Source organism: Actinoplanes sp. NPDC049599 (genome assembly GCF_044465625.1).
Classification (GTDB): Bacteria; Actinomycetota; Actinomycetes; order Mycobacteriales; family Micromonosporaceae; genus Actinoplanes.
Window position 1 is genome coordinate 1 of the sequence record NZ_JBITLX010000039.1, and the last position, 55,656, is coordinate 55,656.

General features: G+C 72.5%; 54 protein-coding genes (1 of these 54 only partly in view). 16 read left to right on the plus strand and 38 right to left on the minus strand.

The genetic code is table 11. The annotated features are described in order from the left end of the window. Nucleotides 1–91 precede the first annotated feature (91 nt). From ACIBQZ_RS39360 to ftsY, 7 genes are all read right to left on the minus strand, one after another. Nucleotides 92–1,129, minus strand: coding sequence for a class I SAM-dependent methyltransferase (locus ACIBQZ_RS39360; RefSeq protein ID WP_396094046.1), 1,038 nt, complete (start codon nt 1,127–1,129; stop codon nt 92–94). 79 nt (nt 1,130–1,208) lie between these two features. Then, nucleotides 1,209–3,713, minus strand: coding sequence for a glycosyltransferase (locus ACIBQZ_RS39365; RefSeq protein WP_396094048.1), 2,505 nt, complete (start codon nt 3,711–3,713; stop codon nt 1,209–1,211). Between the two features lie 77 nt (nt 3,714–3,790). Then, a complete protein-coding gene (locus ACIBQZ_RS39370) occupies nt 3,791–6,016 on the minus strand; it encodes a [protein-PII] uridylyltransferase (protein WP_396094102.1) in 2,226 nt (741 codons plus the stop codon). A 49-nt stretch (nt 6,017–6,065) separates the two neighbouring features. Next, entirely contained in the window at nt 6,066–6,404 is a 339-nt protein-coding gene (locus tag ACIBQZ_RS39375; RefSeq protein ID WP_396094104.1) for a P-II family nitrogen regulator, read from the minus strand. Between the two features lie 33 nt (nt 6,405–6,437). Beyond that, nucleotides 6,438–7,754 (minus strand): ammonium transporter, encoded by a 1,317-nt coding sequence (locus tag ACIBQZ_RS39380; protein ID WP_396094049.1) that lies wholly within the window; start codon nt 7,752–7,754, stop codon nt 6,438–6,440. A gap of 272 nt (nt 7,755–8,026) precedes the next feature. Further along, complete coding sequence (locus ACIBQZ_RS39385) at nt 8,027–8,824, minus strand: phosphotransferase (RefSeq protein WP_396094050.1); 798 nt, start codon at nt 8,822–8,824, stop codon at nt 8,027–8,029. Nucleotides 8,825–8,869: 45 nt separating this feature from the next. Beyond that, nucleotides 8,870–10,021, minus strand: coding sequence for a signal recognition particle-docking protein FtsY (gene ftsY / locus ACIBQZ_RS39390; RefSeq protein ID WP_396094051.1), 1,152 nt, complete (start codon nt 10,019–10,021; stop codon nt 8,870–8,872). 152 nt (nt 10,022–10,173) lie between these two features. Between ftsY and ACIBQZ_RS39395 the strand changes: the two genes are divergently transcribed. Next, on the plus strand, nt 10,174–11,865 hold the full coding sequence (locus ACIBQZ_RS39395) for an alkaline phosphatase D family protein (protein WP_396094053.1): 1,692 nt from the start codon (nt 10,174–10,176) through the stop codon (nt 11,863–11,865). A gap of 77 nt (nt 11,866–11,942) precedes the next feature. Then, nucleotides 11,943–12,419 carry a DinB family protein gene (locus ACIBQZ_RS39400; RefSeq protein WP_396094105.1) on the plus strand — a complete coding sequence of 159 codons (477 nt, stop codon included), beginning with the start codon at nt 11,943–11,945 and terminating at the stop codon, nt 12,417–12,419. Nucleotides 12,420–12,434: 15 nt separating this feature from the next. Here ACIBQZ_RS39400 and ACIBQZ_RS39405 read toward each other — a convergent pair whose 3' ends face one another. From ACIBQZ_RS39405 to ACIBQZ_RS39420, 4 genes are all read right to left on the minus strand, one after another. Beyond that, nucleotides 12,435–13,118 carry a hypothetical protein gene (locus ACIBQZ_RS39405; RefSeq protein ID WP_396094054.1) on the minus strand — a complete coding sequence of 228 codons (684 nt, stop codon included), beginning with the start codon at nt 13,116–13,118 and terminating at the stop codon, nt 12,435–12,437. A 66-nt stretch (nt 13,119–13,184) separates the two neighbouring features. Further along, a complete protein-coding gene (locus ACIBQZ_RS39410; RefSeq protein ID WP_396094055.1) occupies nt 13,185–13,802 on the minus strand; it encodes an HAD family hydrolase in 618 nt (205 codons plus the stop codon). Between the two features lie 6 nt (nt 13,803–13,808). Beyond that, the gene (gene smc, locus ACIBQZ_RS39415) at nt 13,809–17,390 is read right to left on the minus strand and encodes a chromosome segregation protein SMC (RefSeq protein WP_396094056.1); all 3,582 of its coding nucleotides are present in this window, start codon (nt 17,388–17,390) and stop codon (nt 13,809–13,811) included. Nucleotides 17,391–17,644: 254 nt separating this feature from the next. Next, nucleotides 17,645–17,839, minus strand: coding sequence for a hypothetical protein (locus ACIBQZ_RS39420; RefSeq protein WP_125804837.1), 195 nt, complete (start codon nt 17,837–17,839; stop codon nt 17,645–17,647). A 382-nt stretch (nt 17,840–18,221) separates the two neighbouring features. Between ACIBQZ_RS39420 and ACIBQZ_RS39425 the strand changes: the two genes are divergently transcribed. From ACIBQZ_RS39425 to ACIBQZ_RS39435, 3 genes are all read left to right on the plus strand, one after another. Next, nucleotides 18,222–19,004 (plus strand): CAP domain-containing protein, encoded by a 783-nt coding sequence (locus ACIBQZ_RS39425; protein ID WP_396094057.1) that lies wholly within the window; start codon nt 18,222–18,224, stop codon nt 19,002–19,004. Nucleotides 19,005–19,136: 132 nt separating this feature from the next. Next, nucleotides 19,137–20,630, plus strand: a complete 1,494-nt coding sequence (locus tag ACIBQZ_RS39430) for a DUF3492 domain-containing protein (RefSeq protein WP_396094058.1) — start codon at nt 19,137–19,139, stop codon at nt 20,628–20,630. 179 nt (nt 20,631–20,809) lie between these two features. After that, on the plus strand, nt 20,810–21,397 hold the full coding sequence (locus tag ACIBQZ_RS39435) for a Spherulin-4 (protein WP_396094059.1): 588 nt from the start codon (nt 20,810–20,812) through the stop codon (nt 21,395–21,397). Here the strand turns inward: ACIBQZ_RS39435 and mutM are convergent. The 9 genes from mutM to rsmD all read right to left on the minus strand — a co-directional run bounded on the left by mutM (nt 21,333) and on the right by rsmD (nt 27,900). After that, complete coding sequence (gene mutM, locus ACIBQZ_RS39440) at nt 21,333–22,187, minus strand: bifunctional DNA-formamidopyrimidine glycosylase/DNA-(apurinic or apyrimidinic site) lyase (protein ID WP_396094060.1); 855 nt, start codon at nt 22,185–22,187, stop codon at nt 21,333–21,335. The genes ACIBQZ_RS39435 and mutM overlap by 65 nt on opposite strands. Before the next feature lie 20 nt (nt 22,188–22,207). Then, nucleotides 22,208–23,353: a mannosyltransferase family protein gene (locus ACIBQZ_RS39445; RefSeq protein ID WP_396094061.1), complete on the minus strand. Its 1,146-nt coding sequence runs from the start codon at nt 23,351–23,353 to the stop codon at nt 22,208–22,210. Nucleotides 23,354–23,373: 20 nt separating this feature from the next. Beyond that, nucleotides 23,374–24,159, minus strand: a complete 786-nt coding sequence (gene rnc, locus ACIBQZ_RS39450; RefSeq protein ID WP_396094062.1) for a ribonuclease III — start codon at nt 24,157–24,159, stop codon at nt 23,374–23,376. Then, complete coding sequence (locus ACIBQZ_RS39455; RefSeq protein ID WP_396094106.1) at nt 24,156–25,271, minus strand: phosphate acyltransferase PlsX; 1,116 nt, start codon at nt 25,269–25,271, stop codon at nt 24,156–24,158. Before ACIBQZ_RS39455 ends, rnc begins: the two co-directional genes overlap by 4 nt. 124 nt (nt 25,272–25,395) lie before the next feature. After that, nucleotides 25,396–25,569: a 50S ribosomal protein L32 gene (rpmF, locus tag ACIBQZ_RS39460; RefSeq protein WP_023561899.1), complete on the minus strand. Its 174-nt coding sequence runs from the start codon at nt 25,567–25,569 to the stop codon at nt 25,396–25,398. Between the two features lie 5 nt (nt 25,570–25,574). Beyond that, on the minus strand, nt 25,575–26,180 hold the full coding sequence (locus tag ACIBQZ_RS39465; protein ID WP_396094063.1) for a YceD family protein: 606 nt from the start codon (nt 26,178–26,180) through the stop codon (nt 25,575–25,577). 78 nt (nt 26,181–26,258) lie between these two features. Beyond that, nucleotides 26,259–26,756: a hypothetical protein gene (locus ACIBQZ_RS39470; RefSeq protein ID WP_396094064.1), complete on the minus strand. Its 498-nt coding sequence runs from the start codon at nt 26,754–26,756 to the stop codon at nt 26,259–26,261. A 92-nt stretch (nt 26,757–26,848) separates the two neighbouring features. Next, nucleotides 26,849–27,328 carry a pantetheine-phosphate adenylyltransferase gene (coaD, locus tag ACIBQZ_RS39475; RefSeq protein ID WP_396094065.1) on the minus strand — a complete coding sequence of 160 codons (480 nt, stop codon included), beginning with the start codon at nt 27,326–27,328 and terminating at the stop codon, nt 26,849–26,851. Next, nucleotides 27,325–27,900, minus strand: coding sequence for a 16S rRNA (guanine(966)-N(2))-methyltransferase RsmD (rsmD, locus tag ACIBQZ_RS39480; protein WP_396094066.1), 576 nt, complete (start codon nt 27,898–27,900; stop codon nt 27,325–27,327). The genes coaD and rsmD overlap by 4 nt, the downstream gene beginning before the upstream one ends. Before the next feature lie 350 nt (nt 27,901–28,250). Here rsmD and ACIBQZ_RS39485 point away from each other — a divergent pair, with 350 nt between their 5' ends. From ACIBQZ_RS39485 to ACIBQZ_RS39495, 3 genes are all read left to right on the plus strand, one after another. Continuing rightward, nucleotides 28,251–29,228 (plus strand): LPXTG cell wall anchor domain-containing protein, encoded by a 978-nt coding sequence (locus ACIBQZ_RS39485; RefSeq protein ID WP_396094067.1) that lies wholly within the window; start codon nt 28,251–28,253, stop codon nt 29,226–29,228. A gap of 331 nt (nt 29,229–29,559) precedes the next feature. Next, a complete protein-coding gene (locus ACIBQZ_RS39490; protein WP_396094068.1) occupies nt 29,560–31,071 on the plus strand; it encodes a cell wall anchor protein in 1,512 nt (503 codons plus the stop codon). A gap of 97 nt (nt 31,072–31,168) precedes the next feature. After that, complete coding sequence (locus ACIBQZ_RS39495; RefSeq protein ID WP_396094069.1) at nt 31,169–32,632, plus strand: cell wall anchor protein; 1,464 nt, start codon at nt 31,169–31,171, stop codon at nt 32,630–32,632. A 68-nt stretch (nt 32,633–32,700) separates the two neighbouring features. Here ACIBQZ_RS39495 and ACIBQZ_RS39500 read toward each other — a convergent pair whose 3' ends face one another. The 4 genes from ACIBQZ_RS39500 to ACIBQZ_RS39515 form a co-directional block, all read right to left on the minus strand. After that, nucleotides 32,701–33,423, minus strand: a complete 723-nt coding sequence (locus ACIBQZ_RS39500; protein WP_396094070.1) for a HEAT repeat domain-containing protein — start codon at nt 33,421–33,423, stop codon at nt 32,701–32,703. A gap of 290 nt (nt 33,424–33,713) precedes the next feature. Further along, nucleotides 33,714–34,067, minus strand: coding sequence for a DUF952 domain-containing protein (locus ACIBQZ_RS39505; protein ID WP_396094071.1), 354 nt, complete (start codon nt 34,065–34,067; stop codon nt 33,714–33,716). Further along, nucleotides 34,064–36,310, minus strand: coding sequence for an ATP-dependent DNA helicase RecG (recG, locus tag ACIBQZ_RS39510; RefSeq protein WP_396094072.1), 2,247 nt, complete (start codon nt 36,308–36,310; stop codon nt 34,064–34,066). Before recG ends, ACIBQZ_RS39505 begins: the two co-directional genes overlap by 4 nt. Then, nucleotides 36,307–38,130 (minus strand): DAK2 domain-containing protein, encoded by a 1,824-nt coding sequence (locus ACIBQZ_RS39515; RefSeq protein WP_396094073.1) that lies wholly within the window; start codon nt 38,128–38,130, stop codon nt 36,307–36,309. Before ACIBQZ_RS39515 ends, recG begins: the two co-directional genes overlap by 4 nt. Nucleotides 38,131–38,289: 159 nt before the next feature. On the opposite strand from ACIBQZ_RS39515, the gene rpmB reads away from it, so the two are divergent. Further along, a complete protein-coding gene (gene rpmB, locus ACIBQZ_RS39520; RefSeq protein ID WP_023561910.1) occupies nt 38,290–38,481 on the plus strand; it encodes a 50S ribosomal protein L28 in 192 nt (63 codons plus the stop codon). Between the two features lie 67 nt (nt 38,482–38,548). Here the strand turns inward: rpmB and ACIBQZ_RS39525 are convergent, their stop codons facing one another. Both ACIBQZ_RS39525 and ACIBQZ_RS39530 read right to left on the minus strand, forming a co-directional pair. After that, nucleotides 38,549–39,013, minus strand: coding sequence for a GNAT family N-acetyltransferase (locus tag ACIBQZ_RS39525; protein WP_396094074.1), 465 nt, complete (start codon nt 39,011–39,013; stop codon nt 38,549–38,551). 15 nt (nt 39,014–39,028) lie between these two features. Next, on the minus strand, nt 39,029–39,967 hold the full coding sequence (locus ACIBQZ_RS39530) for a thiamine-phosphate kinase (protein ID WP_396094075.1): 939 nt from the start codon (nt 39,965–39,967) through the stop codon (nt 39,029–39,031). Between the two features lie 108 nt (nt 39,968–40,075). On the opposite strand from ACIBQZ_RS39530, the gene ACIBQZ_RS39535 reads away from it, so the two are divergent. Beyond that, on the plus strand, nt 40,076–40,309 hold the full coding sequence (locus tag ACIBQZ_RS39535) for an Lrp/AsnC ligand binding domain-containing protein (RefSeq protein ID WP_203774685.1): 234 nt from the start codon (nt 40,076–40,078) through the stop codon (nt 40,307–40,309). Nucleotide 40,310: 1 nt separating this feature from the next. Beyond that, on the plus strand, nt 40,311–40,952 hold the full coding sequence (locus ACIBQZ_RS39540) for a DUF3515 family protein (RefSeq protein ID WP_396094076.1): 642 nt from the start codon (nt 40,311–40,313) through the stop codon (nt 40,950–40,952). Here the strand turns inward: ACIBQZ_RS39540 and ACIBQZ_RS39545 are convergent. Then, nucleotides 40,949–42,052, minus strand: coding sequence for a D-alanine--D-alanine ligase family protein (locus tag ACIBQZ_RS39545; RefSeq protein WP_396094077.1), 1,104 nt, complete (start codon nt 42,050–42,052; stop codon nt 40,949–40,951). The two genes, ACIBQZ_RS39540 and ACIBQZ_RS39545, sit on opposite strands and share 4 nt — an antisense overlap. Before the next feature lie 113 nt (nt 42,053–42,165). Between ACIBQZ_RS39545 and ACIBQZ_RS39550 the strand changes: the two genes are divergently transcribed. After that, nucleotides 42,166–42,675, plus strand: coding sequence for a hypothetical protein (locus tag ACIBQZ_RS39550; protein WP_396094078.1), 510 nt, complete (start codon nt 42,166–42,168; stop codon nt 42,673–42,675). On the opposite strand, the gene ACIBQZ_RS39555 is transcribed toward ACIBQZ_RS39550, so the two are convergent. The 7 genes from ACIBQZ_RS39555 to ACIBQZ_RS39585 form a co-directional block, all read right to left on the minus strand. Then, nucleotides 42,672–43,370: a twin-arginine translocation signal domain-containing protein gene (locus ACIBQZ_RS39555; RefSeq protein WP_396094079.1), complete on the minus strand. Its 699-nt coding sequence runs from the start codon at nt 43,368–43,370 to the stop codon at nt 42,672–42,674. The genes ACIBQZ_RS39550 and ACIBQZ_RS39555 overlap by 4 nt on opposite strands. Beyond that, nucleotides 43,367–44,260, minus strand: a complete 894-nt coding sequence (locus ACIBQZ_RS39560; RefSeq protein WP_396094080.1) for an ATP-binding cassette domain-containing protein — start codon at nt 44,258–44,260, stop codon at nt 43,367–43,369. Before ACIBQZ_RS39560 ends, ACIBQZ_RS39555 begins: the two co-directional genes overlap by 4 nt. Then, a complete protein-coding gene (locus tag ACIBQZ_RS39565) occupies nt 44,257–44,613 on the minus strand; it encodes a GntR family transcriptional regulator (protein ID WP_396094081.1) in 357 nt (118 codons plus the stop codon). The genes ACIBQZ_RS39560 and ACIBQZ_RS39565 overlap by 4 nt, the downstream gene beginning before the upstream one ends. 82 nt (nt 44,614–44,695) lie before the next feature. After that, nucleotides 44,696–45,055, minus strand: a complete 360-nt coding sequence (locus ACIBQZ_RS39570; protein WP_396094082.1) for a hypothetical protein — start codon at nt 45,053–45,055, stop codon at nt 44,696–44,698. 4 nt (nt 45,056–45,059) lie between these two features. Then, nucleotides 45,060–46,163: a cystathionine gamma-lyase gene (locus ACIBQZ_RS39575; RefSeq protein ID WP_396094083.1), complete on the minus strand. Its 1,104-nt coding sequence runs from the start codon at nt 46,161–46,163 to the stop codon at nt 45,060–45,062. After that, complete coding sequence (locus ACIBQZ_RS39580) at nt 46,160–47,155, minus strand: NAD(P)H-dependent glycerol-3-phosphate dehydrogenase (RefSeq protein ID WP_396094085.1); 996 nt, start codon at nt 47,153–47,155, stop codon at nt 46,160–46,162. The genes ACIBQZ_RS39575 and ACIBQZ_RS39580 overlap by 4 nt, the downstream gene beginning before the upstream one ends. Before the next feature lie 19 nt (nt 47,156–47,174). Further along, the gene (locus ACIBQZ_RS39585) at nt 47,175–47,900 is read right to left on the minus strand and encodes a lysophospholipid acyltransferase family protein (RefSeq protein WP_396094086.1); all 726 of its coding nucleotides are present in this window, start codon (nt 47,898–47,900) and stop codon (nt 47,175–47,177) included. A gap of 129 nt (nt 47,901–48,029) precedes the next feature. On the opposite strand from ACIBQZ_RS39585, the gene cofC reads away from it, so the two are divergent. The 4 genes from cofC to ACIBQZ_RS39605 are packed head-to-tail and all read left to right on the plus strand — an operon-like array spanning nt 48,030 to nt 52,196. After that, nucleotides 48,030–48,701: a 2-phospho-L-lactate guanylyltransferase gene (gene cofC, locus ACIBQZ_RS39590; protein ID WP_396094087.1), complete on the plus strand. Its 672-nt coding sequence runs from the start codon at nt 48,030–48,032 to the stop codon at nt 48,699–48,701. A 10-nt stretch (nt 48,702–48,711) separates the two neighbouring features. After that, nucleotides 48,712–48,909, plus strand: a complete 198-nt coding sequence (locus tag ACIBQZ_RS39595) for a cold-shock protein (RefSeq protein ID WP_396094088.1) — start codon at nt 48,712–48,714, stop codon at nt 48,907–48,909. Between the two features lie 45 nt (nt 48,910–48,954). Then, nucleotides 48,955–51,309, plus strand: a complete 2,355-nt coding sequence (locus tag ACIBQZ_RS39600; RefSeq protein ID WP_396094089.1) for an RNA degradosome polyphosphate kinase — start codon at nt 48,955–48,957, stop codon at nt 51,307–51,309. 2 nt (nt 51,310–51,311) lie between these two features. Further along, nucleotides 51,312–52,196, plus strand: coding sequence for an NUDIX domain-containing protein (locus tag ACIBQZ_RS39605; protein ID WP_396094090.1), 885 nt, complete (start codon nt 51,312–51,314; stop codon nt 52,194–52,196). On the opposite strand, the gene ACIBQZ_RS39610 is transcribed toward ACIBQZ_RS39605, so the two are convergent. The 4 genes from ACIBQZ_RS39610 to leuC all read right to left on the minus strand — a co-directional run. Continuing rightward, entirely contained in the window at nt 52,153–52,602 is a 450-nt protein-coding gene (locus tag ACIBQZ_RS39610) for a hypothetical protein (protein ID WP_396094092.1), read from the minus strand. The genes ACIBQZ_RS39605 and ACIBQZ_RS39610 overlap by 44 nt on opposite strands. Nucleotides 52,603–52,724: 122 nt before the next feature. Next, nucleotides 52,725–53,624, minus strand: coding sequence for an HU family DNA-binding protein (locus ACIBQZ_RS39615; RefSeq protein WP_396094093.1), 900 nt, complete (start codon nt 53,622–53,624; stop codon nt 52,725–52,727). A gap of 177 nt (nt 53,625–53,801) precedes the next feature. Continuing rightward, nucleotides 53,802–54,389 carry a 3-isopropylmalate dehydratase small subunit gene (gene leuD / locus ACIBQZ_RS39620; protein ID WP_396094094.1) on the minus strand — a complete coding sequence of 196 codons (588 nt, stop codon included), beginning with the start codon at nt 54,387–54,389 and terminating at the stop codon, nt 53,802–53,804. 15 nt (nt 54,390–54,404) lie between these two features. Beyond that, on the minus strand, nt 54,405–55,656 hold the 3' portion of the coding sequence (gene leuC / locus ACIBQZ_RS39625) for a 3-isopropylmalate dehydratase large subunit (protein ID WP_396094095.1). Its footprint extends 203 nt past the window's final position; only the last 1,252 of its 1,455 coding nucleotides appear in the window; its start codon lies beyond the right edge, outside the window; its stop codon occupies nt 54,405–54,407.

Consider the following 55,656-nt stretch of genomic DNA (forward strand, 5'->3'; position numbering starts at 1 on the left):
GAAGAACACCACCGCCAAGCCCTACCGATGGACCTACGACGGCACCCCACTCAAAGCCGCATGACCCACGACGAACTAACGCGGCGCAGCACTAGACCTTGACCGGCGCTCCGGTACGCGAGTACGCCAGCACCGCGTGCCGCCCGAGCAGCACCCGCTCCTCGGTGAGCCCCGGCACCTCCTCGGTCCACCGCCGTACGGCGTCCCGCTCGTCCTGCCGGTTCGCGTCGTCCAACACCACGGTGGCCGTGCCGGCGAGCCGCTCGGCGAGCACGGACAGGGCCGGGTAGCGCGCGTCCGGGCCGGTGGCCGCGGGCGGGCCGTCGACCAGCAGGAAGTCGATGCCGGTCAGGTCGGCCAGCTGGTCGGCGTCGTACCACTGGTAGGTCTTGCCGTTGGCGGTGAGCTCGCGCAGCGGGGCGTCGCGCACCTCGGCGACGGCGTTGAGGCCGTGCGCGGCCAGCATCGTGCGGGTCTGCCGGGCGTAGTCGGCGTCGTGGTCGAGCGAGACGAGCTTGCCGCCGTACTGCTCGAGCGCGTACGCCAGCCACACCGACGAGGTGCCGCTGCCCAGCTCCACCACGAGCCGGGGCTGCCGCAGCCGCACCAGGTGCAGCAGGTCGAGCAGGTCGGTCGGGTTCAGCGCGAAGTCGCCGGAGGGCGGCATCGGCGCGCGCGGGGTGAACTGCTGGAAGAGCTGGACCAGCGCCTCGATCTCCCGGCTCTGCGCACGCAGCAGCAGGTCCGTGCCGTGCCCGCTCTGCCGCAGCCCGCGGGTGATGGTCCGGGTCAGGTCCTGGTGCCGGTCGCCGGCGGTGAGCCGTTCCTTCTCCACCGTCGCGACGACCCGCCGCTGCATCTGCTCCACCACCGTGCGGATGTCCCGGTGCGCCTGCTGGTTCGCCCGGTACACCCCGCCGATCCAGCGGGACAGGTGCAGGATCCCGAGCAGCACGGCCAGCAGCAGCCCGGCCACGAGCGAGAGCGCGAGACCCGGCCGGCCCGCCGCCGCCGACCACCAGACGCCGGCACAGAGCGCCAGGATCGCCATGAGGACCACGGCCTGGGGGCGGGTCAGGCTGCGCAGGCGCACCGCCAGCCGACCGCCGAACTGGACCAGGCTGCTCATCCAAGGACCTCCAGAGTCATGCGCGCCGGGTCCGGCGCGGGTCAACCACGATCCCCTAACGCCCGCGGCGACACCGTCGTTACGGTCGGGCGATCAACGCGCCGCGCTGGGCCGGGGCGACCGGGTGCGGCGCGGTGACGATGCCGGCGATCCGGTCGACGAACAGCTGCGGGTGGTGCGCCTTGACCACCACCGCGCGGGCCCGGCGGCTCTGCTCGGCGTAGCGCTCGCGGTCGGCGTGGTACTGCTTGATCAGCGCCGCGGCCTCACCCGGTCCACAGTAGAGAGCGGCGTCGCCGAAGACGGCGGCGTGCCGTTCGGGCATCAGCACGACGCAGCCCAGCGCGGCCGCCTCCAGCGCGGGCCGGGAGAACGTCTCGATCCGGTCCGGGCACGGGAAGTGCAGGTAGAAGTCGAGCTGGTGGACGAAGGTCCGCAGGTCCAGGTCGGCGGCCTCGTAGACCAGCCGGGACCGGGGACCGCCCGGGTGATATCCGGTACGCGGCCAGTCCGGCAGCCGCAGCCGCACGTCCCCGGCGCCGATCTCGTCGTAGACGGTCAGCGCCGCCCGCACGTCCCCCGGCCAGACCGCCTCGTCGCTGAGGTCGGTGCCGATCACGGCCGGCCGCCCGGTGGCCCCGCCACGCGGCGCCGCCCACCGTTCCCCGTCCACGACGGCCGGCAGGTCGTACGGCGTCAGCTCCACGGTCTCGCCCCGCAGCACGGCACGCACCTGCGGGTCCTGCGGGCACCACAGCGGCTCGGTGCCGAACATCCGCAGCGCCGCCCGGGAGCAGTCGGCGGCCACGTACCGGCGGTCCACGTCCCCCTGCCGCCCCGGCGCCTCGTCGGCGACGATCAGCACCTGGCGCCCGCGCAGCAGGCACTCGTCGCCGGGCGGGAACTGCAGCACCGCCGCGTGCCGCACGATGATCAGCTCGGCCCGGTTCTCCTCGCCCGGCAGCACCTGGTCCACCCGGCCGTCGTTGACCAGCTGCTGCAGCGGCCCGCAGAGCGGCCAGCGGCGCTTGGCCGGCGGGCGCAGCGACTCGAGCTGCATCACCGCGACCCGCAGCCCGCGCGCGATCAGGGCGCGGATCTCCTGCAGCGCCGACTGCTGCGGGCCCTGCAGGAAGCGCCAGTCGGCGACCACCACGACGTCGTACTCGGGCCGTCCGGGGGCCTCGCCGCGGGCCAGCCGCAGGTGGTCGGGGGCGGCGAAGGGCCGGCGGCTGCCGTCGCGCGGGCGCAGCGGATCGGCGGCCCGCGCGGCGATCCGCGAGTGCCAGCGCTGGTACGCCGACATGTACGCGGTCCGCGCCGGGTGCATCCAGTACGGCCGGATCTCGGACCGCGACAGCGAGCCCTGCGTCAGCCGGATCAGCGCCAGCGGCCGGGAGCCGTCGAGGTGCCGCACCGCCCGCTCGCCGAAGACCGCCCGCATCCGTCCGATGTACTCGGAGTCGGCGGCCTTGCGGACCGGGTCGAAGTAGCCCAGCCGGCCCATCACCTGGGTGCGCCGGAACAGCAGCGAGGACGGGTTGAACCGGCTGCGCCGCACCCCGGGCCGGGTCACCAGCAGCTCCTCGGAGACACCGAGGCCGTCGGAGGTGGTGGCGACCAGGCCGCGGTCCGCCAGCAACGGCCGGACCTGGAGTTCCAGCCGGCGCGGATGGGACCAGTCGTCGGAGTCCTGGAACGCCACGAACTCACCCTCGGCGGCGTCCAGCCCGGCGTTGCGTGCCTCGTACGTGCCCCGGTTGACCGGCTGCTTGACCAGCCGGATCCGCCCGCCCAGCGCCATCGCCCGGGCCAGCACGGCGTCGTACTCCGGCGGCGAGGCGTCGTCCACGATGATCACTTCGGTGTTGCGCCAGGACTGGTCCAGGATCGACCGCACCGCCGTGATCAGGCCCTCGTCGGGGCGGAACGCGGTGACGACAACCGAGACGCGCTGCGGCTCGTCAACACCCGCGACGGCCGTGGCGACGGTCAGCCGGTCGAACGGCCGCACCCCGGCCTTGTGCTCCAGCGCCAGCGGCGGCTCGGGCAGCAGCTTGCGGAACGCGGTCAGCCAGCCGATCATTTGGCCGTCGCCGGCGAACGGGTTGGCGAGGTCCAGCTCCAGGTCGGCGCGCACACTGTCACCGACCTGCCGGTACGCCGCCAGCAGCAGCCGGGCCTGCGCCGCCCCCTGCCAGGCCAGCGCGAGCTGGACGTGCAGGCCCTGGTGGGCGGCGGGCAGCGCGCCGGCACCGAGCGCGACGCGGATCAGCTCGTACAGGGCCAGCGCGTCGGTCCGGTCCTCCGGCAGCATCTCCTGCTGCGCGAGCGTCTGCGCCAGCCCGGCGAGCACGGCCGGCTTCACCTCCCGGCGGCGGCTGCGGAGCCAGCGTGCGTCCCCGGCCCGCGCGGCGGCGAGCAGGTCGGCGTACGACGCAAGAGACTCACCCAGCCCGGAACGGGCCAGCAGCAGCCGCGCGTCCAGCGACCGGATCCGGATCGCGGTCGGCGGCACGGCCAGCCGGACGTGGTAACGGGCGACGCGCAGGTAGTCGTCGAGCAGACCGGGTGTCTCCCCCATGCGGCAACAGACCTCATTCGCGTACGCCCTGGATGTCGCTAGGCGCAACGGCAGCAACCCGATCGAGGTGACGGCCTTCAGACCGCGGCGAGGATCGCCGCCTCCACGCGGTCCCGTTCGGAGGCGTCGGCCCAGGCTCCGACCAGGTAGAACGCGTCCACCACGTCGCTGCCCAGGGTGGAGATGCGGGCGGCGCGCACCACCGCGCCGGCCTCGTCCAGCGCCGTCGCCACCCGGAAGAGCAGGCCCGCGGAGTCGGCCGCGCGCAGCTCCAGCACCACCGCGTCGGTGGCCGCCGCGCGGTGCCAGACCACCCGGGGCGCCGCGCCGCCGCGGGCGGACATCGCCCGGGCCCGCAGCCGCTGGGTCACCGAGACGTCGCCGGCCGCCACCCGGCGCAGGTCGGCGGCGAGCGCCACCGGGTCCGCCGGGGAGCCGTACCGCGGCTGGGTGCGGAACTCGACGATGGCCCGGCCGTCGACCGCGGAGGCGTCCGCCCCGATCACGTCGAGGCGGTGCATGGCCAGGCACGCGGCCACCGAGGAGAGCAGGCCCCGGCGGTCGGCCGCGGCCACCGCGACCACGTCACCGTCCAGGTGTACGGCGGGCAGGTCGCCGTCGAGCAGCTCCGGGTCGGGCTCGGGCGGCTCGGGCAGCGCGCCGGTGTCCAGGGCGGTGTGCACCCGGCTGACCAACTCGGCGATCAGCCGGCCCTTCCAGTCCGACCAGGCGGCCGGCCCGGTGGCGTGCGAGTCGGCCCGGGCCAGCGCGTGCAGCAGGTCCAGGGTGCCGGTGTCGCCGACCGCCTCGGCGACCGTGGTGATGGTGACCGGGTCGCTGAGGTCCCGGCGGGTGGCCACGTCGGGCAGCAGCAGGTGCAGCCGGACCAGCTTCTCCACGGTGGCGACGTCCGCGGGCGGGAAGCCGATCCGGACGGCGATCTCGGCGGCGATCGGGGCGCCGACGATGCTGTGGTCGCCGGGCAGGCCTTTGCCGATGTCGTGCAGGAAGGCGCCGATCAGCAGCAGGTCGGGGCGGTCCACCTCGCGGGTGTAGGCGCTGGCCTCGTACGCCGCCTGGACCAGGTGCCGGTCCAGGGTGAAGCGGTGGATCGGGTGGTGCTGCGGGAGGCTGCGGACCCGGGCCCACTCGGGGAGCCAGGCGTCGATCAGGCCGTACCGGTCGCAGGCCTCCCAGGTGGGCAGCAGGCCCTGGCCGGAGCCGAGCAGCGAGATCAGCGCGGCGCGGGCCGCGGGCGGCCACGGGGTGGGCAGCGGCGGGCAGAAGGCAGCCAGCCACTCGCAGGTGGCGCGGGCGATCGGCAGCCGCACGGTCGCGGCCGCGGCGGCGATCCGCAGCGACAGGCTGGGGTCCGGGACCGGGCCGATCGCGGTGCGGGCCAGCACCAGCTCGCCGTCCTGCTCGACCACGTCGCGGGCGACCGGGCGGCGGGCCGGCACCCCGGCCGGGGTGCCCCGGCGGCGGCCGCTGCGCAGCCGGTCGGCCGCGCGCCAGGCGTCGTCCAGGGCGTGCGCGATGGTCCGGGCGTCGCCGGCCACCCGGCGCAGCAGGGCGTCGCCGTCGTCGACCTCGACCAGCTCGGCGACCGCGGCCCGTTCCTGGGCGACCAGCCGGTCCACCCGGCGGCCGACGGCGAGGTGCAGGGCATCCCGGGTGTCGAGCAGCCGCAGGTTGGCGGCGCGGACCGCGGGGCGCATGGTGTCGGCGACACCGGCCCGGCCGATGCCGCGCAGGATGGTCAGGTCACGCAGGCCGCCGGCGGCCTCCTTGAGGTCGCCCTCCAGCAGGAAGGCCAGCTCGCCGTGGGTGGCCCAGCGGGTGCTGGTGAGCTCCTTGAGCTGCGGCAGCAGGCGTACTGCGGTGCGCCGCCACTGGTCGGAGGTGGCGGCGATCAGCTCGGCGGACAACGCGGCGTCACCGGCGATGTGCCGGGCGTCCAGCAGGCCGAGCGAGACCTTGACGTCGTCGTGGGCGACGGAGAGCGCCTCGGGCAGGGTGCGGACGGAGTGGTCCAGGCCGAGCCGGGCGTCCCAGATGGGATACCAGAGGGCGGCGGCGATCCGGTCGATGCCGGCCGTCCCGTTGTGCAGCAGCACCAGGTCCAGGTCGCTGTACGGCGCGCAGTCGCGCCGGCCCAGGCCGCCGACCGCGACCAGGCTGACGCCGGGCAGGTGGTTGGGGAACATCGAGGCCAGCCACGCGTCCAGCGCTGCCGCCCGGTCGGACCGGGCGGCAGCGCCGAGGTGGTCGCGCAGGGTGGCCGGCGAGCCGCCGGACGGCACCTGGGGTGCCGCCGACGGCTCACTGACCACGTAATTCACTTGTCGGCGATCAGAGCGCGTCGAGGCCGCGCTCGCCGGTGCGGACCCGGACGACGTCCTCGACGGGCGTCACCCAGACCTTGCCGTCACCGATCTTGCCGGTCCGGGCCGAGGTGATCACGGCGTCGACGACCTTCTCGACGTCGATCTCGTCGGTCAGCACCTCAACCTTGATCTTGGGCAGGAACTCCACCGTGTATTCGGCACCCCGGTAGACCTCGGTGTGCCCCTTCTGCCGTCCGTACCCCTGTACCTCGCTCACGGTCAGGCCCGCCACGCCGAGCGCGTGCAGAGCCTCCTTCACCGCGTCGAGCTGGTACGGCTTGATGACCGCGGTCACCAGCTTCATGCTCAGTCCCTCCATCGCAGCCATCAGCGGAAATTAACCGGCAACCTTTTCACTGACGGAAGGCTTTCCGTCAGTGTTACCCGCCGGCGAGATCCCGGCCATGGCGAAGGCGCTACCAGAGCCCGTGGAGGGCGAGTTGTCGTACGCGCTCTCGGCGTGCTCGGCGACGTCGATACCGGTGATCTCCGCCTCCTCGCTGACGCGCAGGCCCTTGACGGCCTTGATCACGAAGGCGATGAGTGCCGCGATCACCAGCGAGTAGACGGTGACCGCCGCGCTGGCGACGAACTGCCGGCCGAGCTGGCCCAGGCCGCCGCCGTAGAACAGGCCCTCGGTGGCGCCCAGACCCGGGTCGCCGTTGATGGCCGAGTTGACCTGCGCGGTGGCGAAGAAGCCGATCGACAGCGAGCCGATCCAGCCACCGACGAAGTGCACACCGACCACGTCGAGCGAGTCGTCGTAGCCCAGCTTGTACTTCAGGCTCACGGCCAGGGCGCAGACCGCACCGGCGATGAGACCGACCACGACCGCGGGCAGCGGCGCGATGAAACCACAGGCCGGGGTGATGGCGACCAGGCCGGCCACCGCGCCGGACGAGGCGCCGACCAGCGTGGGCTTGCCGTCGCGGAGCCACTCCACGATGATCCAGCCGAGCACCGCGGCGCCCGTGGCCACCTGGGTGTTGACGAACGCGAAGACGGTGGTGCCGTCCACGGTCAGCTCGGAGCCGGCGTTGAAGCCGAACCAGCCGAACCACAGCAGGCCGGCGCCCAGGGCGACGAACGGCACGTTGTGCGGCTTGAAGGTCTCCCGGGGCCAACCGGCGCGCTTGCCGAGGACCAGGATCAGGCCGAGCGCGGCGGCACCGGCGTTGATGTGCACCGCCGTGCCACCGGCGAAGTCGAGCGCGTGCAGCTTGCCGCCGATCCAGCCACCGCCCCACACCCAGTGCGCGACCGGGACGTAGACCAGGGTGAACCAGGCGAACGCGAAGAGGATCCAGCCGCCGAACTTCATCCGGTCGGAGACGGCGCCGCTGATCAGGGCGACGGTGATGATGGCGAACATCATCTGGAAGACCATGATCGCGTACGTGGGGATGCCCGTGCCGGCGCCGAGGAAGAGCCACTCCTCGGTGATGGTCGCGGTGCCGGTACCGAAGTACTGGCTGAAGCTGCCGATCACGTTGTTGAGGCCGGAGCTGTCGTTGGTGCCGAACGCCAGGGTGAAGCCGTAGATGACCCACAACACTGAGATGAGCCCCATACAGGAGAAGCTCATCATCATCATGTTCAGTACGCCCTTGGACCGGTTGAGGCCACCGTAGAACAGCGCCAGGCCCGGAGTCATAAGCAGAACGAGCGCAGACGACAGGAGCAACCAGGCTGTATTGCCGGTGTTGATCTCCACGCTGCCTCCTCTCGGATAAAGGTGTCCTCCCACACGGCCACGGGGCAGCGTCGCCTGTTGGCCGGTTCGGGCGGAAGCCTTCCGCTCCGCTGTTTCGCGCACGGTCTACGCGCGATTTCCGACACGTGACGGGTTGTTTCGTACGTGTGAAGAAACTCTCACAGTGCCTGGGACGAAGTCCCGTGAACTGGGGCAACAAGACCACAAACGTGTTACCGGAGCGCGTACTCCAGGGTGTGCCGCTCGTAATCGAGCAGCCGGAGATCACGCATCGGGCGGCGCAGGTGGCCCTTGTGCACGATGCGGACGAACGCCGGGTCGCCGGCCGCCGCCATCCGCCGGATGCCCTCGACGTGGTCCACGATCCGCTTGCGGATGGTCCGGACCAGCCGGTGCCGGTCCCGCGGGATCAGCCCGTACGCGTCCGCGAACAGCCGCAGCCGGCGCGGCCGGTTGGGCCGCTTCCAGCCCAGCGTGTAGGAGTCCCGGTCGCTGAACAACGGCACCCAGGTCCAGGCCGCGTATGCGACGTCGTAGATCCGCGCGCCGGGCGAGGCCAGGTCGAAGTCGATCAGCGCCAGCGTGCCGTCGGGGCGCCAGACCACGTTGTGCGGGGCGGCGTCGTGGTGGCAGATCACCTCGGTGTCCGGCGGCGGCGGGCCGAACGAGCGCCAGACCGCGCCGGGCGGGGGCTGGAAGCCGTACTGCGCGTCGTGGAACATGCGCAGCATCGTGGCGACCGTGACCAGCGCTTCCTCGGTCGTCCAGTGCGGGGCCAGCGGATACTCGCCGCACTCGCCGTCGAGGTACGACAGCACTTCACGGCCGCGGTCGTCCATGCCCAGGGCGTGCGGCGACCCGGTGAAGCCCACCCGCTGCAGATGGTTGAGCAACGAGTGCACTGCCGGGGTCCACGGGCCGGCGTTACGACGGACAGTGTCACCGAGCTTCGAGACCGTGCTGACGTTGCCGCCGTGGAGGGGGATCTCGCGCTCCTGCGTCACCCACAACCTCCCCTGACAGTGCCCCGCGGTACCGGCTTACCGCCTCCGAGACTACGCGTCGGTGCCAAGCAGGGCCTCGACGAAGGCGGCGGGCTCGAACGGCGCCAGGTCGTCCGGGCCCTCGCCCAGACCGACCAGTTTCACCGGGATACCCAGCTTGTTCTGGACCGCGATGACGATGCCGCCCTTGGCGGTGCCGTCCAGCTTGGTGAGCACCACGCCGGTGACGTCCACCACGTCGGTGAACACCCGGGCCTGCTCCAGGCCGTTCTGCCCGGTGGTGGCGTCCAGGATGAGCAGCGTCTCGTCGACCGGGCCGTGCTTCTCCACCACCCGCTTGACCTTGCCCAGCTCGTCCATCAGACCGACCTTGTTCTGCAGCCGGCCGGCGGTGTCGATCAGCACGGTGTCGATCCCGGTGTCGATGCCCCGCTTGACCGCATCGAACGCCACGCTGGCCGGGTCGCCGCCCTCGGGGCCGCGGACCGTCTCGGCACCGACCCGCTCACCCCAGGTGGCGAGCTGCTCGGCGGCCGCGGCCCGGAAGGTGTCGGCCGCGCCGAGCACCACGGTGCGGCCGTCGGCGATCAGCACCCGGGCGATCTTTCCGCAGGTGGTGGTCTTGCCGGCGCCGTTGACGCCGACCACCAGCAGCACCGCGGGCCGGCCGTCGTGCGGCGCGGTGCGCAGGCTGCGGTCCAGCTCCGGCTCGAGCGCGGCGGTGAGCTCCGCGGCCAGCTGCTCGCGCACCTCGGCCACGGTCCGGGTGCCCAGCACCCGGACCCGCTCCCGCAGCCGCGCGACCAGGGCCTGGGTGGCCTCCACGCCGACGTCGGCGGAGATCAGGCTGTCCTCGATCTCCTCCCACGCGTCCTCGTCGAGGTGGTCGCGGGAGAGCACGCTGAGCAGGCCCTTGCCGAGCAGGTTCTGCGAGCGGCTGAGCCGGGCCCGCAGCCGCACCAGGCGACCCGCGGTCGGCTCCGGCTTCTCCAGCACCGGCGCCTGCACCAGCGGCGGCAGCTCGTCGGGCAGCGGCGGGAGGACCGGCTCCTCGGCCTCGGCCGGGGGGCGCTCGAGCGTCGTGGTGGCAGACCCACCGGTCGGCGGCGGCAGCTCGCGCCTGCGGCGCCGGGGCACCACCAGACCGATGGCCCCGACCACCAGCACCGCCAGCAGGATGAGGGAGGCGACCACGTATTCCATTCCGAAATCCTGACAGATGTGCCGCAGGGGCGTCGCGGCACCCGCCCCTGTCCCCCGGCCACGCCGGGTGACCTTGCCGTATCTCTGCGCACGCTGGCGAAAATCCTGGTCGCTGGGGAGGATGGCAGCATGTCGCGCCACCCGGTGATCCGTTGACCGCCCACCTGCTGATCGGTCCCGTGCTCCGCCGCGTCGTGGGCGACCGGGCCACGATCTGGGTGGAGACCACCGCGCCGGCCCGGGTGCGGGTCGAGGTCGCCGGCGGCGGCGCCGGCACCGCGCAGACCTTCTCCGGGTACGGCCACCACTACGCCATCGTGATCGTGTCCGGCCTGGTGCCGGGCTCCGCGAACGAGTATCAGGTGTGGCTCGACGACCGGCAGGTGTGGCCGCAGCCGGAATCGCCGTACCCGCCGAGCGTGATCGCCACCCGCGCGGCCGCGGACGCCGGCCAGCCGGTCAGCATGATCTTCGGCTCCTGCCGCGAGGCCACCCCGGAGGCCACCGGGCGCAAGCTGCCGCCGGACGCGCTGGACGCGTTCTCCCGTCGGTTGATGACCGATCCCCGCTCACCGGAGCTGCGCCCCGACCTCATCGTGCTGCTGGGCGACCAGGTGTACGCGGACAAGACCTCGGCCAAGGTCCGCCGCTTCCTGCGCCGGCGCCGCCCGGCCGGGCACGACGGCCCGGCCGACGAGGTGGTCTCGTTCGACGAGTACACCAAGCTCTACCTGGAGTCGTGGCGCGACCCCGAGGTGCGCTGGCTGCTGGCCACCGTGCCGACCGTGATGATCTTCGACGACCACGAGATCATCGACGACTGGAACACCTCGGCGTCCTGGCGCCGGGACATGTCGTCGCAGCCGTGGTGGTCCGAGCGGATCGCCAGCGGCCTGGCCTCCTACTGGGTCTACCAGCACCTGGGCAACATGAGCCCGGACGAGCTGGCCGCCGACCCGCTGCTGGCCAAGATCACCTCGGTCGAGGACGCGACGTCACTGCTGCACGACTTCGGGCTGTCGGTGGACAAGCCGACCTCGGCGGAGAACACGGACCGGCCCTACCAGTGGAGTTTCGCCCTCGACGTGGGCCGCACCCGGCTGGTCATGCTCGACAACCGGTGCAACCGGGTGCTCACCCCGGGCCGCCGGGAGATGCTGCCCGCGGCCGAGTGGGGCTGGTTCGTCGACCAGGCGCACGGCGACTACGACCATCTGGTGGTCGGCTCGTCCCTGCCGTGGCTGATGCCACCCGCGATCCACCACCTCGAGGCCTGGAACGAGCGCCTCGCCGACTCGGCCGGCCCCCGGCGCGCGGCGGTCGCGGAACGGATCCGCCGGGCGTTCGACCTGGAACACTGGGCGGCGTTCTCCCGCTCCTTCGCCGCGCTCACCGAGCTGTTCCGGCGCCTGGGCGAGGGCGGCCCGGAGGCGCCGGGCCACCGGGTGGGCGCCGGCGGGGCGTACGCGGCACCGGCATCGATCAGCGTGCTCTCCGGCGATGTGCACCACTCGTATGTGGCCCGGGCCGACCTGGGCCCGGCCGTGGCGACGCCGGTGCACCAGCTGACCTGCTCACCGATCCACAACCAGGTGCCGGTGGTGATGCGGCCGCTGATGCGCTTCAGCTGGTCGCGGCTGGCGGCGAAGGCCGTCCGCGCGGTGGCCCGGACCAGCGGGGTGCGGCGGCCGGCGGTGCGCTGGAAGCGGCTGGCGGGGCCGTACTTCGGCAACGCGGTGAGCACGCTGCGGCACTCGGGGACGCAGGCGGACGTCCGCGTCGAGGGCACCACCAAGGACGGCGAGCTGATCACCGTCGCCGACGTCCACCTGCGCGACGCCTGAAAAATGTCGTAGGGGTGCGCCAGGATGTCTGCGTGACTTCCTGGATCGCCCCAGCGGCGCAACGTGTGGTGGAACCCATGATCGGCGCCGAGCGCGCCATGCTCGAGGGCTGGCTCGACCTGCACCGGCAGACCCTGCTGGTCAAGTGCGCCGGCCTGACCGCCGAGCAGCTCAAGCTCCGCTCGGTCGAGCCGTCGACGCTGTCCCTGCTGGGCCTGCTGCGCCACATGACCGAGGTGGAGCGCGGCTGGTTCCGCGTGCAAGCGGCCGGCGGGCAGCTGCCGGCCCTCTACTGCTCCGAGACCAACGTGGACGGCGACTTCGACGACGTGGCGGAGGCGGACGCGCAGGCCGACCACGCCGCCTTCCTCGCGGAGATCGAGGCGGCCCGCGCGGCGGTGGCCGGGGTCTCGCTGGAGCACGAGTTCGCCACCGAGCGCCGCCCGGCGGTGAGCGTCCGCTGGGTCTACCTGCACATGATCGAGGAGTATGCCCGCCACAACGGCCACGCCGACCTGCTCCGCGAGCGGATCGACGGCCAGACCGGCGAGTGACCGGTGCGCCGGCGGTCAGCCCGCCTTGGGCAGGCGGGCGGCGCCCTGGTCCAGCAGGGTGAAGGTGGTCTCGAGCCGGGAGTCGCCCAGCTCCTCGGCGACCAGCCCGATCCCGTCCAGCGGGTGCCACTGCAGGAAGGCGTCCCGGTTGCGCACCGAGTAGACCGGCTGGCCGTCGCCGTCCTGGCCGGTCGCCTCGAAGGTGAAGAGCTGGGTCGGCTCGGCGGTGTCGCACGCCGCGGTCACGACGGTGAGCGGCTCCGCGCCGTTGCTGCTGACCTGCAGGCAGAAGGGCTTGCCCCCGCCGCGCAGCGCGCCGGTCTTGATGAGCCGTTCCTTCGCGCCGCGGCTCTTCGGCACCGGCACGAAGAGCGCCCCGTCGGCGTAATCGTCGGTCACCTGGATCCGGCCGGCGGCGGTGACCGCCAGCACGGAGTCGGGCAGCTCGTTGTCGTTGAGCCGGGGCAGGAAGAAGACCTGGCGCTTGCCGTCCAGCGCGCCGGCCGGCGCGGGTGCACCGCCGATGCCGGAGGTGGCGCCGGCCACCGCCGAGGGGTCCGCGGACGGACCGCCGGGGGCAGCCGAGGCCGGCGGCGGCGCGGTGGGTGCGGCCGGCCCGGGCTCCGGGGAGCCGGCATCCGCGGCACACCCCGGCAGGGCGAGCACGAGCACAGCCGCCCCGAGCAGCGTCTTTCGCATCGACATCCTCTCAGCCGCGGCCAGCCTACGTCGCGGACCCGAAACCGACATGTCGACCGCCGCCGGTCAAGCGGGGAGCGCCAGCGCCTTGCGCAGATAAGGGATGTCCTGCGGCCCGCTCCACCGCAACGACGGCAGCTTCGCCACCCGCGCGCCCCGCACCGCACGGTCGTCGTCGTCGACGAAGAGCACCCACGGCGGTTCCTCGTCCAGCGCCGCGCAGGCCCGCTCGAAGAACTCCGGCGCCGGCTTGTGCACCTTCAGCTCGTAGGAGCTGACCACCGCGTCGAACTCCGCGGTCAGACCGAGCCGGTCCAGGTCGCCGCGGAGCAGGTCGGTCGCGTTGGTGGCCAGGCCCACCGGCCGGCCCGCCGCCCGCACGTCCCGGACGAAGGCCAGCACCTCCGGGTCGACCGTGCCGCGGTGCTGCTGCCACTCGATGACCGCCCGCTTCGCGTCCTCCTCCGGCAGCGGCAGGCGGGTCGCCACCAGGTGCATCCACTCGGCGTCGGTGATCTCGCCGGCCACCGCCGGGCGCAGCAGGTCCCAGGACATCGCCGTGCTCAGCAGGGTGCCCGGCGCCAGCCCGTACGACTCCTCCACCGCCGCCGGCACCGTGGGGTCCCAGCGGCGCAGGACGCCGTCCAGGTCGATGAGCATGGCCCGGGCGGGTTGGCGGAGCATGAGGGTCTAGTCCTCCGGTTCTCGGTTCAGCCGCTGGCTGATGACCTGGGTGACGCCGGCACGCATGGTGACGCCGTAGAGGGCGTCGGCGACCTCCATCGTGCGCTTCTGGTGCGTGATGATCAGCAGCTGGCTCTTCTCCCGCAGCTGCTGGAAGAGCGTAATCAACCGCCCCAGGTTGACGTCGTCGAGGGCCGCCTCGACCTCGTCCATGATGTAGAAGGGGCTGGGCCGGGCCCGGAAGATCGCCACGAGCATGGCGACCGAGGTCAGCGAGCGCTCGCCGCCGGAGAGCAGCGACAGCCGCTTGATCTTCTTGCCCGGCGGGCGGGCCTCGACCTCGACGCCGGTGGTCAGCATGTCCTCGGGGTCGGTCAGCACCAGCCGGCCCTCGCCGCCCGGGAAGAGCACCTGGAACACACCCTGGAACTCGCGCGCGGTGTCCTCGAAGGCCGAGGTGAAGACCTCCAGGATCCGGTCGTCGACGTCCTTGACCACGGTGAGCAGGTCCTTGCGGGTGGCCTTGAGGTCCTCCAGCTGGTCGGAGAGAAACTTGAAGCGCTCCTCCAGCGCGGCGAACTCCTCCAGGGCCAGCGGGTTGACCTTGCCGAGCAGCGCCAGGTCGCGTTCCGCCTTGTTGGCGCGCTTCTCCTGGGTCGGCCGGTGGAACGGCACCGGCTCGGGCAGCTGCTTGCCGTCCTTCTCCGCCTGCGCCGTCTCCGCCTGGGTGGGCGGCACGAGCTGGTCGGGGCCGTACTCGGCGACCAGGGTGTCGACGTCGAGGGAGAAGTCCTCGGCCGCCTTCGCCTCCAACTGCTCGATCCGCAGCCGCTGCTCGGCGCGGGCCACCTCGTCTCGGTGCACCTCGTTGGTGAGCCGCTCCAGCTCGGCGACCAGGCGCTTGGCGGTGGCGCGTACCTCCTGCAGCTCGGCCTCGCGGGCGGTCCGGGCGCGGGCCAGCGCGTCGCGGGCCTCGACGGCCGTGGCCAGCGAGACCGCGACCCGGGACATCGCGGCGGCGGCGCCCAGGGCGACCGCCTTGGCGATCTCCGCGCCGCGGGCCCGGGCGGCCCGGCGGGCGGCCGCGCGCTCGCGGGCCTGGCGTTCCTGGGTGGCCTGGCGCAGCAGCGAATCGGCCCGGCCGGCGATCGAGGAGACCCGCTCCTCGGCGGTGCGGACGGCCAGCCGCACCTCCATCTCGTTCTGCCGGGCCTGCGGGACCAGGGCGGAGAGGGTGTCGCGTTCCTCGGTGGACGGCTCCTCGTCGATCGGGGTGGCCTCGGCCAGCCGCAGCCGCTCCTCCAGCTCGGTCAGCCCGGCGAGGTCCCGGTCGCGGTTGGCCTCGGCCTTCTGCCGGGAGGCGCCGAGGCGCTCCGACTCGGCCTTGGCGGACCGGGCGGCGGCGCCGAGCTCGGCCAGCCGGCGGGCGGCGGCGTTGCGTTCGCCCTCGGCGGCCCGCTTGGCGGCGGCCGCGACGGTCACCGCCTCCTTGAGCTCGGCGACCTCGGCGCGGGCGTCGGCGAGCCGGCCCTTGAGCACCTGGATCAGCTCTTCGGCGGTCTCCCGGTTGGCCCGGGCCTCGTCGACCGCGGCCTGCACCTCGATGTAGCTGGTGGCCTTGCCGGAACCGCCGGCCGCGGCGTGTGCGCCGAGCACGTCGCCGTCGGGGGTGACCGCGCGCAGCTCGGCGTTCTGCGCGACCAGGCGGGTCGCGGCGGCGAGGTCGGTGACCAGCACGACGTCACGCAACGCCCGGTTGAGCGCGGGGCGGATGGTGTCGGGGCAGTCGATGACGTCGGGCGCCCAGATCGCGCCCTCGGGCAGCGCCGGCCGCAGGGTGTCGAGCGGGCCCTGCATGCCCGGCGCGGCCGGGCCGGCGACCACGAGCGCGGCCCGCCCGGCGTCGGCGATCTTGAGGGTCCGCATGGCCTCGACGGCCTCGTCGATGCCGGTGAGGGCGACCGCGTCGGCGAGCACGCCGAGCGCCGCCGCGAGCGCGGCCTCGTGGCCGGGGCGCACGGTGAGCATCGAGGCGAGGCTGCCGAGCAGGCCGGGGATCTGGTCGGCCTTGCCGAGCAGCGCGCCGGCGCCGTCCTTGCGGCGCAGCCCGAGCGCGAGCGCCTCCTCGCGGGCCTTCCAGCTCGCGGCGTCCTTCTCGGCGGCGCGTTCGGCGTCGGAGAGCTCCCGGACGACGGCGGCGGCCCGATCGTGCGCGGCGACCGCCTCGGCGTGCCGTTCGTCGAGGTCGGCGTTGTCGCGATCGGCCTCGGTGGACTCCGCGGACACCGCGTCGACCTCGGCCTGGGCGGCCTCGGCCCGGGTGAGCGCGTCGTTGTGCGCGACGGCGAGCCGCTCGATCTCCTCGGCCGCGCTTCCGGTACGGGCCCGAGCCGCGTTCACGTTGCCGGTGAGCTTGGCCAGCCCCTCGCGCCGGTCCGCGATCGCCTTCGCGGCCGCCCGCAGGGCACCCTCCGCCTGGAGCAGTTGCCGTTCCAGCTCCTGGCGGTGCTCGACCGCCTCGGCCAGCCGCATCTGGTCGTCGGTGAGGGCCTCGCGCAGCTCCTCCTCCTGCTCGCGGACCCGCTCGGCCTCGGCCTCGAGCTGGTCCGGGTCGCGGCCGGTCCGCTCGTCGTCGGGCGCCGCGGCGAGGTGCCGCAGCCGCTCGCTGGCCAGCTGCTCGGTGGAGCGGAAGCGTTCCTGCAGGGCGGAGAGCTTGTACCAGGTGTCCTGGGCGGCGGCCAGCAGCGGTGCGTCCTCGGCGTGCGCGGCCTCGAGGTCGGCCAGCCAGCGCTGGATCTCGCGGTTCTCCTCCTCGACCTGCTGGCGCCGGTCCCGCATCGCCGACTCGTCGGCGATCTCCTTGTCCAGCGTGGTCCGCAGCGTGTGCAGGTCGTCGGCTAGCAGCCGCAGCCGGGCGTCGCGCAGGTCGGCCTGGATGCCGGCGGCGCGGCGGGCCACCTCGGCCTGCTTGCCCAGCGGCTTGAGCTGGCGGCGCAGCTCGGCGGTGAGGTCGGTGAGCCGGTTGAGGTTGGTCTGCATCGCGTCGAGCTTGCGGATCGCCTTCTCTTTGCGCTTGCGATGCTTGAGGACGCCGGCCGCCTCCTCGATGAAGGCGCGGCGGTCCTCGGGCTTGGCGTGCAGCATCGCGTCGAGCCGGCCCTGGCCGACGATGATGTGCATCTCCCGGCCGATGCCGGAGTCGCTGAGCAGTTCCTGGATGTCGAGCAGCCGGCAGGAGCTGCCGTTGATCTCGTACTCGCTCTCGCCGGAGCGGAACATCCGGCGGGTGATCGAGACCTCGGTGTAGTCGATCGGCAGGGCGCCGTCGCCGTTGTCGATCGTCAGCGTCACCTCGGCGCGGCCCAGCGGGGCCCGCCCGGCGGTGCCCGCGAAGATGACGTCCTCCATCTTCCCGCCGCGCAACGCCTTGGCGCCCTGCTCGCCGAGGACCCAGGCGATGGCGTCGACGACGTTGGACTTGCCGGAGCCGTTGGGGCCCACCACACAGGTGATGCCCGGCTCCAGCCGCAGCGTCGTAGCGGAGGCGAAGGACTTGAAGCCCTTCACCGTCAGGCTCTTGAGGTGCACGGATCTCCGGGGGTCGGCGGTGGTCTGCTGGTCAGCAGGTTACCCGCAGGTGAGCGCCATGTCCGCGTACGCCGCGCGTCCCGGATAATGCCGGTCTCGGGCCTCTCCGACTCGTTTGTCCGAATTGACGAGCCGTGCGGACGAAGAAGGAGCAAAAAGATGCGCGCCGCCACTGTGTGTGGAGGCGCGCTTTTGCGGGGTGCGTCACGTGATGCGAGGGGATGTGGACGCCGGGTCACGGCGCCCGGTGGAGCTCAGGTCAGCGCCGGCTCGGTCAGCCGCAGAAGATCGTCTGCCTCCGCGGCGGCAGCCGCGAGACGATCGTTCTCCGCCCGCAGGCGGGTGATCTCGAACTCCAGAGCCTGCACCCTGGAACGCAGTCGGGTGACCTCGTCGAGCAGGCGCCGGTCGGGCGCCGCACCTACGTGGCCGTAGAGGGCCTTCGCCATTTCGTCTCCTTGTAAAGCGCTGCCGGAAAGGCCGGCCAAACGCGCGCCCAGTGGTACCGCACACCTCTTTCGTACCCACGGACACGCGTGAGCACAAACTCCTGCACCCGGGGCCGTGCGGTGGATGCAGATTTACCCATGCCCAGGACTCGACTGGACACAGATGGGCGCGACTGGCGACACCTCCATGGTGCGCTGATACCCACAGTCCGTCAAGCCGTGCGCATCGCGTGGCACCCGCTTTGACCAGTGAATCACGCCACCCCGCCGCCCTTATCCAGGACTTATTTCTTCCTTAGGGCGTTTGCCCGGCCTCCGGCGCGCTGCTTACCGTCTCCCGGGTCGAATCCTCTCGATCCCTCGAGGACCGTGGAGGCACGACGTGCAGGGGCCAGCTGACCCGAGATCAACCGGACGGCACCGCGACCGGCAGGCGATGCCGTCGCCGGTGGCCTTCGGCCTCTCCGTGACCGCCCTGCTGGCCGCGTTCGGCGTGGGCGTCGCGCTGCTGCCGTCGAGCTTCACCGGCTCGGGCACGCCGGCCGAACTCCCCGGAGCCGCCGTCGCCGCGCTGGCCCCGGGTGCCGGTGGCGGGGCACCCGGCGCTGGTGCGGCGCGGCCGTCCGCCCCGCCGTCGCCGGCCGCTCCCACCGGCTCGGCGCCCGCGCCGACGCCGAGCAGGACGGCCACCAAGAAGCCGGCGACCAGGAAGCCCACGCCGAAGAAGACCCCGACCCGCCGGCCGACGACCAGCGCGCCCCAGGTCGGCGCCGGGCTGGCCGGCCAGGAGACCGAGGTCATCCGGCTGGTCAACGTCGAGCGGGACAAGGCGGGCTGCGGCTCGGTGCGGCTGAACACCAAGCTGCGGACGGCCATGCGGCTGCACGTCCAGGAGCTCGGCACGCACGGCAACCTCTACATCAGCCACGTCAGCGACGACGGCCGGGACTTCGTGACCCGGGCCAAGGAGCAGGGCTACACCGACCCGGGCGGCGAGAACGTGGCCCGCGGCCAGCGCGACGCCGCGGACGTCATGACGAGCTGGATGAACAGCGAGGGACACCGGGCCAACATCCTCAACTGCGGCTTCAAGGCCATCGGGGCGGGCGCGGTCAAGGGCGTGGACGGCACGATCGTCTGGGGCCAGCTTTTCGGACGTTCCTGAGCAAAAAGGTCAGAAAAACAGACAAATAGTGCGAACAACTGTCGCCTAGGTGACACGGTCCCGTTACTTTTCCCCGCTGTGTCGTTGCAGCCATCGTGATAACACCCCCGTCGCGTCCGTGGTGCTGACCGCATGCGCATCTGTCTGCTCACCGGGGGCGGCTACCCGTTCCGCCGGGACGCCCTCGGCGGCTGGTGCCGCACGCTCGTCGACGGCCTCGGCCGCTTCACCTTCGACCTGCTGACGGTCACCGACCGCGAACCGCCCGGCGGGCCGGCGTACCCGCTGCCCGGCCATGTCGCGTCCGCCACGGCCGTGCCGCTGAACCGGGAGGCCCGGCGGCGCGAGGGCAGCGACGACAACGCCACCGCCGCGGCCGTCCTGCTGTGCCGGGGGCTGCTCAGCGAACCCGAGCCCCCGGTGGCCGACGACCTGTTCGCCAAGGGGCTGCTCGGGCTCGCGATGCTGGCCCGGTCCGACGGCGAGCCGCTGCACGCCGTACCGCTGACGGACGTGCTGCTCGACGCCTGGCGGATCGGCCGGGCCGCCGGCGGCGAGGAACGGCTGCCCCGGCTCAGCCTGCGCGACGCCCGGACGGCTGTCGCGCTGCTGCGCCACGCGGCCCGGGCTTTGGCCGTACCGGTGCCGGGGGTTGACCTGGTGCACTGCGTCGGCGGCACGACGCCGCTGCTCGCCGCCCTGGCCGGCCGGTGGCGCAGCGGCATGCCGCTGCTGCTCACCGAGGCGCGGGCGCCGGTGGCCCGGCCGCGGGCCGGGGAGGAACGCCTCTCCCCGGCGGTCCGCACGGTGCTGCGCCGGTTCCGCCGGTCGGTGGCCCGCACCGGGTACGCCGAGGCCGGTCTCATCGCGCCGCTGAGCGCCTACCACCACGCTTGGGCGCTGGGGCTGGGCGCCGAGCCCAGCCGGCTGGTCCCGGTGCCGGCCGGGGTCGACCCGGCGAACTTCCCGTCCGCACCCGAGGCGCGGACCCAGCCGGCCATCGTCTGGGCCGGCAACGGCGGGCCGGACAGCGGGCTGCGCGGGTTGCTGGAGGCGTTCGCGACCGTGGTGGCCGCCGTGCCCGGGACCGTCCTGCACCTGGTCGGCGTGACCGACGCGCACGAGGACCACTGCGCCGAGCAGGTCGAACGCACCGGGCTGGGCCGGGCGGTCCGGATGCACCCGCTGCCCGCCGACCCCCGCGACCGGTACGCGACCGGCCACCTGGTGGTGCACGTGCCGGGACCGGGCGACCCGCCGCACCGCCTGATCGAGGCCATGATGTCCGGCCGGGCGGTGATCGGGGTCGACGTGGGTCCGGTCGCCGAGACCCTCGGCGACGCCGGCACGCTCGTCGCCGGGAACGACCCGCCTTCGCTCGCCGCCGCCTGCATCAGCCTGCTGCGCGCCCCGGCCCGCCGCCGCGCGCTGGGTGACGCGGCCCGGCGCCGGGCGCTGGCCTGCTTCACCGCCGACCGGGTGGTCAGCGTCTACGAGGCGCTCTACACCGACCTGGCCGGACCGCCGCCCGCGCCCTCCTACGAGCTCGCGCTGGCGGTGCCGGCGCCGCGGGAGCCCCGGCCGGCGACGCTGCGCTGGCTCGCCGAGGCCGGTGAGGACCGGTGACCGACCTGGCCGCCGGCCGCCCTGCTCGCCGTCGCGCCGCCGCTTGCGGCGGTCGCGGCACCGCTGGTCCCGGCGTTGCCGCCGGACCTGCTCCGCACCGTCGTCGCCGTCCTGGCGGCGACCCACCTCGTCGGACTGCTGACCGTCGCACACACCGCCGCAGACCCCCGGAGGACGTCGTGAAGACCCTGTTCCCCCCGTACGCCCAGCCCGCCCCCGAGCTCACCCCCGACGCCGACACCTGGGTCGTGCAGGAGCGGCCCGGCTCCCGGCGCTCCACCCACCGCCTGCTCGGCCGGATCGACCTGGACTGGGGCGGGCGCTCGCTGGCGGACGTGCTGACCGACGTCGACGCGTGGCGCGAGGACGGCGCGGAGGGGCTCTTCCTGGACCGGGCGCCCGCCGGCTCGGGCGGGGTCGGCCCGGTGGCGCTGACCGTCCGGCTGGCGGCCCGGCGCGGGCTGCACCGGATCGTGCTCAACCCGGGGGTGCCCACCCATCCGCTCTACCGCGACCTGGGCGTCCGGATCTGCACCTTCGACGGGCCCTGGTCGGCCTACCAGGGCTGGGCCGGCGACGGCGTGCAGCCGGGCGACGGGCACCTGGTGCACGGCGTGCCCACGGAGATGCTCACCGCGGCCCGCCGGCTCATGGGCCGCCGCGGCGCCGGCTTCGGGCTGGCCACCGACGCCAGCCCGTACGTCAGCGCAGCGGCCGGCGGGGGCGCGGCTGGCACCGCGGACAGCTGTAGGACGAACGGTTCATGAACTGCTCACGGCGCATGAGCGTGCCGCACCGGTGGCACGGCTGCCCCTCCCGCCCGTACGCGTTGAGCGACCGGTCGAAGTAGCCGCTCTCCCCGTTGACGTTCACGTAGAGCGCGTCGAACGTGGTGCCGCCGGCGACGATGGCCTCGCCGAGCACGTCGCGGACGTGGGCCAGCAGCCGGCGCACCGCGGGCCGGGTGAGCGCGTCGGTGGGCCGGGCGCCGTGCAGCTGGGCCCGCCACAGCGCCTCGTCGGCGTAGATGTTGCCGATGCCGGAGATCAGCGTCTGGTCCAGCAGGGCCCGCTTGACCTCGGTGTGCTTGCCGCGCAGCCCGGCCACGAACAGCTCGTCGTCGAAGAGCGGGTCCAGCGGGTCACGGGCGATGTGCGCGATCTCCGGCGGCAGCTCGGCGCCGTCCGCGGAGACCGACATCCCGCCGAACGTGCGCTGGTCGACGAAGCGCAGCTCCGGGCCGTCGTCGGCGAAGGTGACCCGGACCCGCAGGTGCACCTCGTCCGCCGCGCCGGCCGGCTGCATCAGCAGCTGCCCGCTCATGCCGAGGTGGGCGATGATCGCGTCGCCGGAGTCCAGCGGCAGCCACAGGTACTTGCCGCGGCGCGCGACGTCGGTGATCGTGCGCCCCTTGAGGACGTCGGCGAAGTGCACGTCGCCGGGCACGTGGCGGCGGATCGCCCGGGGATGGCGCACCTCGACGGTGCTGATCCGCCGGCCGGTCACCCACTTGGCCAGGCCCTGGCGGACGGTCTCGACCTCGGGAAGCTCGGGCACGGTGGTTCCTCAGTAGTCGGTCAGATCGTGTACGGCCAGACGGCGACCAGGTAGGCGCCGTACCAGAGCCCGAACGCGGCCCAGGCGACGATCGCGAGCACCGCCACCCGGGGACGGGCGCGGGCCGCGGCGGCGACCGAGGGCAGCAGCGTCAAGAGTACGGGCAGCAGCAGCCGGGGCTTGGAATGGTAGAACCCGGCCTGCCCGTAGACCAGCACCATGGCCACGAGCCCGTACACCGCGAGCGGGACCCAGGGCCGGCCGGCCAGCCCGACCCCGGCCGCGGCCAGCGCGGCGAGCAGGATCAGCGCGACGCTCATCGGCACCCAGCCCTCGCCGACGGTCAGCGTGTTCGCCAGGAAGCCGACCGTGCTGGCGCCGAAGTCGAAGGACGTGCCCCAGCCCGCCGTCTGGATCCGGAACCAGGCGTCGAGATCACCGACCCGCCACGCGACCCAGCCGAGATAGGCCGGCACCCCGGCGAGCGCGACGGCGGCCGCGGCCGGCGGCTGCCAGGGGCGCCCCGGATCGCGGCGGACCGCGATCACCGCGGCCACCGCCAGGGCCACCGCGGCGGCCGCGCCGGTCGGGCGGGTCAGCGCGGCGCCGAGGCCGAGCAGCCCGGCGGCCCACCAGACCTGCCGGTGCGCGGCGACGAACATGCCGGCGACCAGGGCCAGGAAGAGGCTCTCCGAGTACGCCATCGACACCACCACCGACATCGGTGCGCTGCAGCAGATCGCGACCAGTGCCCAGCCGGCGCGGCGGCCGTACAGGGAGGTGCCGAGCAGGTGCAGGGCCACCGCGGCGGCGATCGAGGCGAGCCAGCTCACCGTGATGGCGGCGGTGCCCGGGTCGAGACCCAGGTGGGACAGCAGCCGGATCAGCATCGGATACAGCGGGAAGAACGCCAGCTCGTTGCCCTGCAGCGAGCCGTCCGCGGCGTAGGTGTAACCGCTCGGATAACCCTCGGCGACCCGCTGGAACCAGCCGCCGTCCCAGATCAGCAGGTTGCTGCGCAGGCCCGCGGGCTCGTCGGTGGCGTGGTCCAGCAGGACCAGCAGCACCAGCTGGACGACCCGGGTCAGCGTCAGGATCCAGACCGCGACGCCGACCCCGCGCCAGCGGCCGGCCGCGTCCCAGAGCCGCCCGGGCTCCCTTGTCACGGTCACCCGTTCGGTCACGGTCACCGCTCGGCGGCCTCGGGCAGCTCGGTGTGCCCGCCACCGGCCACCGCAGGCGGCGGGGTCTCCGCCTCGGCACGCTCGGTCAGGGTGCGCCAGGCGGCTGCGGCGGCGCGCTGCTCGGCCTGCTTCTTGCTGCGCCCGTCGGAGCCGCCGTACCGCTCGCCGGCCACCACGACCCAGGCCGTGAAGGTCTTCGCGTGGTCCGGGCCGGCGTCGTCGATCACGTAATCCGGCACGCCCAGGCCCAGCGCCGCGGTCAGCTCCTGCAGGCTGGTCTTCCAGTCCAGCGCCGCGCCGCGCCCGGCGGACTCGGCCATCAGCGGGTCGAACAGCCGGTGGATCACCTCGCCGGCCACGTCCAGGCCGTGCTCCAGGTAGATCGCCCCGAGCAGCGCCTCCAGCGTGTCCGCCAGGATGCTGGCCTTGTCCCGGCCGCCGGTGGTCTCCTCACCCTTGCCGAGCAGCAGGTGCGGGCCGAGCCCGAGCGGGCCCAGGGTGCGGGCCACGTCGGCGAGCGCGTGCATGTTGACCACGCTGGCCCGCAGCTTCGCGAGCTGACCCTCGGGCAGGTCAGGATGGTTGTGGAAGAGCGCGGAGGTGATCACCACGCCGAGCACAGAGTCGCCCAGGAACTCCAGGCGTTCGTTGGTCGGCAGGCCGCCGTTCTCGTACGCGTACGAGCGGTGGGTCAGCGCACGTTCGAGCAGTTCGGGTTCGAAGGGGATGCCGAACGCCTCTTCGAGCGGCTCGGTCGAGGGCCGCCGACGCTTGTCTTGAATGCTCATGAACCACCTCGGGAGTCTTGGTGCGCTGCGGGGCTCGGATGCCCCGCCGGGAACTGGATCAGGTCGGCGATGACCGGCACCGCGGAACGGCGGTGCAGGCCGGCGGCGAGAGCGATGCCGGCGGCGAGGTCCGCCCCGGTCGCGGCGCCGTGGCAGACCACCACGACCCCGCCGACGCCGAGCAGAATGGCCGCGCGGGGCGGCACGTCGCCGCTGGTCGGGGGCCGGATCAGCGCGTACGCCGTCTCCAGGCCCTTGAGCAGCACGTTGCCGGTGAAGCCGTCGGTCACCACGACATCGACGGTGGCCCCGGTCACCACGTCGTTGCCCTCGACCAGGCCGGTGTAGCGGGCGCCGGCGGGCAGGTCCAGGTCGGCGAGCACGGCGGGCGCGGCCCGGCGCAGGCGGTCACCCTTGCCGCGCTCGGTGCCGATGGTGAGCAGGCCGACCCGGGGCGCGGCGCAGCCGTGCACGACGGCGGCGTAGGCGGCGCCCAGGCGGGCGTGCATGGCGAGGGTCTGCTCGTCGGGATCGACGGAGGAGCCGACGTCGAGCAGGACGAGCCGGCCGGCGGCGGTGGGCAGGACGGCGGCCAGCGCGGGGCGGCGCACCCCGGGCCAGCGGCCGAGGCCGAGCGCGGCGGAGGTGACGGTGGCGCCGGTGTTGCCGGCGGAGACGACGGCGTCGGCCTGGCCCTGGGCCACCGCGAGGACTGCGGTGCGGACACCGGACTCGACGCGGCTGAGCGCCTGGTCCGGGCCGGCGGCCCGGTGGATGGCGCGGGAGGGACGGTTGAACCCCCGCTCGGAGGCGGTCCCGGCATCCGCACCGGCGACGCGATCCGGGCAAGCGGCGTCCCGATCCAGCTTGCGCAGGTCATCGGGTTCGCGGGCGGCGGCTTCGGAGTCGGCCGGGCCCGCGGGGGCCGTGATCGTGCTCACCCGGTGGTGGTCGGCCGGGTCCAGGGCGCGGAGCAGCGCGTCGGCTGCCTCGGGCGGGCCGACAAGAATCAGCTGAAGGGCCGGATCGGCCTGGCAGGCGCGCAGAGCGCCGTCAACCACGACGGCGGGAGCATGGTCCCCGCCGAGGAGGTCGACGGCGATCCGCGCGATGCCCGGGCCCGGTTCAGCGCCTGCCGAGAGAACTCGGCCGGACTGCTCCGGAGCCTGGGCACCGGACGTTCGCCGCCGCTCAGGTGCGACCCGCCCGGTGTTCGGGCGTGTCACTCCGTGGTGCTCAGACCTCGAGGACCTGACGGCCGTTGTAGGTGCCGCAGACCCCGCAGGCGGTGTGCGGCAGCTTCGGCGACTTGCACTGGGGGCAGGCAACGGTCGAGACCGCGGTCGCCTTCCAGTTCGCCCGGCGGGACCGGGTGTTGCTGCGCGACATCTTGCGCTTCGGGACGGCCACGGTACCTACTCCTCGATCCGATGTTTCTTGCTTTGTGGCGAAGCCACCTTTGACGGCTCAGCCGACAGATTACGCAAAGCGGCCCAGCGGGAATCAACGTCGTCGTGGCTGTGATCAGCCGGTAGATCGTCGAGATGCACCCCGCACTCGGGGCACAACCCTGGGCAGTCCGTCCGGCAGACCGGATTCGGTGGCAGCGTGAGCACCACCGCGTCCCGTACCGCCGGCTCCAGGTCGAGCAGGTCGCCCTGCATCCGACCTACCTCGTCCTCGTCCGTCGTCTCCTCCGTGGTGCTGTCCGCGTAGGCGAACAGCTCCGCGATGTGGACGTCGAACGGCTCCGAGATCTCATTGAGGCAGCGACCGCACTCGCCGGACAGCGAGCCGCGGACGTCACCGCTGATGTAGACGCCCTCGGAGACCGACGTCATGCTCAGATCGAGCTCAAGATCGGATCCGGTGGGCACCGAGATCAACTCCAGACCGAGGTCCGCCGGTGCCGGCACCACCCGTTTCAGGGCACGCGTCGCCCCGGGCTGGCGCGGGAGCTTCGTCGTGTCGACGACCAGCGGCTGCCTGGGATCGAGGTGTTTCTGCGTGTGCTTGGGCATCATGAATCCTCAGCCTGTAGGTAGGCCGACAGGAAAGGTTACCTGAGCAGCGGGGTCAGCGTCGAATCGGGTGGGAGATCAGAACGGCAGGGGCCGCTCGCTGTCCTCACCCTGGAACGTGCCGATCTCGCGCAGCGCGTGCATCTTGTCGCGGCCGCGCTCTATCGACGACAACGCCCTGGTCAGGAACTGTTCGAAGTTGGCCAGCGCGGTGTCGACGTAGTCGTCGACCTCCTCGCGCAGGCGCTGCGCCTCGGACCGGGCCTCGGCCACGATCCGGGCGCCCTCGTGCTCCGCCGAGACGGTGATCTCGTTGACCGAGACCAGCCGGGCGTGCTCCGTCTCACCCTCGCCGATGATCCGATCCGCTTCCCGCTTGCCCGCATCGATGATCTTGTCGCGCTCCTCGAGCAGCGCCACCGCGCGGCGCAGGTCGCTCGGCAGCTCAGCGCGCAGCTCTTCCAGCAGCGCGATCATCTCGCCGCGGTCGAACATGAAGTTGGTCCGGGACATCGGCACCGAACGTGCCGCCTCCACCATGGAGATGATCTCGTCGATGCGGTCGAGCGGATCCACCGGCGCCTCACTCCTGTCATCTCGCACTCACGCTGAGTGGGTGCGATCACGGTACTGCCGTACCTGATGATGCGGCCGCGAAGGCCACGCCGTCAGTTTTGCCGCAGTCGGGTCACGAGGCGCTCACCCACGAAGTCCGGAACGTAGGACGAGGCGTCCCCGCCCCACTTGACCACGTCCTTGACCAGACTGGAAGACAGGAACGAGTACAGCGGATTGGTGGGCATGAACAACGTCTCCACGCCGGAGAGGCCGATGTTCATCTGTGCCATCTGCAACTCGTAGTCGAAGTCGCTGACCGCGCGCAGGCCCTTGATGACCACCGCGGCACCCTGCGTCCGGCAGAAGTCGACCAGCAGGCCGTGGAAGGACTCGACCCGTACGTTGCCGTAGCCGGCCGTGGCCTGCCGGAGCATGCCGATCCGCTCCTCGACGGCGAACAGCCCGGTCTTCGAGTGGTTGATCAGTACGCCCACGATGACCTCATCGAAGAGCCGGCTGGCCCGGCCGATGATGTCGAGGTGGCCGTTGGTGACCGGATCGAAGGACCCGGGACAGACCGCACGTCTCATGATCGGCGACCGTACCAAAGGGTGGTCTCGCCGTACCGCCGGCTGCGTTCGGCGGTGATGCCGTCCACCCAGCTCAACGGCTCACCGCGGACCGCCGTACGGGTCGAGCGCTCGAACGTCACCACCGCGTCCTCGGCCAGCCAGCCGTTCCCGACCAGCGCCCGCTGCACCTCGGCGACCTCGTCGTCACTCACCGCGTACGGCGGATCGGCGAAGACGATGTCGAACGGGCCGCCCTCGGGCGGGCCGTCGAGCACCTGGGCGACCCTGCCGGTGATCAGGCGAGCGGCATCGCCGGCGCGGAGCGTGACGATGTTGTCCCGGATCACCCGCGCCGCCTTCGCGTCGGACTCGACCAGCAGGGTGAAGGCGGCGCCGCGGGAGAGGGCCTCAAGGCCGACCGCCCCGGAACCGGCATAAAGGTCGGCGAACCGGGCACCGTCCAGGTCGGCCATGGTCCCGAGGGCGCTGAAGTACGCCTCCCGGACCCGGTCGGCGGTGGGCCGGGTCTGCGCACCGGCGGGCGCCACCAACCGGCGGCCGCCGTGCGCACCGGCGATGATCCTGGTCATCGGGCCTCGCGTGGCTCTGCGGATAGCACGATGTGACGCTACGCCACCAGTGCCGACCGACCACTGCGGAGTGAATTTTTCCCTTTCGTCAGCAAGCCGCGCGCACGCAACGCATCGAGATCAGCGCTCTCGGTTCAACGAAGATCTCGAATATGTATCAACCGCCTTAGGCGGCCTTACGGTGTTACTCAGCTTCGCGAACTTGGCTATGGTCGGTCGGCCGCCGACGAAACGGTGTCGGCTCGACGATGCGGGGAGGCGTCGTCGCTGGCTCTCGCCGCACCCATTGCCCGGTGATTGCCGCCCTGCTTTCCCGCGCCGTACCCCTCGATCCCCTTGCAGGAGTAGGCGTGAACCTGAAGTCCCCGCTGCGCCGGACGGCCGTCATCGCCGCCGGTGCGCTCATCGGCCTGTCCGGCGTGGTGGCCCTCGCCGGTCCCGCCAGCGCCCACCACCCGATCTTCAAGCCGGGCACCCCGTGCGTGAACGACGACGGCACCTGGCAGGTGAACTGGACCATCGGCAACAGCGAGCAGCACAAGGTGGGCACCATCACCGCGGTGGAACTCACGCCGGCCACCAGCTCGATCACCAACATCCAGCCGAACGCGATTCTGCCCATGGACGGCAGCGGCGAGGCTGAGCTGCAGGGCGTGCAGACGCTCGGCGCCGGCGACGAGTACGCGAAGATCCAGGTCAGTGTGATGTGGCCGGGCGCCTTCAAGACCGACTCCTCGCAGAAGATCTACAAGCCGCAGACGAAGTGCCAGCCGCCGGCCACGACGAAGCCGCCGACGACCACGCCGCCGACCACAACCACGCCGCCGACGACCACCCCGCCGACGACGCCGCCCACGACCACCCCGACGACGCCGCCGACGACCACCCCGCCGACCACCGAGCCGCCGACCGCGCCGGTCACCGAGCCGGAGTTCGTCTACGAGCCCACCTGCGACTCCGTCACGGTCGGCATCACCATCCCGGCGAACTGGAAGGACGGCGACATCACCGTCGTCTTCACCACCAGCAAGGGTGACTCGAAGACGGTCGTCGGCAAGGTCGGCGAGACCACCACTGTGAAGTTCCCGGCCGTCGACGGCATGACGATCACCGCCGCCCCCGAGGGCTTCGAGGACGAGGGCGCGACCATCACCTACGAGCAGCCGGCCGACTGTGACACCGCCGGTGGCGGCGGCGGCGAAGAGCCGTCCCTGCCGCTGACCGGTGCCGCCGCGGGCAGCATCGCCGGAGGCGCGGCGCTCCTGCTCGCCGTCGGCGCCGGCCTGTTCTTCATGGCCCGTCGTCGCAAGGTGAAGTTCACCGCCTGATAGACGGCTCCAAAAAGGGGCGCATCGACCGTCAAGGTCGGTGCGCCCCTTTCGCCGTCCACTGTGACCAAAAGACCCGGTTGATCAACACTCAACGCATCGACGGGACGCCTCACGGTAGATCGTTGATCTCGGATGGGACACAACAGCCTTAAGTCCAGCTGAGCTGTTTCCCATAAACGTCTAAATGACTATCGTCAGGCCGCACTGGCCGACGAAACGCTGTCGGCTCGACGACGCGGGGAGGCGTTGTCGCGGCCCCGCCCCGGGCGAAGGCTCGCCGTCCTCCTGTGTCGTGACCCCCCTCGTTCCGCCGTCACATGGAGTACGCGTGAAGTTGAACTCCCCGTCCAGGCGCGCCGCAATTGTCCTCGCCGGCGCGCTTCTCGGCCTGACCGGCCTCACGGTCGCCGCGTCCCCCGCCAGCGCCCACGACACCACGATCAGCGGCGAAGCCGGCTGTGACACCGCCACCGGCACCCGGTACGTCAACTGGACGGTCACCAACGACTGGCCGGCCGATGCCACCGTCTACGAGCTGACGACGACTCCGAACGCGGTCGCTGACCTGCAGAACGGTTCGGTCATCCCGAAGTCCGAGGGCAACGGCCGCGACAAGGTCAACGGCAAGCGCACCTTCAAGCAGGAGATCACCACCGCGGGCGCCACCGAGGCCAAGGTCGAGTTCAAGTCCACCTGGCCGGAGGACAACAACTTCACGGACGAGAACAACTCGGCGACCGTCAAGTTCACCGGGCCGTGCGCACCCGTCGAGACGCCCTGCGTCAAGCCCGGCGACGCCAAGTTCACTCACACCTTCGCCGTGAAGGAGGACGGCTCCACCGCGACCGTCACCCTCAACGAGGGCATCAAGCTCTGCGAGGGCGAGCCGGTCACGCTGGTCTCCTACTTCGCGCCGAAGCCGCAGTTCTCGGTGCCGCAGTACAAGTTCGACTGGGACACCGGCACCATCACCAACGAGAACCGCTCGGTGGACCTCGCGGTCGACGTGCCGAAGTGCAACACCCAGGTCGACCTCTTCTTCGGCAGCGACAAGCAGATTTTCGACGAGATCACCGAGGACGCGAGCACCCGGTACGGCGACGCCAAGCTGGGCAGCAAGAACGGCTCCGGCAGCCGCTCCAAGGGCCCGCAGGGCTGGTACAACGGCGGCTCGAAGACGTGCCAGACCCCCGCTGTCGAGCCACTGTCGCAGTGTGACGGCACCGTGAACATCAACCTGAGCAACGACGGCCTGACGGACAAGTACCCGATCGACTTCACCGTCAAGGCCGGCGAGTTCAGCAAGACCGTCACCGTGACCAAGGGCAAGGGCGAGACCGTCACGGTCCCGGCCGGCTCCGGCTCCATCACGGTCTCCGCACCCGGCATGAAGGACGTCGTCTACGACTGGACGCCGCCGGCCGACTGCGAGCTGCCGAGCGTCATCGTCGAGAACGACTGCAAGACCGTCACGATCACCGTGGAGAACCCCGAGGGCGTCCAGCCGGCGACCGCGCGGGTCACCTACGGCGACTCGGTCAAGGACGTCACCGTGGCTCCCGGCAAGACCGAGAAGGTCACCTTCGAGCGCGGCGACGACACGTACGCGACGGTCGAGTTCCCCGACCTCGACGTCGAGCCGATCAAGGCCACGCTCGGCGAGGTCGACTGTGACAACGGCGGCGAGGGTGGCGGCGACGGCGGCGACAGCGACGAGCCGAGCCTGCCCGTCACCGGCCCGGTGGCCGGCGGCATCGCGGGCGTCGCGGCCCTGCTGCTGATCGGCGGCGGCGTGTTCTTCTTCCTCGCCCGGCGGCGCAAGGTGACCTTCACCGCCTGATCCACCTGATCCACCCGCAAGGCATCACCGGGGGCGCGTCGACCGGCAACGGTCGGCGCGTCCCCGTTCCGTCCCCGACGCCCCGAAGTGAGCGGACGTGCTGAAAAACCTGCTCTCCCGCGCCGCGGCGATCACCGCCGGCGCGCTCCTCGGCCTCACCACCCTGCTGGCCGCCACCCCCGCCCAGGCCGACGGCGCCACCTACGAGACCGACGTCAGCGGCGGCACGCCCGCGTGCAACACCACCACCGGCGAGTGGACGGTCACCTGGGTAATCACCAACAACTGGTCCGAACAGGCCAGGGTGGACAAACTGACCACCGCGCCGGCACCGGTTCCCGGCCTCGCCGACGGCGGCTATCTCAACCGCCGCCAGGAAAGCGGTACCGTCGGCAAGACGATCTTCAAGCAGGTCCTCAAGGACAACCCGGCCGAGGCCTCGGTCTCGTTCGTGGCCGTCTGGGGCAAGAACAAGGACAGCAGCAACACCGCCACCGTCCAGCTCGGCAAGTGCGAGATCCCCGAGCCGCCGTGCGTGGACCGGACGGAGGCCCGCTTCCACCACGAGTTCGCGATCAAGGACGGCGCGGCCACGGCCTCGGTGACGCTGGACGGCGCGCTCAAGCTCTGCACCCCGGAGCCGGTCACCCTGGTGACCTACTACGCGCCCAAACCGCAGTTCTCGGTGCCGCAGTACGTCTTCGCCAGCCAGACCGCAACGCTCAGCAACGAGCAGCGCTCGGTCACCCTCGCTGCGAAGCTCCCGGCCTGCTACACCCAGGCCGACCTCTTCTTCGGCGGCGAGGCCGACATCATCTCGCCGATCACCGAGACCAGCGACCGGTACGACGACCTGAAGCTGGGCAGCCGCAACGGCCTCGGCTCCCGGTCCGAGGGCCCGCCGGGCAGGTACAACGGCGGCGACAAGGGCTGCCACCAGCCCAAGGTGCAGCCGGTGTCCCAGTGCGACGGCACGGTCGACGTGAACCTGAGCAACCCGGGCGAGCAGACCAAGTACCCGGTCAACTTCACGGTCAAGGCCGGCGAGTTCACCAAGACGGTGACGGTCGCCCCGGGCAAGGGCGAAACGGTACGGGTCCCGGCCGGCAGCGGCCCGATCACGGTGTCGGCGGAAGGTATGAAGGACCTCACGTACGAGTGGCAGCGCCCGGAAAATTGCGCTCCGCCGACCGTGACCGTGCAGAACGACTGCGAAGCGGTCGCGGTGCTCGTGACCAACCCGCAGGGCGCCATCCCGGCCCAGGCGACGGTGGTCTACGGCGACGAGTCGAAGCAGGTGACGGTCGCACCGGGCACGTCCGAGCGGGTGCTGTTCCCGGCGGGTGAGGCCACGCAGGCGACCGTGACGTTCGAGGGCCTGAACATCGAACCGATCACCGTCACCATCAACAAGCCGGACTGCGGCGGCGGCGAAGGCGGCGGTCTCCCGGTCACCGGCGCGGCGACGGGCGCGATCACCGGCGGTGCCGCGGCTCTGCTGGTGGCCGGCGGGGTGCTCTTCCTGGTGGCCCGGCGCCGCCGCATCACCTTCACCCCCTGAGACGGTCGCAGCAGAGAATGCACGACGAGCCCGGAGTCCTCTGACTCCGGGCTCGTTTCATTCCGGCGCTACTCGGCGTCCTCCAGATAGAGCGCCTCGAACAGCGGTTCGCTGATCCAATCGGCGAACCAGGCCGGGTCCAGGTCCGTGCAGGAATCCGGGTGCGCAGGATCGCAGGCCGACCAGTTGACGGTCAGCCAGCGCTGCTCGGCGCCCCTCAAGCGATTCCAGCGGGAGCGCAGCAACTGCACCACGGGCTGCTGTTTCTCCCAACTTCCGGCAGCATGGCGGGCCAGATAAGCGACCGCGGCGACAATGTCGGATTGGGCGACCAACGTCCGGTCGGCGAAGTCGTGCTGCGGGTTGGGCTCCCGGCTGTCCAGCGTTTGGCGGAGCCACTGCAGGACCTCGGGCCAGGCGCGGTCGTCACCGACGCTCGCCAAGCCCAGCAGCGCGTATCCCGGCATCAGGTCGTCCCAGTCGATCAGGCAGCCGAGTAGGACGTCGGATGCCTCGACGCCTTGACGCTTCGTCAGGGCGACAATCGCGGTAGTCCGTACCTCCAGGGGATCTGCCGGCTGCGCGACGATTCCCCGCAGCACCGCCACACCGTCCGGCCCCTCTGCCTCTCCGAGCGCAGAGACGATGCCCGCAGCACGCTCCTCATCCCGGGCGGAGCTGAGGGCGTCGAGCAGTTTCCGCTCGCCCGTCGCCCCTGACTTGACCGCCGCTACAAGTGCCGCTTCGAAGACGTCCTCGTCAGCACTGAGCAGGTCAATCTCCAGGTTCACTCGACCGTCCTTTATGTCGGTCCCGCCGCGTCAATGACATATGGTTGCTGTTCTTGTCGGTCACCCGGATGTCGTAGAGCCGGCTCTTTCCTCGTAACAGCTTGAAGGTGACGTCGGCCTTCGAGGTCGTCTCGGTCACCCCTGGAAGCCCTTGGAAGGAGTACTCGGCGATGTGGTCGCGGTCGGCGTCACCGAGATACTTGTTCCGCTTCTGCTGTGTGATGGACAGTGGGCTCCGAGGGCCGTCCATACCAACGATCCCGCGCCGTACCTATGCGGCCGGCAGGCGATCAGGGTAGGGCCAGGCCCCGCGGCGGACGGAAGGTGCCGTCCGCTTCCGGTGGATAGGCGTGCACGGCGACCACCGCCGCCACCGGGATCGGCTCGTACACGTGCGGGAACAGCATCCCGCCCGGATCCGGCGGGTCCCCCTGCTCCCAGACCACCTGCTTCGGGAGCCGTGCCTCGTCGATCTCCAGCAGCACGATGTCGCGCCGCCCCCGGGCCAGCGCCGTCGCCGGGATCGCCACCTGCTCCGGGGTGGAGCAGTGGATGAAACCCTGGCTCAGCAACGTATCGGCCCGGTAGACGCCGGCCGCCTCGGCCGCTTCCCACTCCGCGCGGGGACAGAAGTGCAGGATCATCCCTTCTCCAAGTACTCGGCGCGTTCCTCGTCCACCAACGCCGCGATCGACGCCAGCAGAGCCGGATATCTCGCCAGCGTCGGGTCCTCGGCGACCAGCTCCATCGCCTCCGCGCGGGCTTCGGTGATCAGCTTGCTGTCCCGCAGCAGCGAGAGCAGCCGCAGGTGGCTGTGCTTGCCCGACTGCGACGCGCCCAGCACGTCGCCCTCGCGGCGTTGTTCCAGGTCCAGCTCCGCCAGCCGGAAACCGTCCGTTGTGGACGCCACTGCGTCCAGGCGTTCGCGGGCCGGGGTGCCCTCCGTCGCCTCGGTGACCAGCAGGCAGATGCCCGGCGCCGAGCCTCGGCCGACCCGGCCGCGGAGCTGGTGCAGCTGGGAGACGCCGAAGCGGTCCGCGTCCATGATGATCATGACGGTGGAGTTGGGCACGTCGACGCCCACCTCGATCACCGTGGTCGCGACCAGCACGTCCAGGTCGCCCGCGGCGAAGCGGCGCATCACCGCGTCCTTCTCGTCGGTCGGCAGCTTGCCGTGCAGAATGCCGATCCGCAGGCCGTGCAGCGGTCCTTCGGCCAGGATCGGCGCGACCTCCATGACGGCCAGCGGTGGGCGCCGGGATGATTCGCCTTCAGTCCGGTCAAGGGCGGCGGTGGGGTGGTTGGACGGGTCGTTGTCGCTGGGTGGCTCCTCGTCCTCCTCGGCCTCGGTCGCGCCGATTCGCGGGCACACCACGTAGGCCTGGTGGCCCGCCTTGACCTCCTCGACCACGCGCTTCCAGGCCCGGTCCAGGAACGCGGGGCGCTCCGGCGGCACCACGTGCGACGCGATCGGCGAGCGGCCCCGCGGGAGCTGGGACAGGGTGGACGTCTCCAGGTCGCCGTAGACGGTCATCGCGACCGTGCGCGGGATCGGCGTCGCCGTCATCACCAGCACGTGCGGTGGTCGTTCGGCCTTGGCGCGCAGGGCGTCGCGCTGCTCCACGCCGAACCGGTGCTGCTCGTCCACCACCACCAGGCCGAGATCGTGGAAGTCGACTCCCTCGTACAGCAGCGCGTGCGTGCCGACCACGATGCCGGCGGTGCCGTCGGCGACCTTGGCCAGTGCGGCCCGGCGGGCGGCCGCGCCGAGCGAGCCGGTGACCAGGGTGAGCTGGGTGCCGTTCGGGTCGCCGTCCAGCTCGCCGGCCCGGCCCAGGGCGCCGAGCTGCGCGCCGATGCTGCGGTGGTGCTGGGTGGCGAGCACCTCGGTCGGCGCCAGCAGCGCGGCCTGCCCGCCGGCGTCGACCACCTGGAGCATCGCCCGGACCGCCACCAGCGTCTTGCCCGAGCCGACCTCGCCCTGCAGCAGCCGGTGCATCGGGTGCGGGCGGGCCAGGTCCGCCGCGATCTCCTCGCCGACCTGGGCCTGCCCCTCGGTCAGCTCGTAGGGCAGCGTCGCGTCGAAGGCCACGAGCAGCCCGGCCTCGGCGCGCGGGCGGGCGGTGCCGGGCGCCGCGGCCGACCGGGCCTTACGCTGCACCAACGTCAGCTGTACGGCAAAAGCCTCGTCCCACTTCAACCGGTACTTCGCCAGGTGCAGGTCCCGGTCGGAGCTGGGCCGGTGGATCTCCCGCAGCGCCTTGCCGATCCCGATCAGGTTGCGGCTCGCGCGGACCGTGCCCGGCAACGGGTCCGCCGGCGGCTGGAAGGTCTCCAGCACCTCGCGCACGTAGCGGGCGATGGTCCACGTCGGCACCGCCGCCGCGGCCGGGTAGACCGGGATCAGCGCGCCGGCGAACTCCTCGATCTCCTCGGCTGCCTCGTCCTGCGTCGCGTCGGCTTTGAGCAGCTGGTATGCCGGTCCGTTGAGCTGGCGGTTGCCCCGGAAGTCGGTGACCTTGCCGGCGAACAGCCCCCACCGGCCGGTCCGCAGCTCCCGCTCACGCCACGCCTGGTTGAAGAACGTGCAGCTCAGCGTCGCCCCGGAGCCGTCGCCGACGATGACCTCGAGCATCGTGCCGCGGCGCTGGCGCATCGGCCGTACCGTGGTGCTCTTGACCTGGGCCAGCAGGGTGACCTGCTCGCCCACCTCGAGTTTGCGGATGTCGGTGTGTTCGCCGCGCTCGTCGTAGCGGCGCGGGAAGTGGTAGATCAGGTCACCGGCGGTGTGCAGGTCGAGGTGGGTGGCGAGCGCCTTGGCCTTGGCCGGACTCAGCACCTTCGCCAGCGGCGTGTCGGTGGTGGTGACGGTCTTCGTGTCGGTCATTCCACTCCTACCAACAGGTGGTAGCGGGGCTGGCCGCCCGCATAGCTGTTCAGCTCGACGAACGGCCACTGCTGCAGGACGTGGCCGCGCAACCGGTCCTCCAGCTCGGCCGGGGCGTCCGCGCCGAGCACCAGGGTGACCAGCTCGCCACCGCCGCCGAGCAGCCGGTCGAGCAGCCGCCGGCAGACCTCTTCCAGGTCGGCGCCGATGACGTGCACCTCGCCGTCGACCAGCCCGAGCAGGTCGCCGGGGCGGCACCGGCCGGCGACCGTCAGGGCCTCCCGGCTGGCGGTGCAGACCTCGCCGGACCGGCAGGCGCCGGCGGCCTCGGCCATCGCGATGACGTCGTCGTCGAAGGGCCGGCCGGGATCGCGGACGGCCAGCGCGGCGAGCGCCTGCACCGGCGAGCGGGTGGGCACCACGCTGACCCGCACCCCGGTCGCGACGGCCTCGCGGGCGGCGGACCGGGCCACGGCGTGGGTGTTGGCGTCGTTGGGCAGCAGCACGACCCGGCCTGCCCCGGTGGCGGCGATCGCGGCGAGCATCTCGGCGATCGAGGGATTGCGGTCGACGACCGTGGCGCCCTCGCCGGTGAAGATCGCGGTGAGCCCGTCGCCGGCCGCGACGACCACGGCGGCTCGGGCGTCGGGATCGGGGGCCGCGACGGCGCCGGGCGGGCGCGGCGCGGCGTGCAGGTGGCGGCCGTGCAGGTGCTGGCCGTGCAGGTGCGCGGTGTCCTGGAGCCGGGTGACGGAGATCCGGTACGGCCGGCCGGCGACGATGCCGGCCTCGATCGCGGCGCCGATGTCGTCGACGTGGACGTGCACGTTCCAGGTGGGCGCCTCGCCCTCCCCGGTCCCGACGATCACCAGCGAGTCGCCGAGCCCGCCGAGCGCCTCCCGCAGCTTCTCGACGGCCTCGGGCGGCGCATCGAGCAGGTACTGCACTTCGTATTCGGGGCCTTGCCAGCCATCCCCGGGCGCCACCGCGACCGGGTTGGCAGCGGTCCGCACCGCGACGGCAGCGCGATCGTCGGACCCGGCCGCGGCGGCGGCGCGATCGTCGGACCCGGCCGCGGCCGAAGCGCGATCGTCGAGCCCGGCTGCGGCGGCAGCGGATCGGCTCGCCGAGGGCGGCGGGCCCGCTCCCGGCAGGCCCGCTCCCGGCGGGCCGATCCCGGCAGGCACCAGGGCCTCCACCAGCGCCTCCAGCAGCAGCACCAGCCCGCGCCCGCCGGCATCGACCACCCCGGCCCGGGCCAGGATCGGCAGCTGCTGGGGCGTGCGGGCCAGCGCCTCCGCGGCCGACCGCGCCGCCGCCCGGGCCACCGCGACAAGATCGTCCGACTTGGCCCGGCGGGCACCCTCGGCCGCGGCCGCCACCACCGACAGCACCGTGCCCTCGACCGGCTTGGCCACCGCCGCGTAGGCCGCCTCGCTCGCCATCCGCAGCGCCCGGGTCAGCTCCCCGCCCCGCACCGCCACCGTCATGGCGAAGGTGTCGGCCATCCCGCGCAGGATCTGCGACACGATCACGCCGGAGTTGCCCCGGGCGCCCAGCAGCGCACCCCGCGCCATCAGGCGCATCGTGCGGCCCGGCGGGGCGGAGGCGGCCGGCTCACCCGCGGCGGCGGGCTGCTCGGGCGAGTCGTCGAGGGCCTGCTGAGCCGAGGTCAGGGTGAGCACCAGGTTGGTGCCCGTGTCGCCGTCCGGCACCGGGTAGACGTTCAGCTCGTCGATCTCGTGCTGGTGCGCCCGGAGCGCGGCCAGCCCGCCGCCGCACCAGCGGCGGACCGCCGCGGCGTCCAGGGAGTCCAGCACGCGAAAAGCGTACTAACCAGCACCGACAATTGCCGGATGCCGGGGGCAGGACAGGGGCGATTGGCTGTCCCGGCCGGCCATCGGGTAATCTGGCCAGGTTGCCCGGATGCCCGCTGTCCGGGGCACCCTCATTTGCTTTCAAAATCCCAGGAGTACCCCGTGGCTAGCGTGTGCGACGTCTGTGGCAAGGGACCGGGCTTCGGCCACAACGTGTCCCACTCGCACCGGCGGACCAACCGCCGCTGGAACCCGAACATCCAGTCGGTGCGCACCCCTGCCGGTGGTGGCAACACCAAGAAGCTCAAGGTCTGCACCTCGTGCATCAAGGCCGGCAAGGTCGTCCGCGCCTGACGGCAGAGCTCGGCGACAGCCCGCCCGGTCCGTTGACCCGGCGGGCTTTTCGCGTGCCCGGACGCCCTCAGAGCATCCGGGCGTAGGAGAGCACGCCTTCCTCACCCTTGTAGTGGCCGAAGTCCTCGATGCGCTCGTAGCCGCACTTGCGGTAGAGCGCGATCGCCTCCGGCTGCCGGTCGCCGGTCTCCAGGATCACCCGCTTGCAGCCCCGCTCCCGGGCCGACTCCTCGATCGCCGCGAGCACCTGTTGGGCCACCCCGCGCCCGCGCGCCGCCGGCACCGTGAACATCCGCTTGAGCTCCGCGTCCGGCCCGTGCGCCCGCCAGCCCGCGCAGCCCAGCAACTCGCCGTCGGCGGTGGCGTAGGCCACGTAGAACGCCCCGCTGGGCGGGGCGAAGTCCGCGGGCGCCACGGGGGTGTCGTCGCCGTTGCCGCCGTACCGCCGGGTGAGCTCGGCCATCGCCTCGGCGATGAGGCGCTGCACCGCCGGCTCGTCGAAGCGGGCCTCGCGAATCTTGATCTCAGCCACGCCGGACACCATAGATCAGCGGAAGTGGTCCCAGCCCGTCCCGCCCTGCCACGGGCGCCGGTCGACCGTGACCCCGGTGCCCTCGTGCACGCTGCCGACCGCACGCCAGCCCGCCGGCAGCGGCGCCCCGGCCGGGAAGGTGGCGGCCAGCGCGTGATCGTCGCCACCGGCCAGCAACCAGACGTACGGGTCCACTCCCAGCGCCGAAGCCGCGTCGCGCATCGGGCCGGGCACCTCGAAGGCGTCCCGTTCGATGTTGATGCCGACCACGCTGGCCGACGCGACGTGACCGAGGTCCTGGAGCAGTCCGTCCGAGACGTCGATCATCGCGGTCGCGCCCAGCTTCGCCGCGGCGGGACCCTCGGCATACTCCACCTCGGGCCGCCGGTACGCCTCGACCAGCAGCTTCGGCGTCCGGAAGCCCCGGGAGAGCACGGTGTAGCCGGCCGCGGCGTGCCCGGTGCGCCCGGCGAGCGCGACCACGTCGCCGGGCTGGGCGCCGCTGCGCAGCACCGGGTCGCGGCCCTGCAGGTCGCCCAGCGCGGTGACCGCGATGGTGAGCGTGGGGCTGGCCGACAGGTCGCCGCCGACCACGCCCGCGCCGACCAGCCGCGCCTCCGCGGAGAGCCCGCCGGCGAGTTCCTCGGCCCACTCGGGATCCAGGTCCGTGGGCACGCAGAGCGCGACCAGCAGCGCGGTGGGCACCGCGCCCATGGCGGCGATGTCGGCCAGGTTCGCGGCCGCCGCCCGGTGCCCGATGTCCGCGGCGCTCGACCAGTCCCGCCGGAAGTGCCGGCCCTCCACCAGGACATCCGTGCTCGCCACGACCCGGCGGTCCGGCGCCGCCACCACCGCTGCGTCGTCGCCCGGTCCGAGCAGGCCGGCGGCGCCGGTCTCGAGCCGCGCGACGATCCGGGCTATGAGCCCGAACTCCCCCGTCTCCGCGATGCTCACGTCCCACCGTTCCTCTCGAGTTGGCCTGCCCCGCAACCGCGCTGCCGGCCGGCTCCGTGCTGTAGTTTCACGTTCGGGTCGCCGGCGGCGGCGGATAGGAGTCTGATCGTGGTCCAGGCGTACATCCTCATCCAGACGGAGGTCGGAAAGGCCCGTGACGTGGCCGCAGCCATCGACAAAATCAATGGAGTGGTCCGCGTCGACGCGGTCACCGGGCCGTACGACGTCGTGGTACTGGGCGAGGCGCACAGCGTCGACGAGCTGGGCCGGATGATTGTGAGCAAAATCCAGTTCGTGCCGGGCATCACCCGGACCGTGACGTGCTCCGTGGTAAATCTCTGACATGGTCGACGTGCGGACCCGCCCCGAACCCCAGCCCCCCGCGCCGGACCGGACGACGCGCACCGCCGCCATCTGGGCGACGGTGGTCGCCGTACCGGTGGCGCTGGTGGTGGGTCTGCTGATCGTCAACCGGGTCGTCCCGGAGCCGCGCGACGCCGCACCCGTCCCGTCGGCCACCCAGCCGGCGGTCCTGCCGGCGGCGCCGGTGCCGATGGCGGCGCCGAAGCTGGCGGCCCGCCCGGCCGAGGTGTGCCTGGCGGTGACCTCTCAGCTGCCCGCCCAGGTGCGCGACCTGGCCGCCCGCAAGGTGAGCGCCGGCCCGGAGCAGAACGCCGCCTGGGGCGAGCCCGCCCTGACCGTGGCCTGCGGGGTGACCCAGCCGGAGACCTGCAAGACACTGGAGCAGAGCGGTTCGGGCTGCGTGCCGATGGACACCGAGTTGATGACCATGAACCGGGTCTGCTGGTACGCCGACGAGCAGCCGGCGGCGACCACCTTCACCACCATGGACCGAGAGGTCGCGGTGCGGGTCACCGTGCCCAAGCAGTACGCGCAGCCCGCCCAGTGGGCCAACGAGTTCTCCGACGTGGTGGTGAAGACCGACAAGTCCCGCACCACCGGGGTGCCTTCCGGCTGCGTCTAGTGCAGGCCCGTCCCGCGGTGTAGCGCGGTGCGGATCAGCCGGTCCACGACCTTCGGGTATTCCAGGCCGGTCGCCGCCCACATCAGCGGGAACATCGACGTCGGCGTGAAGCCGGGCATCGTGTTGATCTCGTTGAGGAAGATCTCGTTGTCGGCGGTCACGAAGAAGTCGACGCGGCCCAGGCCGGCGCAGTCCAGCGCGGTGAAGGTGCGGCAGGCGTACTCCCGGACCTGGCGGGCCACCTCGGGCGGCAGGTCCGCGGGGATCTGGTACGGCGTGCCGTCGCCCAGGTATTTGGCGTCGAAGTCGTAGAAGTCGCTGCCGTCGGTGGAGACCAGGATCTCGGCCAGCAGCGACGCCTCGGGCACCCCGCCGGCCTCGCCCTCGAGCACGCCGCACTCCACCTCGCGGCCCACGATGGCGGCCTCGACCAGCACCTTCGGGTCGATCTGCCGGGCCTTGGCGACGGCCGCGTCCAGCTCCGCCCAGTCGCTGACCTTGCTGATGCCGTGCGACGAGCCGGCCCGCGAGGGCTTGACGAAGACGGGCAGGCCCAGGCGCTGCTTGTCGGCCTCGGTCAGCGAGTGGCCGGCGCGCAGCACCGCGTACGGCCCGACCGGGATGCCCTCGGCGGCGGCCAGCTTCTTGGTGAACTCCTTGTCCATGCCGGCCGCGGAGGCGAAGACGTTGGCGCCCACGTACGGGATGCCGGCCATCTCGAGCATGCCCTGGATGGTGCCGTCCTCGCCGTACGCGCCGTGCAGGGCCGGGAACACGACGTCCACGTTCGCCAGCACCGCCACGCCGTCCGCGGGGTCCAGCACCATCAGGCCGGACGAGGTCGGGTCGGCGGGCAGCACCACGGCGTGGCCGGAGTCGGCGGTGATCTCCGGCAGAGTCTGGCCGGTGATGGCCAGCGCCGCGGGGTCGCCGGCGGCGAGCACCCAGGCGCCCTGCCGGGTGATGCCGACCGGCACCACCTCGTACAGATCGGGGTCGAGCGCACCGAGGATGCTGCCCGCGCTGACGCAGGAGATCGCGTGTTCGGAGCTGCGCCCGCCGAACACGATCGCCACACGGGTTTTGCGAGGGGTCGCCATGGAAAAGGCCTCTCGTTGCCGGACATCGCTAGGCTGCCTCGGCACCCTACTCTGCGTGCATCACATTCTGCCGACGGCGGGCGCTGGCATGGGGGAACAGGAACGGGGAGTCGATGAGACCAGCACTGCACGTGATCGAATGGCACGGTCCGGGGCGGTTGGCGACGATGGCGCACCCGCGCGGCGGCGCCTGGCTGGCCGACGAGATGGCCGGCCTGGCCGCGGCCGGCGTCGACGTCTTCGTCTCGGCGCTGACCTGGGAGGAGGACCGCCGGCTCGGGCTCACCGAGGTGGCGGCCGCCGCAGCCGCCGCAGGCATCGAGTTCCTGTCGTTCCCGATCGCGGACCGCGGCATCCCACGGGCCCGGGACATGGCCGACAGTGACGTCGTGGCCCTCGGCGTACGGCTGGCCGCGCACGTCCGGGCCGGCCGCTTCGTGGTCACGCAGTGCTTCGCCGGCATCGGCCGCTCGACGCTGCTGGCCTGCGCGACGCTGGTGATGCTCGGCGTCGGCCCGGAACGCGCGCTGGAGCTGGTGGCCGAGGCCCGGGGCCTGCCGGTGCCGGACACCGAGGCCCAGCGCGACTGGCTGTACGAGTTCGCGCTGAACCACGGCGGTTAGGCCGGCGCTCCCCGCCGGATGGCGACGTCCCGCAGCTCCAGGTGCACCAGCAGGCCCACGAGCGCGGTCACGGTCAGCGTGACCAGCACCGCCGCCGCGTACGGCACGAGCCGCGCGTCGAAGCCGCCGTGCTCGTCCACCCCGAGCAGGGCCTCGGCCGCCGCAACGGGGAGCACCGCGAGCGGGAGCAGCGCGAGCCCGCCCCAGGCGCCGTACCGGTAGAAGCCCGCGGTGCCGGCCGCGCCGGTCACCAGGAAGGCCAGCGAGGCCGGCAGGATGTGGCCGAGCTCCCGCAGTCCGGTGCCCAGCGAGGTGGCCGGATACCGCCCGGTGACCGGGCCGAAGCCGCCGAGCAGCAGCTGCTCGGCCTCGTGCCCGAGCGGCACCGCGACGGAGAACAGCACTGCCGCCAGCACCCCGGCCAGCGCCGCGCCGGCCAGGAAGTCGCGCCGGGTGATGCCGTTGGCGACGAACTGCCGCAGGTTCATGCTGACGACCAGCACCCCGACGACACCGACCCAGTACTTCGCGGCCGCGCCGGCGACCACCAGCCACAGGCTGACCGGCGGGTCGGTGACCGAGGCCAGCACGGTCATCGCGACGGCGATGCCGACGATCATCAGGCTCCAGAACCACAGCGCGACGGGCCGGTAGATGCGCAGCAGGTTGCCGGCCACGAGCAGACGCGGGCTCATCGCAGTGCCTCCGTTCGCCGGGCGCCGTCCGCGGCGCCCGAGGTGAGATGGACAAAGAGGTCCTGGACGCCGACCGGGGCGAGGGTGAGCCCGGCCGCCCGGGCCCGGCCCGCCTCGTCGTCGTCCAGGGCCCCGGAGAGGGTGGCCTGCCGCACGCCGCCCAGGCTCTGCTCGCTCAGCACGGTCCGGCCGGCGACGAACGCCGCCACGGCCGCGGCCGGCCCGGTCACGGCGACCCCGCGGGCCCGGAAGGCGTCGGTGTCCTCGTGCACCAGCAGCCGGCCCCGGTCGAGGACGATCACCTGCTCGAACAGGCCGGCAACCTCCTCGATGAGGTGGGTGGAGAGGATGATCGTGCGCGGGTGGGCGAGGTAGTCGGCCAGCAGCTCGCGGTAGAACGCGGCCCGGGCGCCCGCGTCCATGCCGAGGTAGACCTCGTCCAGGATGGTCAGCGGGGCGCGGGCGGCGAGCCCGAGCACGACGCCGAGGCTCGAACGCTGCCCCCGCGACAGCGCCGACACGCGCTTGCGGCGGTTCAGCTCGAAGACGTCGATCAGGTGGGCGGCGTACTCCGCGTCCCAGCTCGGGCGCAGCCGGCCGGCCAGGTCCAGGACCTTGTCGACCCGGTCCTGGTCGGTGACGTCGAGGCTGTCGCGGATGAACGCGGTCTTCCGCATCCGCGCCCGGTTCTCGAAGGGGTCGTCGCCGTTGACGGTGACCGTGCCGGCGGACGGGCGGCGGTAGGCCGCGAGCACGCTCAGCAGGCTGGTCTTGCCGGAGCCGTTGCGGCCCAGCAGCCCGTAGATCTTGCCGGGCGCCAGGTCGAGGGTGATGCCGTCGACGGCGACGGTGCCGCCGTAGCGCACGGTGAGGTCGCGCAGGGAGATCATCGCGGGCCCTCCTTCAGGTACGCGACGATCTCGTCGACCTCCACGCCGACCATCCGGGCCTCGGCGAGCATCGGGTCGACCACGTCGGCGAAGAACCGTTCGCGGCGCTGGTTGCGCAGCCGGGCGCGGGCGTCCGGGCTGACGAACATGCCGATGCCGCGCTTCTTGTAGAGCACGCCCTCGTCGACCAGCTGGGCGAAGCCCTTGGCCGCCGTGGCGGGGTTGATCCGGTAGAACGCCGCGTACTGGTTGGTGGACATGACCTGTTCGTCCTCCTTGAGCGTCCCGCTCACAACCTCGTCCTTGATCCCGTTGGCGATCTGCAGGTAGATGGGACTGCGGTCGTCGAACACGACAGCCTCCCTAGTTCTGTGGTTCATTACTCATGCAACGAACCATAGAGCCAGAGCGGCCGGCGCGCAATGTCGGGTTCCGTCAGGCCGCGGTGAAGGTCTGCGGCAGCGCCCCGGCGTCCCAGAGCTCGTCCAGGTGCGCCAGGAAGCCGACCAGGCTGCGCTCCAGCTCGCGGCGCTCAGCCGCGGACAGGACGGCCAGCGGGTCGGAGAAGACCAGACCCTCCGGGTGCCTGGCCCGGGTGCCGACGAACCGGCGGCAGGCGCTGCACCAGACGTAACTGACCAGGGTCGGGCGCCGGGCGTTCTCGGGGGCGTTCACGTACGCCCGCACGCGGCACTCGCCGCAGGCCGGGCACTCCCGCTCCCCCGGCCGGGCGAACAGGCTCTCGCCCTGCGCCAGCGCCGCGACCTGGTCCCCGCTGAAGCTGCTCCAGGTCATCGGCTCAGCCGGCGTCGAGCGCGGCCGTGAGGTCGGCGACCAGGTCCGCCGCGTCCTCGATGCCGCAGGAGAGCCGGACGAAGCCGGGCGCCGTGTCGTCGCCCCACTGCGCGCGCCGGTCGGCGGTGGTGTGCAGGCCGCCGAAGGACGTGGCCGCGAAGACCAGGCGGGAGGCCTGCAGGAAGCGGGCCACCCGCTCGGCGCTGCCGAGATCGAACGAGATGATGCCGGGGATGCGGCGCATCTGCGCCCGGGCGATCCGGTACGACGGATCGCCCGCCAGCCCCGGGAAGCGCACCGCGTGCACGTCGTCGCGGCCGGCGAGCAGCTCGGCCAGCACCACCGCGTTCTCGCTCTGCCGGGCCAGCCGCAGGTCCAGGGTCGCCAGCGAGCGGTGGGCCAGCCAGGCGTCGAACGCCCCCGGCACCGCGCCGGTCTGCGCCCGCCAGACGGTGACCTTGGCCAGCAGCTCCGCGTCGTTGCTCGCCAGGTAGCCCAGCAGCACGTCGGAGTGCCCGGTCAGCGCCTTGGTGCCGGAGGCCACCACCAGGTCGGCGCCCAGCTCCAGTGGCCGCTGGCCGAGCGGGGTCGGCGTGGTGTTGTCCACCGCCACCAGCGCCCCGGCGGCATGCGCGGCGGCCGCGACGGCACGGATGTCGCAGACGTCCAGCCCCGGATTCGCCGGCGTCTCCAGCAGCACCAGCCGCACGCCCTCGAACGACGGGTACGGCCCCGCGGTCGGCACCAGCACCGTCTTGACCCCGAGGTCGCGCAGCGTGCCCTCGGCGAACGCGCGCACGGTGAAGTAGCCGTCCGACGGCAGCGCCACCGTGTCGCCGGTGCGCAGGGTGGCGAACAGCAGCGCGGTGATGGCCGCCTGCCCGCTCGCGAAGGCCAGCACCGACCCGCCCTCGAGCTCGCCGATCGCCCCCTCCAGCGCGCGCCGGGTGGGGTTGTCCGGGCGCCCGTACCCGTTGACCCCGGGCCCGTCGACCGGGTCCAGGTGGTACGGCGCGGCGAACACCGGCCCGGGCAGGAACGGCTGTCCCGGCACCGGCTCGGGCAGCCCGGCGTGCACCACCCGGGTCCCGTCTCCCTGATCCGTCATTCCGGCTTCATCTCCCGGCCCATCAGCAGCTTCACCGCGACCCGCGGGTCCACGCCCTCGTGGCACACCCGCTCCACCTGCTCGGTGATCGGCATCTCGACGTGGTGCGCCCGGGCCAGGTCGCGGATGGCCAGGCAGCTCTTGACCCCCTCGGCGGTCTGCCGGGCGGCGCGCTGCGCCTCCTCCAGCGACTCGCCGCGGCCCAGGTGCTCGCCGAAGGTCCGGTTCCGCGACAGCGGCGACGAGCACGTCGCCACCAGGTCGCCCAGCCCGGCCAGGCCGGCGAAGGTCATCGGGTCGGCGCCCAGCGCCACCCCGAGCCGGGCCGTCTCGGCCAGCCCGCGGGTGATCAGCGAGGCCTTGGTGTTGTCGCCCATGCCCATCGCGTTGGCCATCCCGTACGCGAGCGCGATCACGTTCTTGACCGCCCCGCCCAGCTCGCACCCGATCACGTCGTCACTGGTGTACGGCCGCAGATAGGGCAGCGCGATGGCCTGCTGGACGAGCTGCGCGCGGCTCGGGTCGGTGCCCGCCACCACGGTCGCGGCGGGCTGCTCGGCGGCGATCTCGGGCGCCAGGTTGGGCCCGGAGACCACCACCACCCGGTCCGGCTCGACCCCGGCGGTCTCCACGATGACCTGGCTCATCCGCTTGGTCGTGCCGAGCTCGATGCCCTTCATCAGCGAGACCAGCGTCGAGTCGGCCGGCAGGTGGCCGGCCCAGTCGGCGAGGTTGCCGCGCAACGTCTGCGACGGCACCGCCAGGAAGACCAGGCCGGCGCCGTCCAGGGCGGCGGCGAGGTCGCTGGTGGCGGTGACCCGCTCGGGCAGCTTGACGCCGGGCAGCGCCGTCTCGTTGACGCCGTCGGCCCGGATGGCCGCCGCCACGGACTCGCGGCGCGCCCACATGGTCACGTCCGCGCCCGCCTCGGCGAGGATCTTCGCGAACGCCGTTCCCCAGGCGCCCGCGCCCAGCACTGCCGCTCGCCTCATGCGCCCTCACTTGTCTCGGTCATGCTGCTGGTTCCGTTCCGGGGCCGCGGCGCGACACCTGGTAGAGCGGAGGCGCCGGCTCGTCCCGCAACTCGGCGAGCAGGTCCCGGGTGGCCAGCTGGATCGCCTCGGTCATCTCCTCCAGCACCGCGCGGCTGGGCGCGGTGCCCTGCCAGCGGGACAGGTCCACCGGCGGGCCGGCCGCGACCTGCACCGGCACCCGGCGGCCCAGCGAGATCCTGCCGGTCCGCACGTCGTGCACCCGCTGCGCGCCCCAGGTCGCCATCGGCACCACCGGGGCGCCGGTGACCAGCGCCAGCCGGGCCGCGCCGGTCTTGCCCCGCATCGGCCACAGCTCCGGCTCGCGGGTGGTCGTGCCCTCGGGGTAGATCACCACTACGCCGCCCTGGTGCAGGGCTTCGATGAGCGAGTCGAGGGATTTCACTGCCTCCACACTGCCGCGTTCCACCGGGATCTGCTGGGTCTTGCGGAGCATGAAGCCGACGAACGGCACCCGCCAGATGCTGGCCTTGGCCAGGAAGCGCGGCCACCGGCCGGACTCGTAGATGAAGTGGGCCACCAGCAGCGGGTCGAACTGGGACATGTGGTTGGGCGTGACGATGAAGCCGCCGGCGGGCGGCAGGTTCGCCATGCCGGTCCAGGTGCGCCTGGTCCAGATACTCATCGCCGGCAGCACCAGCCAGACCGCGAGCCGTCGCCAGAATCCGAGCTTGCGCCCCGCCACGGTGCCTCCCTGCTCCCCGCGGCGGGCCCCCGCGCCGCCGTCCCCCACACCTCGGACGAAATCATGCCTGCTCGTCCTCGCCGTAGCCAGGCCGGGGCCCACCCTGCCCGCGGTGGCAGGATTGGCGTCGTGTCAGGTGCGGACTGGACGGCGGTCATTCCCGTGAAGAGCCTCGGCGCGGCCAAGAGCCGGCTGCGGGGCGCCGTCGCCGACGCCCGGCACGAGGATCTGGCCCTGGCGATGGTCCGGGACACGGTCGCCGCGGTCCGCGCCTGCGCGGCGGTCGGCACCGTGCTGGTCGTCACGGACGACCCGGCCGCGGCCGCCGCGGTGAAAGCCCTGGGCGCCCGGGCGGTGCCGGACCGGCCCGCCGCCGGCCTGAACGCGGCCATGCGCTTCGGCGCCGACGTGGTCGTGGGCCTCGCCCACCGCCGGGCCGTGCTCACCGGCGACCTGCCCGCGCTGCGCCCGGCCGAGCTCGGGGAGGCGCTGGCGGCCGCGGGCGCCGGCCGCAGTTTTGTGGCCGACGCCGCGGGCACCGGCACCGTGCTGCTGACCGCCGAGGCGGGCACCGCGCTGGACCCCCGCTTCGGGGCAGGCTCGGCCGGGGCGCACGCCGCCTCGCTGGCCCGCCCGCTCGCCGGGGCGTGGCCGGGTCTGCGCCAGGACGTGGACACCGCCGCCGACCTGCGCACGGTGCTGGCCCTGGGCGCCGGTGAGCACACTTGCGGGCTGCTGCGTGATCTCGGACTCATCGCGGAGTGCGGCGTCTCCGGTATGCCGGGCGGCCCGGCCCGGTAACCTGCGGGACATGCAGGGCACCGTGGCGACGTTCGACGCGCAGACCCGTAACGGCACGCTGCTCCTCGACGACGGCAGTGAGCTGCCCTTCCCGGCCGCGGCTTTCGACGCCTCCGGGCTGCGGCTGCTGCGGCTCGGGCAGCGGGTGTCGATCTCGGCCGGACCGGACGGCGCGGTCACCAAGGTCGAACTTCCTGGAATCAGGTGAGCTTCGTTCATTTCCCGTTCACCCGGAACGGGCAATGATGGAGCGATGACCACCCCGCCCCGGACACCCGACCCGACCGCGCCCCTCGCGGCTCGCCGCCGCGGCCCCAACGGGCGGTTCCTCCCCCTGGGGGAGCAGACCGGCCCAGCGGGGACGGTCGCCCCGGAGAGCCCGCACGAGCGCACCGCAAGCCCAGCCGCGCCGACCGCCATCGAGCCGACGGAGCCCGCCGTGACCACCATCGCCATCCCCGCCGCCGACGCCTACGTCCCGGCCCCGGCCCCGGCCGACACCACGGACGACCTCGACGCGGCCGCTGCCGAGGAGCTGCCGGAGCTGCCCGACGACCGCTTCCTCAACCGGGAGCTGTCCTGGCTCGACTTCAACGCCCGGGTCCTGGCGCTGGCCGAGGATCCCGGCACCCAGCTGCTGGAACGCGCGAAGTTCCTGGCCATCTTCGCCGGCAACCTGGACGAGTTCTACATGGTCCGGGTGGCCGGGCTCAAGCGCCGGCTCAAGGCCGGCCTGCCGATGCGCGGCGGCGACCGCTCGTCACTGCGCCACCAGCTCGAGATGATCACCGAACGGGCCGCCGACCTGGTCACCCGGCACGCCGCCTGCTTCGGCGAGGAGGTCCGGCCGAAGCTGTCCGCCGAGGGCATCGAGCTGGTCAGCTGGAGCGAGCTGGACGCGCCGGAACGCGAGCGGCTGCGCACGTACTTCCGCGAGCAGGTGTTCCCGGTGCTGACGCCGCTGGCGGTCGACCCGGCGCACCCGTTCCCGTACATCTCCAGCCGGTCGCTGAACCTGGCCGTCGCGCTGCGCGACCCGAACGGCAGCAACGCCGAGCTGTTCGCCCGGATCAAGGTGCCGAACAACGTGCCCCGCTTCGTCACGGTGCAGAACGACAGCCGCGGCGCCCGCTTCCTGCCCGTCGAGGAGCTCATCGCGGCCCACCTGGACCAGCTCTTCTCCGGCATGCAGATCCTGGAGTGGCACCTGTTCCGGGTCACCCGCAACGCCGAGCTGGAGGTCGACGAGGACCGCGACGAGGACCTGCTGCAGGCCCTGGAGCGCGAGCTGGCCCAGCGCCGCTTCGGCCCGCCGGTGCGGCTGGAGGTGGCCGCCTCGATCAGCGACCACGTGCTCGACCTGCTCAGCCGCGAGCTGGAGATGGACAGCCAGGACGTGCTCCGGGTGCCGGGCCTGCTCGACCTCTCCGGCCTGTGGCAGGTGTACGGCGAGTGCGACCGCGACGACCTCAAGGACCGCCCTTTTGTCCCGGCGACCCACCCGCAGCTGGCCGACGGCGAGGTGCCGCGCAGCGTCTTCAACCGGCTGCGTGAGTGCGACATCCTGGTGCACCACCCGTACCACTCGTTCTCCACCAGCGTGCAGCGCTTCATCGAGCAGGCCGCCGCCGACCCGAACGTGCTGGCCATCAAGCAGACGCTCTACCGCACCAGCGGGGACTCACCGATAGTCGACGCGCTGGTGGACGCCGCAGCCGCCGGCAAGCAGGTGGTCGTGCTGGTCGAGGTGAAGGCCCGGTTCGACGAGGTGGCCAACATCGCCTGGGCGCGCACCCTGGAGCGGGCCGGCTGCCACGTGGTCTACGGCCTGGTCGGTCTCAAGACCCACTGCAAGACCTCGCTGGTGGTCCGCCAGGAGGGCAACCAGATCCGCCGCTACTGCCACATCGGCACCGGCAACTACCACCCGAAGACGGCCCGGCTCTACGAGGACTTCGGCATGCTCACCGCCGACCCCGAGGTCGGCGCGGACGTCACCGACCTGTTCAACGTGCTCACCGGTTACAGCCGGCAGACCGCGTTCCGGCGGCTGCTGGTGGCGCCGCACGGGGTCCGGGCCGGGCTGATCGAGCGGATCGAGGAGCAGTCCGCGATCGCCCGCGCGGGCGGCGAGGCGCTGGTCCAGTTCAAGGTGAACTCGCTGGTGGACGAGGAGACCTGCGACGCGCTCTACCGGGCCTCGCAGGCCGGCGTCCGGATCGACCTGATCATCCGCGGCATGTGCGCCCTGCGGCCCGGGGTGCCGGGGCTGTCGGACAACATCCGGGTCCGCTCGATCGTCGGCCGGTTCCTGGAGCACTCCCGGGTGTTCCGGTTCGGCGCCGGCGACGACGCCGAGTACTGGATCGGCTCGGCCGACCTCATGCACCGCAACCTGGACCGCCGGGTGGAGGCGCTGGTCCGGGTGACCCTGCCGTCCGCGCAGGACGATCTGCGCAACGTGCTGGAGCTGTCGATGAGCGACGGCAGCGAGGGCTGGGACCTGGCCGGCGACGGCACCTGGCACCGGCGCACCTTCACGCCCTCGGAGAGCCACGTCCACCTGCAGGAGGCGCTGCTGCGCCGGGTCATCGGCAAGGCCGGCTGACCTTGCCGACAGCACCGGTCCGGGCAGCCGGCGCCGTCCTCTGGCGATCCGCCGGGGACGGCATCGAGGTCTGCGTCGTGCACCGGCCGTACCTGGCGGACTGGAGCCTGCCGAAGGGCAAGCTCGACGCCGACGAGCACCCGCTGGCGGGCGCGGTGCGCGAGGTGCTGGAGGAGACGGGTGTCCGGGGTGAGCCGCAGCTGCGATTGCCCGAGGTGGCGTACACGCTGCCGGACGGCGTGCCGAAGGCGGTCGAGTTCTGGCTGATGCGGGCCGCCGACGGCCCGGCCGCCGACCCGATCGACCCGACCGAGGTGGACACCGTGAGCTGGCTGTCGCCGGCCGACGCGCTGGCCCGGCTGAGCTACCCGGATGACCGGCGGCTGGTCGAGCACGTCGCCGCGCTGCCGCCGGTCACCGCGCTGACCGCGCTGGTCCGGCACGCGCACGCGGGCAAGCGCGGCGAGTTCGACGGGCCCGACGCCCTGCGGCCGCTGGACCCGCTCGGCCGCGCCCAGGCGGAGCTGCTCGGCCCGCCGCTGGCGCTGCTCGGTCCGCAACGGCTGTTCGCGGCCACCCCACTGCGCTGCAGGCAGACGCTCGAGCCGCTGTCCGCGCGGCTGGGCCTGCCGATTGTGACGGACAGGGCGTTCGCCGAGCCCGCGGAGCCGGCCGACGTGCCGGCCCGGGCGAAGCTGGCCGCGGACCGGCTCGGCGAGCTGCGCGACGGCCCCCGGGCGGCGGTGTGCAGCCAGGGCAAGGTGATCCCGTCGATCCTGATGGAGCTGGCCGGCGCCGGCTCGGCGGAGCCGTACAAGACGCCGAAGGGCACGGGCTGGATCCTCACGTGGTCCGGCGACCGGCTGCTGGCGCTGAGCCGGATCTAGCCGCACCCGCACCGCCGGCGCGCGCCGGCAGCGGATCCGCCCGCCAGTAGCCGATCAGGCCGCCGGTGAGCCAGCGGGCCCGCCACAGCTCGTCGGCGCGCGGCTCCCAGTCCCGCAACGGCAGCAACGCCACCCGCCAGGCCAGCACGGCGGCGACGTACCAGCCGTAGAGCGGCAGCACCCCGAGCACCACGTCGCGGTGCCGGTAGGAGCCGTGCGGGCCGAGCACGAACACCGCCAGGCCACACCAGCCACAGGTGATGAGCCAGTCCAGCAGCCCCTGGCCGGTCCAGTGCTCGGCCAGGTCGCCGAGGGTCCAGCCGGGCATGACGGCGCCGGCGAAGACGGCCGCGGCGATCAGCGAACGGCTGACGAGGCCACGGGGGCCGGCGGGTCTGCGCTCCATGCTGCGGACCGTAAGCCGCAGAGCCGCTGTGCCGCCGGAACACGCGAAGGGCGTCCACCGTACGGGTGGACGCCCTTCACGATCTCAGCGTGGCGCTGAGCGGGCCGTTACGGCCCGCTGGCTCACCGGGTCTTACGAGCCGTGCTGGTGCGCGCGGTCGTGGCCCGGCTGGCCGGAGTGGCCGTGACGGCTGCCGTCGTCTTCTTGGCGGCGGTCGTCTTCTTGGCGGCCGTCGACTTGGTGGCGGCCGCCTTGGCGGGCGCCGTCTTCGTCGCGGCCTTCTTGGCCGGCGTGGCCTTGGCCGTGGTGGCCGACTTCGTGGCCGTCGCCGACTTGGTGGCGGTGGTCTTGGCCGGCGCCGACTTGGTGGCGGCCGACTTGGTGGCCGTCTTGCGGGCCGGCGTGGCCTTCGCGGTGGTGGTCGACTTGGTGGCGGTCGACTTGGCCGGTGCTGCCTTGGTGGCGGCCGACTTGGTGGCCGTCGCCTTCGTGGCGGCGGCCTTGGTGGCGGTGGCCTTGCTGGCCGTCGCCTTGCTGGCCGTGGCCTTGCTGGCCGCGGTGGTCTTGGCCGGGGCCGCCTTGGTGGCGGTCTTGGCCGGTGCTGCCTTGGTGGCGGTGGTCTTCTTGGCCACCGCCGTCTTGGTGGCCGCCGCCGTCTTGGTGGCGGTGGCCTTGGCCGGGGTGGCCTTGGCCGTGGTCGACTTCGCCGCCGACGTGGTCTTCTTCGCGGCGGTGGCCTTGGCCACCTTGCCGCTCGCGACCATCTCCCGGAATCCGGTTCCGGGCTTGAATGCGGGGACGGACGTCTTCTTCACCTTCACCGGTTCACCGGTGCGCGGATTGCGCGCGGTACGGGCATTGCGCGCCCGCTTCTCGAAGACTCCGAAACCGGTAATGGCAACGCGATCGCCCTTGGTAACGGCGTTCTGCACCTCGCTGATCACCGCATCCAGCGCTGCTGTCGCCGTCTTCCGGTCCCCCAGTCGGGCGGCGAGCGCCTCGACGAGCTCTGCCTTGTTCACTGGTTTCCTCCCGAACGTGAGAACTGGCCCAATGCGAGCCATTCTGCGCGCACCGTATGCCCTCTGACCAGCAGACACAAACATCTACCCGAAAAAAAACCCTTGTGTCGCAACGATTTCGCCCCCACCGGCAACCCGATGGGGGCGAAAAAGGCGTCCAGGGCAAGGAAATCAGGGTCAGACGACCACCGGCTTGAAGCCGGGGCGACCCTTCTCGTACGTGGTAATCATCTCCTCGTGGCGCAGCGTCAGTCCGATGTCGTCGAGGCCCTCCAGGAGCCGCCAGCGACTGAAATCGTCGATGGGGAAGCTCCAGACGGCGTCGTCGGCACGCACCTGGCGCTCGGCGAGGTCCACGGTGATCTGCTTGTCGGGCTCGCTGTCGGCCAGGTCCCAGAGCGCCTCGACGGCCTTCTGGTCCAGCTGCACCGGCAGCAGACCCTCCTTGAGGGCGTTGCCGCGGAAGATGTCACCGAAGCGGGCCGCGATGACGACCTTGAAACCCCAGTCCCGCAGCGCCCAGACCGCGTGCTGGCGGGACGAGCCGGTGCCGAAGTTGGGCCCGGCCACCAGGATCGTCGCGCCCGCGTGCGCGGGGTTGTTGAGCACGAACGCCGGGTCGTCGCGCCAAGCGCTGAACAGCCCGTCCTCGAAGCCGGTCCGGGTGACCCGCTTCAGATAGACCGCCGGGATGATCTGGTCGGTGTCCACATCGGAACGGCGCAGCGGCATCACCGTGCCGGCGTGGGTGGTGAACTTGTCCATGGGTGCTGCTCCTGCTCAGAGGTCGGCCGGGGCGGCCAGCTTGCCGGCCACGGCGGTGGCGGCGGCGACCTGCGGCGAGACCAGGTGGGTACGCCCACCGCGGCCCTGCCGGCCCTCGAAGTTGCGGTTGGAGGTGGAGGCGGCGCGCTGGCCGGGGCTGAGCGTGTCCGGGTTCATGCCCAGGCACATCGAGCAGCCGGCGAACCGCCACTCGGCGCCCGCGTCGGTGAAGACCTTGTCCAGCCCCTCGGCCTCGGCGGCGGCGCGGACCTGGAACGAGCCGGGGACGATCATCATCCGGACGCCCTCGTGCACCCGGTGGCCGCGCAGCACGTCCGCGGCGGCCCGCAGGTCCTCCAGGCGCCCGTTGGTGCAGGAGCCGACGAAGACCACGTCCACGGCGACGTCCTTGAGCGGGGTGCCGGCCGTGAGGTCCATGTACTCCAGCGCGCGCCGGGCGGCGTTGCGGTCCGACTCCTCGATGAACTCCTCGGGATCCGGCACCACACCGTCGAGCGGGGCACCCTGGCCCGGGTTGGTGCCCCAGGTGACGAACGGGCTGATCGTGGAGGCGTCGATGTGGATCTCGGTGTCGTACTCGGCGCCGTCGTCGCTGGGCAGGGTCTTCCAGTACGCCACCGCGGCGTCCCACTCGGCGCCCTTGGGCGCGTGCTCGCGGCCCTCCAGGTACGCGAACGTGGTCTCGTCCGGCGCGATCATGCCGGCCTTGGCGCCCCACTCGATGCTCATGTTGCAGATGGTCATCCGGCCCTCCATGGAGAGCTTGCGGATGGCGTCACCCCGGTACTCCACGATGTGGCCGTTGCCGCCGCCGGTGCCGGTCTGCGTGATCAGCGCCAGGATCAGGTCCTTGGCGGAGACGCCGGGGCGCAGCTCGCCGCTGACCACCACGGCCATCGTCTTCGGCTTGGCCTGCGGCAGCGTCTGGGTGGCCAGCACGTGCTCGACCTCGCTGGTGCCGATGCCGAACGCCAGCGCGCCGAACGCGCCGTGGGTCGCGGTGTGCGAGTCACCGCAGACGATCGTGGTGCCCGGCTGGGTGAGGCCGAGCTGCGGGCCGATCACGTGCACGATGCCCTGGTCCTCGTTGCCGAGCGAGCGGATCTGCACACCGAACTCGGCGCAGTTCTTGCGCAGGGTCTCGATCTGGGTGCGCGAGACGGTGTCGAGGATCGTCATGAGGTCGCCGCGCCGGGTGTTGAACGCCGGGTCGGCGTAACCGGTCGGGGTGTTGTGGTCCTCGGTC

What these genes read in the sequence shown, in the direction of transcription:
- ACIBQZ_RS39360 (WP_396094046.1), bottom strand. Translation starts at nt 1,129, where the DNA reads ATGAGCAGCCTGGTCCAGTTCGGCGGTCGGCTGGCGGTGCGCCTGCGC.
- ACIBQZ_RS39365 (WP_396094048.1), bottom strand. Translation starts at nt 3,713, where the DNA reads ATGGGGGAGACACCCGGTCTGCTCGACGACTACCTGCGCGTCGCCCGT.
- ACIBQZ_RS39375 (WP_396094104.1), bottom strand. Translation starts at nt 6,404, where the DNA reads ATGAAGCTGGTGACCGCGGTCATCAAGCCGTACCAGCTCGACGCGGTG.
- ACIBQZ_RS39380 (WP_396094049.1), bottom strand. Translation starts at nt 7,754, where the DNA reads ATGACTCCGGGCCTGGCGCTGTTCTACGGTGGCCTCAACCGGTCCAAG.
- ftsY (WP_396094051.1), bottom strand. Translation starts at nt 10,021, where the DNA reads ATGGAATACGTGGTCGCCTCCCTCATCCTGCTGGCGGTGCTGGTGGTC.
- ACIBQZ_RS39400 (WP_396094105.1), top strand. Translation starts at nt 11,943, where the DNA reads ATGATCGGCGCCGAGCGCGCCATGCTCGAGGGCTGGCTCGACCTGCAC.
- ACIBQZ_RS39405 (WP_396094054.1), bottom strand. Translation starts at nt 13,118, where the DNA reads ATGCGAAAGACGCTGCTCGGGGCGGCTGTGCTCGTGCTCGCCCTGCCG.
- ACIBQZ_RS39410 (WP_396094055.1), bottom strand. Translation starts at nt 13,802, where the DNA reads ATGCTCCGCCAACCCGCCCGGGCCATGCTCATCGACCTGGACGGCGTC.
- ACIBQZ_RS39420 (WP_125804837.1), bottom strand. Translation starts at nt 17,839, where the DNA reads ATGGCGAAGGCCCTCTACGGCCACGTAGGTGCGGCGCCCGACCGGCGC.
- ACIBQZ_RS39430 (WP_396094058.1), top strand. Translation starts at nt 19,137, where the DNA reads ATGCGCATCTGTCTGCTCACCGGGGGCGGCTACCCGTTCCGCCGGGAC.
- rnc (WP_396094062.1), bottom strand. Translation starts at nt 24,159, where the DNA reads ATGAGCATTCAAGACAAGCGTCGGCGGCCCTCGACCGAGCCGCTCGAA.
- ACIBQZ_RS39465 (WP_396094063.1), bottom strand. Translation starts at nt 26,180, where the DNA reads ATGCCCAAGCACACGCAGAAACACCTCGATCCCAGGCAGCCGCTGGTC.
- coaD (WP_396094065.1), bottom strand. Translation starts at nt 27,328, where the DNA reads ATGAGACGTGCGGTCTGTCCCGGGTCCTTCGATCCGGTCACCAACGGC.
- rsmD (WP_396094066.1), bottom strand. Translation starts at nt 27,900, where the DNA reads ATGACCAGGATCATCGCCGGTGCGCACGGCGGCCGCCGGTTGGTGGCG.
- ACIBQZ_RS39505 (WP_396094071.1), bottom strand. Translation starts at nt 34,067, where the DNA reads ATGATCCTGCACTTCTGTCCCCGCGCGGAGTGGGAAGCGGCCGAGGCG.
- recG (WP_396094072.1), bottom strand. Translation starts at nt 36,310, where the DNA reads ATGACCGACACGAAGACCGTCACCACCACCGACACGCCGCTGGCGAAG.
- ACIBQZ_RS39540 (WP_396094076.1), top strand. Translation starts at nt 40,311, where the DNA reads ATGGTCGACGTGCGGACCCGCCCCGAACCCCAGCCCCCCGCGCCGGAC.
- ACIBQZ_RS39545 (WP_396094077.1), bottom strand. Translation starts at nt 42,052, where the DNA reads ATGGCGACCCCTCGCAAAACCCGTGTGGCGATCGTGTTCGGCGGGCGC.
- ACIBQZ_RS39550 (WP_396094078.1), top strand. Translation starts at nt 42,166, where the DNA reads ATGAGACCAGCACTGCACGTGATCGAATGGCACGGTCCGGGGCGGTTG.
- ACIBQZ_RS39555 (WP_396094079.1), bottom strand. Translation starts at nt 43,370, where the DNA reads ATGAGCCCGCGTCTGCTCGTGGCCGGCAACCTGCTGCGCATCTACCGG.
- ACIBQZ_RS39560 (WP_396094080.1), bottom strand. Translation starts at nt 44,260, where the DNA reads ATGATCTCCCTGCGCGACCTCACCGTGCGCTACGGCGGCACCGTCGCC.
- ACIBQZ_RS39570 (WP_396094082.1), bottom strand. Translation starts at nt 45,055, where the DNA reads ATGACCTGGAGCAGCTTCAGCGGGGACCAGGTCGCGGCGCTGGCGCAG.
- ACIBQZ_RS39575 (WP_396094083.1), bottom strand. Translation starts at nt 46,163, where the DNA reads ATGACGGATCAGGGAGACGGGACCCGGGTGGTGCACGCCGGGCTGCCC.
- ACIBQZ_RS39580 (WP_396094085.1), bottom strand. Translation starts at nt 47,155, where the DNA reads ATGAGGCGAGCGGCAGTGCTGGGCGCGGGCGCCTGGGGAACGGCGTTC.
- ACIBQZ_RS39595 (WP_396094088.1), top strand. Translation starts at nt 48,712, where the DNA reads ATGCAGGGCACCGTGGCGACGTTCGACGCGCAGACCCGTAACGGCACG.
- ACIBQZ_RS39600 (WP_396094089.1), top strand. Translation starts at nt 48,955, where the DNA reads ATGACCACCCCGCCCCGGACACCCGACCCGACCGCGCCCCTCGCGGCT.
- ACIBQZ_RS39610 (WP_396094092.1), bottom strand. Translation starts at nt 52,602, where the DNA reads ATGGAGCGCAGACCCGCCGGCCCCCGTGGCCTCGTCAGCCGTTCGCTG.
- leuD (WP_396094094.1), bottom strand. Translation starts at nt 54,389, where the DNA reads ATGGACAAGTTCACCACCCACGCCGGCACGGTGATGCCGCTGCGCCGT.